The sequence below is a fragment of the Streptomyces eurocidicus genome (assembly GCF_002891295.1).
In the GTDB taxonomy this organism is placed as follows: domain Bacteria; phylum Actinomycetota; class Actinomycetes; order Streptomycetales; family Streptomycetaceae; genus Streptomyces; species Streptomyces eurocidicus.
In genome coordinates, this window is the sequence record NZ_LGUI01000002.1 from 286,720 (window position 1) to 344,390 (window position 57,671).

The 57,671-nt window shown below is 72.0% G+C and carries 49 protein-coding genes and 2 riboswitches (1 of these 51 running past the window's edge); of the genes, 29 read left to right on the forward strand and 20 right to left on the reverse strand.

Translation table 11 applies throughout. The features are described 5' to 3' along the window. Window positions 1-109 precede the first annotated feature (109 nt). The 8 genes from AF335_RS06230 (at window position 110) to AF335_RS06270 (ending at window position 8,534) form a co-directional block, all read left to right on the forward strand. Window positions 110-559, forward strand: coding sequence for a P-loop NTPase family protein (locus tag AF335_RS06230; RefSeq protein WP_244926971.1), 450 nt, complete (start codon window positions 110-112; stop codon window positions 557-559). Then, window positions 556-840, forward strand: a complete 285-nt coding sequence (locus AF335_RS06235; RefSeq protein WP_102917274.1) for a hypothetical protein — start codon at window positions 556-558, stop codon at window positions 838-840. Before AF335_RS06230 ends, AF335_RS06235 begins: the two co-directional genes overlap by 4 nt. A 77-nt stretch (window positions 841-917) precedes the next feature. After that, window positions 918-1,235 (forward strand): hypothetical protein, encoded by a 318-nt coding sequence (locus AF335_RS06240; RefSeq protein ID WP_102917275.1) that lies wholly within the window; start codon window positions 918-920, stop codon window positions 1,233-1,235. Window positions 1,236-1,411: 176 nt separating this feature from the next. Continuing rightward, complete coding sequence (locus AF335_RS06245) at window positions 1,412-1,627, forward strand: hypothetical protein (protein WP_102917276.1); 216 nt, start codon at window positions 1,412-1,414, stop codon at window positions 1,625-1,627. 551 nt (window positions 1,628-2,178) lie between these two features. Further along, window positions 2,179-2,415, forward strand: a complete 237-nt coding sequence (locus tag AF335_RS35415) for a response regulator transcription factor (RefSeq protein ID WP_170127608.1) — start codon at window positions 2,179-2,181, stop codon at window positions 2,413-2,415. 204 nt (window positions 2,416-2,619) lie between these two features. Continuing rightward, on the forward strand, window positions 2,620-2,754 hold the full coding sequence (locus AF335_RS36145; RefSeq protein WP_260421952.1) for a hypothetical protein: 135 nt from the start codon (window positions 2,620-2,622) through the stop codon (window positions 2,752-2,754). 834 nt (window positions 2,755-3,588) lie between these two features. Then, window positions 3,589-7,848: an RICIN domain-containing protein gene (locus AF335_RS06265; protein ID WP_228772999.1), complete on the forward strand. Its 4,260-nt coding sequence runs from the start codon at window positions 3,589-3,591 to the stop codon at window positions 7,846-7,848. Continuing rightward, window positions 7,845-8,534, forward strand: a complete 690-nt coding sequence (locus tag AF335_RS06270) for a hypothetical protein (protein ID WP_102917281.1) — start codon at window positions 7,845-7,847, stop codon at window positions 8,532-8,534. Before AF335_RS06265 ends, AF335_RS06270 begins: the two co-directional genes overlap by 4 nt. Before the next feature lie 291 nt (window positions 8,535-8,825). On the opposite strand, the gene AF335_RS06275 is transcribed toward AF335_RS06270, so the two are convergent. Continuing rightward, window positions 8,826-9,284 (reverse strand): hypothetical protein, encoded by a 459-nt coding sequence (locus AF335_RS06275; protein WP_102917282.1) that lies wholly within the window; start codon window positions 9,282-9,284, stop codon window positions 8,826-8,828. A gap of 11 nt (window positions 9,285-9,295) precedes the next feature. Further along, on the reverse strand, window positions 9,296-10,921 hold the full coding sequence (locus AF335_RS06280; protein ID WP_244926937.1) for a restriction endonuclease fold toxin-2 domain-containing protein: 1,626 nt from the start codon (window positions 10,919-10,921) through the stop codon (window positions 9,296-9,298). A gap of 356 nt (window positions 10,922-11,277) precedes the next feature. Here AF335_RS06280 and AF335_RS06285 point away from each other — a divergent pair, with 356 nt between their 5' ends. From AF335_RS06285 to AF335_RS06310, 5 genes are all read left to right on the forward strand, one after another. Beyond that, window positions 11,278-11,637, forward strand: coding sequence for a hypothetical protein (locus AF335_RS06285; RefSeq protein ID WP_102917283.1), 360 nt, complete (start codon window positions 11,278-11,280; stop codon window positions 11,635-11,637). An 819-nt stretch (window positions 11,638-12,456) separates the two neighbouring features. Continuing rightward, window positions 12,457-14,595 (forward strand): FG-GAP-like repeat-containing protein, encoded by a 2,139-nt coding sequence (locus AF335_RS06295; RefSeq protein ID WP_170127609.1) that lies wholly within the window; start codon window positions 12,457-12,459, stop codon window positions 14,593-14,595. 3 nt (window positions 14,596-14,598) lie between these two features. Next, a complete protein-coding gene (locus AF335_RS06300; RefSeq protein WP_102917286.1) occupies window positions 14,599-15,174 on the forward strand; it encodes an RICIN domain-containing protein in 576 nt (191 codons plus the stop codon). Window positions 15,175-15,566: 392 nt separating this feature from the next. Next, window positions 15,567-15,716 (forward strand): hypothetical protein, encoded by a 150-nt coding sequence (locus AF335_RS34465; protein WP_170127610.1) that lies wholly within the window; start codon window positions 15,567-15,569, stop codon window positions 15,714-15,716. A 96-nt stretch (window positions 15,717-15,812) separates the two neighbouring features. Next, on the forward strand, window positions 15,813-16,391 hold the full coding sequence (locus AF335_RS06310; RefSeq protein WP_376697803.1) for a LysR substrate-binding domain-containing protein: 579 nt from the start codon (window positions 15,813-15,815) through the stop codon (window positions 16,389-16,391). Window positions 16,392-16,519: 128 nt separating this feature from the next. On the opposite strand, the gene AF335_RS06315 is transcribed toward AF335_RS06310, so the two are convergent. Next, window positions 16,520-17,605 (reverse strand): cobalt-precorrin-5B (C(1))-methyltransferase, encoded by a 1,086-nt coding sequence (locus tag AF335_RS06315; protein WP_170127649.1) that lies wholly within the window; start codon window positions 17,603-17,605, stop codon window positions 16,520-16,522. A gap of 218 nt (window positions 17,606-17,823) precedes the next feature. Here AF335_RS06315 and AF335_RS06320 point away from each other — a divergent pair, with 218 nt between their 5' ends. From AF335_RS06320 to AF335_RS06330, 3 genes are all read left to right on the forward strand, one after another. Further along, window positions 17,824-18,576, forward strand: coding sequence for a cobalt-precorrin-6A reductase (locus tag AF335_RS06320; protein ID WP_102917289.1), 753 nt, complete (start codon window positions 17,824-17,826; stop codon window positions 18,574-18,576). 77 nt (window positions 18,577-18,653) lie between these two features. Continuing rightward, window positions 18,654-19,013, forward strand: a complete 360-nt coding sequence (locus AF335_RS06325) for a hypothetical protein (RefSeq protein WP_102917290.1) — start codon at window positions 18,654-18,656, stop codon at window positions 19,011-19,013. Then, window positions 19,006-19,275, forward strand: coding sequence for a hypothetical protein (locus AF335_RS06330; RefSeq protein ID WP_102917291.1), 270 nt, complete (start codon window positions 19,006-19,008; stop codon window positions 19,273-19,275). The genes AF335_RS06325 and AF335_RS06330 overlap by 8 nt, the downstream gene beginning before the upstream one ends. A 40-nt stretch (window positions 19,276-19,315) precedes the next feature. Here AF335_RS06330 and AF335_RS06335 read toward each other — a convergent pair whose 3' ends face one another. From AF335_RS06335 to AF335_RS06345, 3 genes are all read right to left on the reverse strand, one after another. Beyond that, entirely contained in the window at window positions 19,316-20,833 is a 1,518-nt protein-coding gene (locus tag AF335_RS06335; RefSeq protein ID WP_102917292.1) for a precorrin-2 C(20)-methyltransferase, read from the reverse strand. Continuing rightward, entirely contained in the window at window positions 20,830-21,456 is a 627-nt protein-coding gene (locus tag AF335_RS06340; protein ID WP_102917293.1) for a precorrin-8X methylmutase, read from the reverse strand. The genes AF335_RS06335 and AF335_RS06340 overlap by 4 nt, the downstream gene beginning before the upstream one ends. A gap of 70 nt (window positions 21,457-21,526) precedes the next feature. Further along, a complete protein-coding gene (locus tag AF335_RS06345) occupies window positions 21,527-22,942 on the reverse strand; it encodes a cobalamin biosynthesis protein CobG (protein ID WP_228772972.1) in 1,416 nt (471 codons plus the stop codon). Window positions 22,943-23,031: 89 nt separating this feature from the next. Beyond that, a riboswitch (cobalamin riboswitch) is annotated at window positions 23,032-23,196 on the forward strand. Between the two features lie 90 nt (window positions 23,197-23,286). Here AF335_RS06345 and cobN point away from each other — a divergent pair. Next, window positions 23,287-26,907, forward strand: a complete 3,621-nt coding sequence (cobN, locus tag AF335_RS06350) for a cobaltochelatase subunit CobN (protein ID WP_102917295.1) — start codon at window positions 23,287-23,289, stop codon at window positions 26,905-26,907. Between the two features lie 28 nt (window positions 26,908-26,935). On the opposite strand, the gene AF335_RS06355 is transcribed toward cobN, so the two are convergent. Beyond that, window positions 26,936-27,685, reverse strand: a complete 750-nt coding sequence (locus tag AF335_RS06355) for an SDR family NAD(P)-dependent oxidoreductase (RefSeq protein WP_102917296.1) — start codon at window positions 27,683-27,685, stop codon at window positions 26,936-26,938. A gap of 113 nt (window positions 27,686-27,798) precedes the next feature. On the opposite strand from AF335_RS06355, the gene AF335_RS06360 reads away from it, so the two are divergent. Together AF335_RS06360 and AF335_RS06365 are read left to right on the forward strand one after the other, a co-directional pair. Next, window positions 27,799-29,061, forward strand: coding sequence for a VWA domain-containing protein (locus AF335_RS06360; RefSeq protein ID WP_102917297.1), 1,263 nt, complete (start codon window positions 27,799-27,801; stop codon window positions 29,059-29,061). Next, window positions 29,061-29,825, forward strand: coding sequence for a hypothetical protein (locus AF335_RS06365; RefSeq protein ID WP_102917298.1), 765 nt, complete (start codon window positions 29,061-29,063; stop codon window positions 29,823-29,825). Before AF335_RS06360 ends, AF335_RS06365 begins: the two co-directional genes overlap by 1 nt. 40 nt (window positions 29,826-29,865) lie before the next feature. Here AF335_RS06365 and AF335_RS06370 read toward each other — a convergent pair whose 3' ends face one another. Continuing rightward, window positions 29,866-30,786, reverse strand: coding sequence for a trypsin-like serine peptidase (locus tag AF335_RS06370; protein WP_102917299.1), 921 nt, complete (start codon window positions 30,784-30,786; stop codon window positions 29,866-29,868). Between the two features lie 367 nt (window positions 30,787-31,153). Next, window positions 31,154-34,315, reverse strand: a complete 3,162-nt coding sequence (locus AF335_RS06380) for an AfsR/SARP family transcriptional regulator (RefSeq protein ID WP_170127611.1) — start codon at window positions 34,313-34,315, stop codon at window positions 31,154-31,156. A gap of 212 nt (window positions 34,316-34,527) precedes the next feature. Between AF335_RS06380 and AF335_RS06390 the strand changes: the two genes are divergently transcribed. Next, a complete protein-coding gene (locus AF335_RS06390; RefSeq protein ID WP_244926939.1) occupies window positions 34,528-37,329 on the forward strand; it encodes a tetratricopeptide repeat protein in 2,802 nt (933 codons plus the stop codon). A 137-nt stretch (window positions 37,330-37,466) separates the two neighbouring features. On the opposite strand, the gene AF335_RS06395 is transcribed toward AF335_RS06390, so the two are convergent. Beyond that, window positions 37,467-38,072 carry a hypothetical protein gene (locus AF335_RS06395; protein WP_102917303.1) on the reverse strand — a complete coding sequence of 202 codons (606 nt, stop codon included), beginning with the start codon at window positions 38,070-38,072 and terminating at the stop codon, window positions 37,467-37,469. Beyond that, a complete protein-coding gene (locus AF335_RS06400) occupies window positions 38,069-39,316 on the reverse strand; it encodes a hypothetical protein (protein ID WP_102917868.1) in 1,248 nt (415 codons plus the stop codon). The genes AF335_RS06395 and AF335_RS06400 overlap by 4 nt, the downstream gene beginning before the upstream one ends. A 303-nt stretch (window positions 39,317-39,619) precedes the next feature. Between AF335_RS06400 and AF335_RS06405 the strand changes: the two genes are divergently transcribed. The 4 genes from AF335_RS06405 to AF335_RS06420 all read left to right on the forward strand — a co-directional run bounded on the left by AF335_RS06405 (window position 39,620) and on the right by AF335_RS06420 (window position 43,312). Beyond that, window positions 39,620-40,105 carry a helix-turn-helix domain-containing protein gene (locus AF335_RS06405; RefSeq protein WP_102917304.1) on the forward strand — a complete coding sequence of 162 codons (486 nt, stop codon included), beginning with the start codon at window positions 39,620-39,622 and terminating at the stop codon, window positions 40,103-40,105. Continuing rightward, complete coding sequence (locus tag AF335_RS06410; RefSeq protein WP_102917305.1) at window positions 40,102-40,737, forward strand: hypothetical protein; 636 nt, start codon at window positions 40,102-40,104, stop codon at window positions 40,735-40,737. The genes AF335_RS06405 and AF335_RS06410 overlap by 4 nt, the downstream gene beginning before the upstream one ends. Beyond that, on the forward strand, window positions 40,730-41,941 hold the full coding sequence (locus AF335_RS06415; RefSeq protein WP_102917306.1) for an MAB_1171c family putative transporter: 1,212 nt from the start codon (window positions 40,730-40,732) through the stop codon (window positions 41,939-41,941). Before AF335_RS06410 ends, AF335_RS06415 begins: the two co-directional genes overlap by 8 nt. Before the next feature lie 156 nt (window positions 41,942-42,097). Beyond that, the gene (locus tag AF335_RS06420) at window positions 42,098-43,312 is read left to right on the forward strand and encodes a cytochrome P450 family protein (RefSeq protein WP_102917307.1); all 1,215 of its coding nucleotides are present in this window, start codon (window positions 42,098-42,100) and stop codon (window positions 43,310-43,312) included. Window positions 43,313-43,465: 153 nt separating this feature from the next. Here AF335_RS06420 and AF335_RS06425 read toward each other — a convergent pair whose 3' ends face one another. After that, window positions 43,466-44,026 (reverse strand): YIP1 family protein, encoded by a 561-nt coding sequence (locus AF335_RS06425; RefSeq protein ID WP_244926940.1) that lies wholly within the window; start codon window positions 44,024-44,026, stop codon window positions 43,466-43,468. 119 nt (window positions 44,027-44,145) lie between these two features. Continuing rightward, the gene (locus tag AF335_RS06430; protein WP_102917870.1) at window positions 44,146-45,696 is read right to left on the reverse strand and encodes an APC family permease; all 1,551 of its coding nucleotides are present in this window, start codon (window positions 45,694-45,696) and stop codon (window positions 44,146-44,148) included. A gap of 213 nt (window positions 45,697-45,909) precedes the next feature. On the opposite strand from AF335_RS06430, the gene AF335_RS06435 reads away from it, so the two are divergent. The 3 genes from AF335_RS06435 (at window position 45,910) to AF335_RS06445 (ending at window position 49,628) form a co-directional block, all read left to right on the forward strand. Further along, a complete protein-coding gene (locus tag AF335_RS06435) occupies window positions 45,910-47,139 on the forward strand; it encodes an FAD-dependent monooxygenase (protein ID WP_221505176.1) in 1,230 nt (409 codons plus the stop codon). A gap of 102 nt (window positions 47,140-47,241) precedes the next feature. Next, window positions 47,242-47,458: riboswitch (cobalamin riboswitch) on the forward strand. Window positions 47,459-47,490: 32 nt separating this feature from the next. Beyond that, the gene (gene nicT / locus AF335_RS06440; RefSeq protein ID WP_102917308.1) at window positions 47,491-48,621 is read left to right on the forward strand and encodes a Nickel transporter NicT; all 1,131 of its coding nucleotides are present in this window, start codon (window positions 47,491-47,493) and stop codon (window positions 48,619-48,621) included. A gap of 143 nt (window positions 48,622-48,764) precedes the next feature. Then, a complete protein-coding gene (locus AF335_RS06445; protein ID WP_102917309.1) occupies window positions 48,765-49,628 on the forward strand; it encodes a chymotrypsin family serine protease in 864 nt (287 codons plus the stop codon). Between the two features lie 240 nt (window positions 49,629-49,868). Here the strand turns inward: AF335_RS06445 and AF335_RS06450 are convergent, their stop codons facing one another. The 4 genes from AF335_RS06450 to AF335_RS06460 form a co-directional block, all read right to left on the reverse strand. After that, window positions 49,869-50,783, reverse strand: a complete 915-nt coding sequence (locus AF335_RS06450) for a nitroreductase/quinone reductase family protein (RefSeq protein ID WP_102917310.1) — start codon at window positions 50,781-50,783, stop codon at window positions 49,869-49,871. Window positions 50,784-51,071: 288 nt separating this feature from the next. Continuing rightward, on the reverse strand, window positions 51,072-51,206 hold the full coding sequence (locus AF335_RS36150) for a hypothetical protein (RefSeq protein WP_260421953.1): 135 nt from the start codon (window positions 51,204-51,206) through the stop codon (window positions 51,072-51,074). 245 nt (window positions 51,207-51,451) lie between these two features. Then, window positions 51,452-52,561, reverse strand: a complete 1,110-nt coding sequence (locus AF335_RS06455; RefSeq protein WP_102917311.1) for a sensor histidine kinase — start codon at window positions 52,559-52,561, stop codon at window positions 51,452-51,454. Next, window positions 52,554-53,333, reverse strand: a complete 780-nt coding sequence (locus AF335_RS06460; protein ID WP_102917312.1) for a response regulator transcription factor — start codon at window positions 53,331-53,333, stop codon at window positions 52,554-52,556. The genes AF335_RS06455 and AF335_RS06460 overlap by 8 nt, the downstream gene beginning before the upstream one ends. Window positions 53,334-53,502: 169 nt before the next feature. Between AF335_RS06460 and AF335_RS06465 the strand changes: the two genes are divergently transcribed. After that, a complete protein-coding gene (locus AF335_RS06465; RefSeq protein ID WP_102917313.1) occupies window positions 53,503-54,471 on the forward strand; it encodes a RimK family alpha-L-glutamate ligase in 969 nt (322 codons plus the stop codon). Here the strand turns inward: AF335_RS06465 and AF335_RS06470 are convergent. Further along, window positions 54,464-55,000 (reverse strand): MarR family winged helix-turn-helix transcriptional regulator, encoded by a 537-nt coding sequence (locus tag AF335_RS06470; protein WP_102917314.1) that lies wholly within the window; start codon window positions 54,998-55,000, stop codon window positions 54,464-54,466. The genes AF335_RS06465 and AF335_RS06470 overlap by 8 nt on opposite strands. 129 nt (window positions 55,001-55,129) lie before the next feature. Here AF335_RS06470 and AF335_RS06475 point away from each other — a divergent pair, with 129 nt between their 5' ends. After that, window positions 55,130-56,362 carry an MFS transporter gene (locus AF335_RS06475; protein WP_102917315.1) on the forward strand — a complete coding sequence of 411 codons (1,233 nt, stop codon included), beginning with the start codon at window positions 55,130-55,132 and terminating at the stop codon, window positions 56,360-56,362. Window positions 56,363-56,510: 148 nt separating this feature from the next. Here AF335_RS06475 and AF335_RS06480 read toward each other — a convergent pair whose 3' ends face one another. Together AF335_RS06480 and AF335_RS06485 are read right to left on the reverse strand one after the other, a co-directional pair. Beyond that, window positions 56,511-57,149 carry a hypothetical protein gene (locus AF335_RS06480; protein WP_102917316.1) on the reverse strand — a complete coding sequence of 213 codons (639 nt, stop codon included), beginning with the start codon at window positions 57,147-57,149 and terminating at the stop codon, window positions 56,511-56,513. Window positions 57,150-57,354: 205 nt separating this feature from the next. Continuing rightward, window positions 57,355-57,671: the 3' portion of a class F sortase gene (locus AF335_RS06485; RefSeq protein ID WP_228772971.1), read on the reverse strand. The gene runs 394 nt beyond the window's last position; only the last 317 of its 711 coding nucleotides appear in the window; its start codon lies off the right edge, out of view; it ends in the stop codon at window positions 57,355-57,357.

A 57,671-nucleotide genomic window follows, 5' to 3' on the forward strand; every position in this document is an offset into this window, starting at 1 on the left:
CCCCTGCCGCTACCGGCAGGCCACCGCCACCCACCCCGGCGTCACCGCCTGGGCCCAGCGGGCCGCCGCCGACAGCCGCGACGCCGGGTTCCTCGTCCTCACCGGCACCATCGGAACCGGCAAGACCCACCAGGCGTACGGCGCCCTCCGCACCATCGCCGAAGCCGGGCCGCCACGCTTCGAGTTCATCGCCACCACCGCCCCCGACATGTACGGCCGGCTCCGCCCCGGCGGCTCCGACAAGGGCACCGAGTACGAGCTGCGCCGCCTCGCCACGGTCCCGCTGCTGCTCCTCGACAACCTTGGCACCGAAAAGCTCTCCGAGTGGACGGAGGAGGCCACGTACCGGCTGATCAACGAGTGCTACAACCAGTGCCTCCCGCTGATCGTCACCACCAACCTGCCCGTCCGGGCCCCCCTCGACGACCACGGTCGGCCCACAGGCCCGGACCTCGTCGGGCGCCTCGGCGAACGACTTGCCTCCCGCCTCGCCGAAGCCGCCACCGCCCTCATCCTCAACGGCCCCGACCGCCGCCGACACCTGAGGAGCGCCTCGTGAACCCCGACGACCCCCGCATGGACAACGTCGAATGCGACCTCGCCCAAACCAGCTACGCGCACGGCCAGAACGGCCTCCAGATCGCCGAGCAGATCATCACCACCCGCATCTGGGCCCTCCTGCACGTCCGCGCCGGCCGTGCCCAGGACCCCGACGCCTTCCCGGCCTACGGCCCCGATGCCTCCGAAGCATGTGCCGCCCGTCGCATCGTCGCCTGCCTCATCGACGCCGGGTGGCGACCACCCGACACCGAATGCCTGAACCTCCCCACCGGCGACTGACACCTCCCCGTCCCCAGCCACGACGCCCGCATCACCGCCTGGAACAACCAAACACCCACCCCGCAGGAGCCACCCGCGTGATCCACATCCTCCTCATCACCACCGGCCTCGCTCTCACCGTCTCAGCGCTCGCAGCCGAAACCCTCCTCCGACCCTGGCGCCACACCGACGCCCTCTGCGGCATCGGCAACGCCCTCGTCAGCATCGCCAACATCCCCGACGACCCGTTCCTCGCCACCCTCTGCGGCGCCGTCGCCGCACTCTGCGCCCACCGCTGGTGGAACAACGGCGGCGGCAACGGCACCCGCCGCCGGCTCCCAACCTCCGCACCCGCTTCACCGGCACCCGCCGCACCGCACCCGCGCAGCCATGACAAAATGCACCTGGCGCCCTAACGGCCCCGGCAGCTTCCAAGCCCCACCCGACGTACACGCCGTCCATGACCGGAACGGCCACCTCTGGAAGCGCAGACGCGCCCGTTGACCGTCACCGGCAGCCACTTCATCCGCTGGCGCGTTCTCGTCGCCGAGCACGGCCCCCTCGCCGAAGCACCCACCGAAGGACCTCAACCGTGACCGGCCGCATCCACCGCGACCACCTCACCGACCACGACCTCAACCAGCTCTACAACCGCCTCGAAACCGCCGAGGCCGCCCTCGCCCGCATCGAGACCGCCTGCGCCGAACTGCACCGCCGGTCCGCCCGCCGGTTTGACGACACGTCCAACGGCATCGCAGACGTCCGCCGCCGCATCCTCTCCGAGCTCAACACCTCGGCCGCGCTATGACGACCGCAGACCTGCCCGGCCTCGCCATCCTCACCGCCCGGCTCTGGTCCGCCGCCCTCATCGGCCTCTGGGCCCTCACCCGCCGCACCACACGAGCCCTTCGTCGCCGCCCGTAATCCGCCCAACCGTTGGCAACACCAACGACCCCAACCAGGAGCACACCGTGACCCCGCACGGCGCCGACACCGTCATAACCGCCCTCGCACCGGCATCCTCGCCGCCGCCACCCTCCGCGCCGTCCAGGCCGACGAGTACGGAGAGACGCTGTCCTTCGGCGCCCTCGCCCTGCTGCTGGCCTACGTCACCCGCCACGAGCTCCAGGCCGACGCCGACCACCGCGCCGTCCAGGGGCGGCGGTGCACGCACACGCGCCCGGCGTCCGATTTCGTTGCCGTCAGCGTCCCCGAGCCAGCCGACCGGCCCCCGGCCGCGGCGACGGCCGTCGGCGAGGGCGAGGTGAAGCAGCCGGTCTTCGTGTGGTGCTGCGAGACCTGGTGGCTCACCAACGGCGGCGCCCACGAGGACGACTGCCGCGCCGGCCGGAGCCAGCCGTGACCATCTGCCGCGACCGGACCGGCGAGGGCCGCCGGATCCTCCTCCTGATCGCCCGCGGCCGGACGAACCGAGAGATCGCCGAGACGCTCGGGGTGAGCGAGTGGGCCGTGAAGTGGCGTCTGCGCGAGCTCTGCCGGGTCCTCGGGGCCCGGGACCGGGCCCACGCCGTGGCCCAGGGGATCCGCTCCGGGCTGATCAGTGTCCGTGACATGCACCTCCAGGATGACCGCTGATGGCCCGTCTGTGCGCCCTATGCGGGCGCGTGCTGAACGATCCGGTGTCGCAGGTTGGGGTTGGCCCGGCGTGCCTCAGGCGCTCCAGCGGCCGCACAGAGCGTCAGGGGCCGCCGGGGCTCCGGATCGTCACACCCGCCCCGGAAATCCCCGGCCAGAGCGACCTCCCCCTCCCGCCCCTCCAGCCGACGGAGAAGACGTGTGATGACCAACACCCGGGACGTTGTCGCCACCGTTGCGGCGGCGGTCGGCCAGCTCGCCCTGGTGCTGCACGTCGTCTTGTCCTGGCTCACCAGCCGAAGCGCGACCACAGCGGTCCGTACCGGGGACCGGCCGTGAAAGGCCCCACCCGTGAGCAGCTCCTCGCCGTCGTCGAACAGGCCGAGACTCAAGGCCGGCTGACCGCGGCGGAAGCGGCGCTGCTCCGGGTGGGGATCGCGATCCTCGACGCCTCCCGTACCCAGGTCAGCGGGCTCCGGACCGCCCTCCACACGGCCCGCCGCGAGCGGGACGCGGCCCGCGCCGAGCTGGATCGACACCGGGTCACCGGGGCGGAGTCGGCCCGAGGAAGCCCCGAAGGCTCAAGTCCTCCTACCCCTGGGGTGAAAGTGGGGTCGGGGCGTGAAAGCGGCTGTTCCAGAACGCTTGCGTTCGCTGCGGGGTGGTGCAGACGCATTCTTCAAAACCTCGAAACTTTTCCTTGCCTCATGCACGGGTCATTCGACTAGGATGATCTCCGTGTTGGGCGGACATCGGCCTGTTTCGCCATCACATCCGCCACTCAATTCCTCACCGAGACAACAGTGTTGCCTGCGGAGGGGGGTTGAGTCGTCACGCCTTCGTGCCGGCCTTTTGGGACATCGAAACGGCCTGCGCTAAGCGTCGCTGACCCCTGTCCAGAACCACACCCCCCTTCGAACATGCCTCGGGACTCACCGCTGGCGAAGAAGGGCTGCTCTCTTGAGCCACAGACCTGGGTGGTTAAACCCTGGATCACGAAGATCCGCAATCCTCACCCCCGTCATCACGGCCGTCACCGCTCTTGCCGTCCTCAGCGGCCTGGTCATCCAGCCGGACCTGCTGGATCTCGGACGAGGTGCCAGGCCGACAAGCGACGGGTACGACTGGTTTGAGGACACTGCCGCCGAGCAGGCGCGGCAGGATCAGTGCCTAATGTCCGATGTGCTGCGACTGGGTGGGCCTTCTATGGCCCGGATTGCTCAAGACGGTCTCAATCAGCCTTCGGACAAGCTCCATGGTCTGGCCAACCGCGAGTACTGGGAGAGCACTCCGCTCACCGAGGCGTACAAGAAGGACCGGGATGCGGCCAGCAAGCAGTGGGATGCCATCTATGACCTCCGGGATGGATGGAAGAAGCCCCTTGACGGGTTGACGATTCCGGCTGGTTTCTCCGAGTCCGGTTTCCACTGGCCGCCCGGCTCCAACGACGGTAAGGAAGACTTCTACGCCCAGACCGGCCTGACCAAGTGGATCGCCGACCGGTTCTGGAAGCAGAACGGCGACTTCTACGCTGATCCCACTCCACAGGCCGATGAGAAGACGCTCAAGGCCGTTGACGACCTGGGCACCCCGCGCTACGGGAAGGATCCCGACGCCGGGGGGATGTCGAGGGACGAGTGGAACCGCGCGCTTGCCGAGCGGGCCGGGTTCACGTACATGCACGGGGGCCCGGGGGAGAACGCGGGCGCTGACAACGCCCGAATATTTCTTGCCTCCGGAGGGTTTCCCCGCACAGCACCGCAACCGGGCACGACGGAATACCGTATCGCGGTCGAGGACATGAAGTCCCGATTCTCCTCGTGCGCGTGGCGCGATCCGATCGACCCGGACAAGGTCCTGGGAGACATATCCTCGGCTGCCGCCGCGGAGTGGCAGCAGGAGACCGTCTCACAGGCCGCGCCACGCAATCAGATCCTGAACGCAAACTCGGACGCTGCCGAGGCCCTGACCACCGGAGCCAAGGCCCTGGGGGAGATGTTGGGCCATTCGTGGGTAGCCGATCACCTCGCCCGCTGGCAGAGCTACTGGTCCCCCGGCGGTGCTGGCTGGATCGGTGACGCACCGGCCGTGATAGAGGTCCACGCCGCGCAGGGCAGGTGCCTCGACGTCGAGGGCGGGAAAACGGACAACAGCACCCCCGTCCAGCTATGGACGTGCAACGGGTCGACAGCGCAGAAGTGGCAGGTCTACGGCGATGATCGGGGCCTCCATCTGCAGAACGTCAACTCGCAGAAGTGTTTAGATGTGTCGGGTGGGAAGGCCGACAACGGCACGAGGATCCAGATCTGGAGTTGCAACAGTTCTCCGGCGCAGACGTGGGAGTTCAACCTACGGGCCACCACGAGCTTGAAGAGCGTCGGCACGGGCAAGTGCCTGGACCTGCACACGTTCGGCAGCGGCAATGACGCCTGGTTGTGGGGATGCAACGGCACGGGCGCGCAGCAGTTCGACGTCAAGCCGACCGGCCACACCGGCGTTGTTCCGCCGCAGGCCCAGTTCAACCAGGCCAAGACCGGCATCGCGGACGCCCAGGCGGGTGCGAAGAAACAGCTCGGCACCCTCAAAGCCCAGCTGGCCATCGCGAAAAAGGCCGCCACCGCCTCGGACGCCGCCCAGCAGGCCGCCTACACCATCGCCGACGCGAGCGGCGCACCCCGGGGCCGTGGTCTGCTGGTCGGCCAGCAGAAGGCACAGGTCACCAAAGGCGTGACTGCCGCGCTGGAGGCGATGGTGAAGGCCGGCGAGACCGCCGAGGCCGCCACCCGCGCATCCGGCGGCGACAGCCAGACCATCGCGGAGCGCGCACTCGCGCAAGCTGCGCAGGCGAAGGCGGAATTCCGGAAGGAAGCCGCGCACACCGCCGAGTTGCAGGCCAAGGCGGCAGCCGGCGCGGCTAAGGCGCACCGGGACAAGGCGAAGGAGGACAAGGAAACCGCCGAGGCGAAGCTCGCCGAGGCGGTAAAGGCGGAGGCTGACGCGAAGAAGGCCGCAGCCGATGCACATGCGAAGCGGCTCGCCGCGGAAGCGGAAGAGAAAACGGCGAAGGCGGAAAAGGAGACTGCCGCTGCCAAGCAGGCCGAGGCAGCCGAGCACAAAAGGAACGCCGAAGCCTACGCGTCGACGGCCAAGGAGGCCGACAAGGAGGCCAACAAGGCCGCCGCCACTGCGGAAGAGAAGCGAGGGGCGGCAGAGAAGGCCCGCGACAGCGCCAGGGCCAAAAGGGATGATGCGTGGGACGCCGAGCAGCAAGCGAACGCGGCACGTGCGAAGGCCGACGCGAAGGATGCGTACGCCGACGCGCACGAATCCGGCGACAACGCCAAGGAGGCGCGCGCCGCAGCTGATCAGGCCGACAAGGCTGCTGGTGAGGCGGAGTCAGCAGCGCGGTCAGCTGAAGGCGAGGCAGACGCCGCGACCCAGGCAGCGTCGGGCGCGGACGCCGCGGCAACCCGTGCCGAGGCCGCAGCCAAGCGTGCCCGTTCTGACGCGGATGGCGCTCAGGCTGCGAAGCTGAAGGCTGACGCTGCGGTGAAGACTGCGACCAGCGCTGCGGCGGACGCTATCCAGGCATCGCACCATGCTGCCTCGGAGGCTAAATCGGCGGTTGAACAGGCCGACGCCGCAGAGCAGGAGGCGAAGAACGCCAAGTCCCAGGCAGACGAGGCGAGCAAGGAGGCCGGCAAGGCCCTCGCGGCGTCAGCAAAGGCCGCAGGCTACGCCTATGTCACCGCCCAGGCCGCCGTGGACGCAGGCAACGCCGCCTCGCAGGTCGCCAAACCGGCGAATGACGCGATCCAGCTCGGCTCCCCCTACGTCACCTCGGACTCGGCGGCAGGTTTGGTGGTGCTGACGGGGCAGGCGTCGAAGACGATCGCTGAGCAGCAACGGGCCGTCGCCGATGCCCACGCCAAGAACGCTCAGGAGGAGGCCGCGCTCGCCAAGAGCCTGGCCGAAGCCGCACAGGGAGACGCGAAGGACGCATACCAGCATGCGGCCAACGCCGCCTCGCATGCGGCGGATGCCCGCACGTACGCGAAGGAAGCCCTCGGCTACGCAGCCGAAGCGGCCAAGGCTGCCTCACAGGCAGCAGCGTCTTTGGCCCGCACGGTGGAGTACGACGGCCAGGCCGCTGAGGACGCCGCCGCCGCCGACAAGGCGGCCGGGGGTGCCGAAGGCTACGCCAAACAGGCCCGTGACGCCGCTGACCAGGCCGCCCTGGATGCTCAGGCAGCCCGCGACGCCGCTGCCGATGCCAGGGCGGCGGCGAAGGACGCGCGCCAGGCTGCCGAACGTGCCGACGCTGACGCCACTGCGGCGGAGACAGCGGCGAAGGATGCGCAGAAGGCGGCCGATGACGCCCAGAAGGCGGCCGAGGAAGCCGCGCGGAAAGAGGCGAACAAGCAGGTCTCGGCAGGGGCCGGAACCGGGATCGAGCACACCTTCTACGTCGTCGACAAGGTCATCCCTGTCGGGGACCCCGAGGCGACCACATGTGTGCTGGGCATGGGCAACTCAGGCTGCGACGTGACGTTCACCCTTCACTTCGACGCCAAGGTCAGCTTCTACCTGTGTATCAACCCCGATGTCCCCGCCACCGAGGCAGGCTGCCCGAAGCGGGACACAGTCTTCCTCGACACACAGACCTATAAGGATCTCACCAAGTCGATCAACAAGCACTTCTCGAACTGGGACATCGTCAAGGAGGTCGACAAGGCGTTCCTCGCGGGTATTTGGAAGGTACTTACGCAGGACTTCGTCAACTGCTACCACCAGCTCACGCCTGGCAACGACGGTGGCAACGTCTCCGGATGCGCATGGGCCGCTGTCGCGTTCGTGCCCGGAGAGAAGGTCGTCCAGGCGGTCAAGCTCGCCGGGAAGGTGGAAGAGACGATCAAGACCGGCGTCGGCGCTGAAATGCTCCTCCAAGATCTCAAGAAGATCTTCGGAGAGAAGCCATCGGCGAAGGATTTGGCCAACCCCGACAGCCTGGCGGGCATGGCACTTCGGCTGGCCGAGCGCATGACTGATCGGACCAAGGCTGCGAACAGCGTCGATCTAGACCTGGTGAGGAAGCTCGAAGCGAGTGGGGCCAACTTCAATCGGTCGCAGGTGGTCATGGCGGTCAGGTACCCGAGGCCAGGGGTTCCCGTGGCATGGCTGGAGGTCGGTGACGTGCGAGCCGGTCTCGTCCACATCATCTTCCGGCATGCGGGCGAATTCATGCAGAAGGGCGTAGCTGCGGAGGACATTCCGAAACTCCTCAAGAATGCTCTGGCCGACAACAAGGTCATCGGCCATCAGGGCGCCAACGGAGGACGGACGATCTACGAAACCGTGTTCAATGGGAAAACCCACCAAGTCGCCATCACAGTGGGCGACAACGGATTCATCGTAGGAGCGAACCCTGTATGAGCCACCAGGACGAACCCCGTCATCTCCTCGTGCGCGCACGAGGAGACCGGTCGCCCCTGTACACGTCGGATGCTGGGTTCTACGGGGACCCTGACGGCTTCACCACCGGTGTTCCGATCGATGATCCCGACCTGAGTTTTCCCGGGGGCTTGGCACACGGCCTGGCCACCTGGTCCGCCGCCCGCCCGCCGGGAGGATTCACCTCCCGGCCTGAGCTGCGCAAGCACGTCGAGAAGGGTCTGGAACTCGCCCAGGCGCTGGCGAAGCACCTGGGACCCGTGTGGGTCGTGCGCTACTGGGACGAAAAGCACGGCACGATGAAGTTCGTGTGCTGGGGATGCCAACGCCTGCACTGGACCCTCGACGCACACGGCAGCCCCCCGCATCCCGTCCACATCATCGTCGAGGGCGAGTACAAGTGGGGCCCGCTCCGTGCGGAGGGATTCGGCGATTTCGCGCCGGACGATCCGGCTGCCGCACTCGGGCTCTCCGACGACCTGATCGACGACTTGTACAAGTGGTCGGCGGACTTCGACGCCAGCATGAACCTGTACTTGGAGGAACGTGACCCGGAAAGAGACGATGTCCGCCGCCGGGAACTGGACCATCGTGGCGAGAAACTGACCGAACGGATCGCCCGCGAACTAACCCCGGGTAGGACCGTGACGTACGGAGGGCTCGCGTAGCAGTTCCTGTCGAACAAGCCTTCTTTCGCGGGCCCTCTCCACCTCCTATTGGAGGGGGAGAGGGCCCGCATCTTCATCGGTGTGGCTCACCGATTCGGATCCGCGATGCCGCCGCCGGCAATGCAGACCTTGGCGCTGGTACCGGCCCGTCCGCTGCTCCTGGCCCGCCGAGCACGCGGCCGACAGCAAGTGGCGCTGCGACGAGACGTCCGGGGCAGCCCGGCCCGTCAGAGAGCGGTGGCGCGCCACGGGGTGGTGACCGGCCAGACGAGCACATGAAGCGGCCACTCTTCAGAGCTGATCAGCCACGTCAAGATGGTGCTGAAGCACCCCTGTAACGTCAGCCAGCGAACCCGACTCGGGAAGGTGCCATACCGACTCGTCGCCACTGTTCATCGCCAGCTCACTTGAGAACTCGACCAGCTCGGGCGAGGGAGCGAAGCAGTCCCGCAACCAGGCCGCGAACACGGCAGCCTCAGCCGCTGAGGCCCCAGTGACCATTACGGATCCCATTCCTTCGAAGGGCGTAGTCGCCAGCCCTTCGAGCCAGACCCCTTCAGCGATCTGGATCTCGAAGGAGAGAGTGGCCGCCGGGCGCGGACCAAGGTCACCCTCGTTCTTGGTGGATGCGTCTGGGAACGACTGCTCAAGGGATCGCGCCAGGCGATCCAGGTTGAGGTTCCACGCCAAGGCGTCTTCCAAGGGAGGATGGAAGATGAAGGTCGTCCTGATCGGGTTCTCGTCGTGCATTTTTCCTCGCCTCACGGTACGTATCGGGTATGACCGCTCACTCCGGTCATGAGCATCATGCTGCGCCAATAGGCGGTGGAGTCACGGTCATTGGTGACTACCTCCAAGCCTCTGAGCTCCTTATGTGAGTAGTCCATGGCAGCCTTGTAGCGCGACAGCTCTTTCTCATCGCTGACGTACATACCGTCACGGCGCGGGTCGAATTTCGCGTTACCGTTCGCGTCGAGCTTCGGCGGAGTTCCCAGTGTCTTATCAACCGCATCCAGGTGGCGGAAGGTAGTGGGGTTCTCACAGTTGGGCTTGCGGACGTGTTTCGCCTCGACCGCATAGCCGTCGGCCGGCCGCAAGCCATCGGCCATGAGCCCCTTCCCACTCCTTCCCACTGCTTCGGCAGGCAGGGGAAGTTCGCGCTCCGGATACCCCGCCGTGCGGAGTTGGTACGCGTTATCCGGTCGGCTTGGCCCACCACCACCGGCGAAGCCACCGGCCGGCAGCGAGTTCGCCCACGCCCGAAACCGCGCCTGCTCCGCCGGACTGAGCGGCGTGCTCAGCGTCGGGTCCGGCGGGATCGGATCCTGCGCCGGGATGCCCGAGCTGGGCCCGCTCCCGGCCGGCACCACATACGAGGCGAGAGTAAGGGGCACTGGGGTCAGCAACGGCAGACCTGGGAGGAGCGGCGGATGCCAGCCCGGCGCTCCAGAAGCACCGGGCAGCTTCACGCGGGCCTGGGAGGAGTCGAGTGCGTGGGCAACGTCCCCCAGCCGGTGAATGTGCGGGTCGCCGGCTATGGCGGTGTGCAGCCCACCATCGTCACCGTTTCCACCCAGGATCGGAGATTCCCACGGCAGCTCGATACGGAACAGATCCGCCTTGTTCGTGATGATCTGCAAACGCGCGGTCTCGATATGGTCCGCGTACTTTTCACACGCTTTCGACAGCTGATGGCAGGCGGCCACAAGGTTCGCGACGAGCGGTTCATCCTCCTGGGCCTGATCCGGCGGATCACCGAAGCCCACCGTCCGTTTGAAGTACTGGTCGAAGGCCGTGGCTGCCTGGCCCGCATGCGACTTGTTGGCGGTCGTGGCGTACACCTGGGCATCGCCGAGGAATCGTTCCATCAGATTCCCGGCATGGCGCCAGACACCAGCGACGGATCGGACCTTCTTGGGGTCGCCGCGGTACCGGCTCCCACCGCCGGGCCTGTACTGCTCGTGCCAGGCGGTGTCGCCGACTACGTCCGGAAGTTCTTTACCAAGGCTCAGAAACGATCGCGTGCAGTCTTTGGCGGGGTTCCCCATACCCTCGGCCAGGTCGGGCTGCTGGCCGGAAAACCCGAAGCCCGTCGCGATCTGCTTGTCGGCGAGCAGGAGCTCCTGAGCAGTGCGCATGAGAGCCTGCCCGGTGCTGCCGAATATGTAGGCGCTGAAGCCGATCTGATCGAGAGTCGTGGAGGCTGCCGGTTCGTACACCTTGGCGAACGCGCGGCCGGCTTTGTCATCGCCGGCCATGCCCTTCTGTTCCGTGAGTTCACTGCCGAGGGCGATCGCGGTGTCACGAGCGCCCGTCATGACCACTTCGACCATCCCCATGGACGCCTTGATCATCCCCGAGGCGGTCAGTCTCATCTTGTCGCTCACACGCCGTCCCCTCCCAGTCCCTGACGCCGACACCTTTTGTACCGCACAGCCGTATGGCCGATCCGCAAGGGTTCGCCCGCGACTTCGCACGGGTAGAGCCTCATCGGCGGCAGGCGGGGATGGCACCAGGGGGACGCCTGCCACGCCGATGGTGCTCCAGCTGTCTCTTCCACAGTCAGCCAAAGGCGCGCCTCCATACGAGCGCACGAAGCACCGGTTCCCCCTGGGCGGCAACGGCGTCCGCGACGGCCGGAGCACCGCTCACGGCCGCCACTCCTCGCTGCGGCGCGCCTCGACGCGGAGCTCTCTGCCGCTCACCAGATCGCCGACGATCACGGCAAGGAACGAGGAGACAAGTGACCGACATCGACGACTTCAGCGACAACCACCGCCCCGAGGACCAGGACCCGGACGAGCACGACTACTGGCAGGAGTACAAGGACGACCGCGCCCAGGGCTACATCGACGAGCACGGCAACCCGATCACCCCGGAGCCGCCGGAGGACTACTACGACCATGTCCCTGCGGGCAACGAGCCAGCAGGCCGGCAGTGGTCCAGCGAGCCTCCGTTCCCGGACGACCGGCCCGCACCCACCACTGACGTGGACTATTGCCCCCCTTTTAGACACCCGGAGGGCCGCCTACCCTGGGCGGGCCCTCGCCTCCACTGGGACGCGAACGGGCGCGGCTTCGGTGCAGGAGGGACCTTCAGGTAACCGCCCCTCTACACGGCCAGACTCCGCTGGTTCCGACCTCGACCCCGGAGCCCTCAAGGGCCACGTCGCCACCGTAGCGGCCCGGTGGCCTGCGCGCTGCGGATCAGCCCTCAGCCGGAAGCCGGCGGCCGATCCGCGCCGCCAAGTCGGCAGCCACCTCGGCCCGTGGCCCTCCCTGCTCAGCAAGCTTCCGCAGCAAGACGACGACGGCACGCCCCTCACCTCGTGTCGCCAGCTCCAGCCGCCCCCCGGGCTCCTCGATCAGCGCCCACAGGCCGATGTCGTCCACGCCGCGTCAACGCTCTGTAATACCTCAGGAGTCACGGCCAGCTGCCAGTAGTTCTCCAAACGCCGCCCACCACCGCAGCGCCGCGCGCCACCGTGACGCGATGCGCACCTCACGCCTTGCGACCACCGCCTTACCCGTCCTTCTCGCGGCCAGCCGCGCCGGGTGCTCCGCGGCCACGCCCGGTGAGCTGGCGTCCTCGGTGTCCCCGTCTCAGCTCAGCAAGGCCGTCATAACCGAGCAGCGGGTCACCGCCGTCGTCGCACACGCCCCCGTTGCCGAAGGGCCATCCTCTCCGAACCTGTGCCGAGCGAGTGCTCCTCGCCGTCCGAGTGGGAGAACCTCGACAGCACACGCTCGCGGGATCCGGGAGGGCAATGAGCGTGGCAGGCCCGGCCTCCTGCACTGACAACAAGTCAAACCTGCTCTCTTGCGGCGCGAAGAGCCTATGTGATCTTGGGCATGTGCATGTCGGACATGTATGACTAACCTCCGAGGTTCAGACCATGTGCCTACAACAGGAGGACAAGCACTTGCGCAAGAGACCCAGGCTGCTCGCCGGGGCCGCCGCAGCACTCTGCGTGCTGTTGATGCCATCGCCAGCCCAAGCCGCAGAGGCGCCCAAGACCTACAAGACGGTCTTCTCCACAGTCGATGGCGCAGGGCCGGACGCCAAGCCGGTCGATCCTAAGGAACTTGCCCGATCGCCGCGAGGCAAGGCGGGTAGACCCCCAGAGGAAACGCCTCAAGAAGTCGAGCAGAGACGTCGGGATGCACTGAAGAAGCCGCAAGACTCGAGTCCGAAGAGACTTGCGGCGGCCGCCGGGCCACCCAATCCAGGCAGGCGCGATCCAGCATGGTGCGAAAATCGCCTTAAACCCGGGCAACTCACCATGCATGAGACCTTTGACCACTGGTCGTTCTGCGATGTCCAGCGCTACCTGCTCGAACAGAAGGAATGCAATGGGAATACCGGAAAATGTAAAGTAATCGGAACCGTCAATTTTCGAGGCATAATGGCGGGAGAGGGACATCAAGGGTTGCTTGAGTCGGACCGGAAGCTATCCTTCACGATCAAGCTCGATCAGCCAGTATTCACAGGGGAAAGCGAGAGGCTCAAGACGCAGATACTCACCCTGTCGATGCGTTGCTGGGTGATGACAGGCCAGGGTGGAAACTATTGTAAGCAAGGCGCCCGTAGCGGTCGGTCAGATTTGATCAGCCGCTGGCTGGTGGACCCGTATACATGGTTTGACTTCGACGTTCCAATCGGATCTGCCACGGATGCAGATAAGTTGGGGCACGTTGACTTCAGGCTGATCGGCAACCCTGGAGTGGGCTCTCCGGCCGAAGGGGACTGGACGTCCCGCGCGGGAGGCGCGCGATGTGATTCCAACAAGTACCTCACTGGATATCTTTCGCACGGATGCGTATTCGATCAAACGATCTCGGTGTTCAACTTTTTGTCCAGAAAAGAGACTGAACACTCGGCCAAACATATTCGGGAGGCGCAGCTTTATCCCGACTTGACGATACCACCCGTCAATAACAAGAGTATTCCTGGGGCTATCGAGTCCGGTAAGCCTCTGACGCGAATGCGTGGCGGGAAGGAGAATGATTACAACAGAGACAAGAGTACTGCGCAATGCCGCAAATGGATAGCCAAGAAATACCACACGATGCCGAATGGTCCATTCGATTGCGATGAGTACCCATTCGCCTCCACATACGAAGGCTCTTGGATGGGTAATCCAGATCGATCGGCCATGGCTCATTTTTCGGTGAAAGCAATCCCGAGCGATGATAATCAACAGGGAGGTCGCGACCTCAACGACTGGTATGTAGAACAGCGGATCATTGACGAGGACAGGTTCTACGTCAAAGTCGTGAAGCAGGATGGAGGGCAACTGGTAGTGCCAGCACCTCCACTGCCCCCCAAGATGCCTCAGGGGCTTGTGACCGGCGATATGGACGACGACGGTAAGCCAGACCTGCTTGCCGTGCACGGAAGCGGTACAGGGAAGCTCCGCTTCTATCCCGGCAAGGGCGATGGAAATCTTGGAGAGAGTAAGGAGATCGGCTCTGAAGGCTGGGCTAAGGCGGTCTTCACGCACGGCCAGGACTTCAATGGCGACGAAGAAGAAGATGTTGTCGCTCGCGTAGGCAGCGAACTCCTACTCTATCCCGGTAAGGGCGATGGAACTATCGGATCCTCCATCCCTTTCAGGGGATACGGAACTGGATGGGACACGGCCGTCAGGAGCATCGTCACCCTCAGCGACGCCACGGGGGATGGCTATCCAGACGTCATCGCCTTGTCTAAGGATGAGCTCTGGCTATACCCAGGGGATCCGTCAGACAAGCCGTCACTCTTGGCGCCGATCAAAATCGGCAGTCGCGGTTGGAATAACTACGACATCATCGCTGTTGGGGACCGGACCGACGAAGGGAAAACGGACCTCGTATCGAGGAACCGGCAGAGCGGAATGATGTTCCTCTACAAGGGGCCGCTGAATCGCGAACTCAAAACCCCGCCGGCGCTTGCAGAGGAAACAGCCATCAGGATGGTTAACGGCAACAGCGAAAAATGCCTGGAGATTGACGGATCCAGCACGCGCAACGGCGCACTCGCTCAACAATGGGACTGCAAGGAGCAGGCCGGAGCGAAATAGCAAATAAAGCCAGATGATGGCAGCAGCTTCAATAGTGTCCGCGTCATAAATGCCAATAGCGGAAAATGCCTTGAAGTGGCCGACTCGCGCAAAGATAATGGTGCCCCCATTCAGCAGTGGGACTGCGTGAATAGTCAAACGCAGAAGTGGGAGGTAATTTGGAATAGCAACCTGGCCGAACCCTTCACCCTCCGAAACCGCAACAGCGGCAAAGTGATTGAAGTCGACAACTCAAGTAAGAGCAATGGCGCTCGGGTGCAGCAGTGGGACAATGTTGGCCAACGCGGTGCTAAGTGGTGGTTCAAAGAAGAGTCTCCCGACCCTGGGCGGCTCGTCCTGACCCCCCACCAGTCGAATGCCACAAGGGTCTTCAATGCCGAAAACAGTCCGCTGATAGCCGCAGGTCACGACAGTGATCACGACGGCCGACTAGACGTTTGGGCTACACGATATGATGGCTCACTCGCAGTCTTCCGAGATGACCCAAAGCTAAACGAAAGCGGAAATCCTGAAATTCAGATTAATGCGATCAGGGAAGTTGCACGGTCAGGCTGGAGTGACGTTATTGCAATAGGGTGAGTTGCGGGTGCAGCGCGAAAGTCACGATCCCGTCATTCCTGGGAGTTTAAATGCCAACTTCTCCAATTCGCATCGTTGAAACCCGCCTGTGTCTCCACTACAGCACGATTCAGCTCGGGGTGGTGACGTTTGATCAAGAACCTGAAGGCGACGGCGTAGTAAGTCTGCAAGGGTCAACCCTGGCCATAACGAGCCACGACGCGAGCAACTATCCGCTGATTCGACTGGAATGCCTCCCGACATCGCCGCCGTCAATACCTCCGGGGGCCTGGAACTACCAACGCACACTTGATGGTATGGAAGTCCAATACCCGCCCCTCGCGGTATCGAGCCTTCTGGGCTCAACAACGGCGGAGATGGACGTTTCTGCGGGGCGGTATAGTCTGCGGATTTTGCGGAGCCTCAACCCTGCCTACGAGGAACCGTCAGACGAACCGGACGAGTTCATCGAGGACGACTACGAGGAGGACGCCGACCCCGGCGAGCCCGAAGAGCACTGGTTGATCCAGCTCTGGCCTCAGGCCCAGGCGTCCACCGCATAGGTGTAGACAAGCTGCCGGCGCTCCGTCGCGCGCCACGTAGTCTCAGCCCGCACGCAACCGAGCCCCCGCACCAATTCGCCTGGTGCGGGGGCTCAACTGGTTCACAGGGCCTCCAGTGACGGACACCAGCCACGCCCGGCCGCCCGCGCCGCCCGGGCTCCGTGCTGGCGCGCTCGGCGAGGCCGCGTCGATTGCCAGGCTAGTCGTCGTAAGAGGGCTCGTGCCCGCCGTCGTCGCAGCGACGTCGCGCTCACCCGGGCGCCGTTCGACGAGACCGCCCTGACGGTGCGTGCGCTGCGGGCCGATCCGGTCGGCGTGGTCCTGCGCGCCGACGATCCGCTGGCCCGCCGCGACGGGCTGCGGCTGGCCGAGCTGCGCGACCGCCGCTGGTTCCAGTTCCCGCGGGGAACCGACCCCCTCTGGCAGTCGTACTGGAACGGCGGCGGCCCGCGCGAGGGACCGGTGGTGCGCGCCGTCCAGGAATTGCTGCAGGCCGTGCTGTGGAACGGCACGGTCGGCCTGGCCCCGCTCGGACACGACCTGCCCGCGGAGTTGGCCGTGGTACCGCTGACCGACATGGCGCCGAGCCGGGTGGTGGCGGTGTGCAACGAAGCGGACACCAACCCGTTGATCCGCTCGTTCATGGAGACCGCGACAGCCGCGTACCGGCACTGAGCACCGGCGACGGCACTGCCGCGGCTCGTGAACGATTCGAACGCCGCAACCCTCGTGACCGCTCCCGGAACAGTGGACCTCTGCTGTCGCTTCCCGTGGCGGAAGCCGCTCGACCGGGCCCGCGCTCCTCACAAGTCGCGCGGGCCCCTGGGCTCCGCGCGGCCCACGATCGTGCCCGCGCGGTCGATGCAGATGACGTCGACCGTGACGGGCGCGCCCCGCAGCACGGCCAGCGCCTCGTCGCGGGCCGTCGCCGCCACCAGGTCGCCCAGCGGCACGCCCGCGGCCGCGCACCGCTGGAGCGCGTCCAGACCGGTGTTGGCCCCGGCGACGGCCGCCACCAGCTCCTCGCCGGCCCCGCCGCGCCGGGCCAGTTCCGCCAGGAACCCCTTGTCCACCTGCGAACGCGCCGAGTGCAGGTCGAGATGGCCCGCCGCCAGCTTGGAAAGCTTCGCGAAGCCGCCCGCCACCGTCAGCCGGTCCACGGGGTGCCGGCGCACGTACTTCAGCACCGCCCCCGCGAAGTCGCCCATGTCCAGCAGCGCGTCCTCCGGCAGCCCGTGCACCGCCACGGCCACCTTCTCCGACGTCGAACCCGTACAGCCCGCCACATGCGTACGGCCCGCCGCGCGGGCCACGTCCACACCGCGCCGGATGCTGTCGATCCACGCCGAGCACGAGTACGGCACGACGATGCCCGTCGTGCCCAGGATCGAGATGCCGCCGAGGATCCCGAGCCGGGGGTTCCAGGTGGACCGGGCGATCTCCTCGCCGTGGTCCACGGACACCTCGATCTCGACGTCGGCCGTGCCGCCGAGCCGGGCCGCGGTCTCCGCCACGTGGTCGCGCATCATCTGCCGGGGCACCGGGTTGATCGCGGGCTCCCCGACCGGCAGCGGCAGCCCCGGCCGGGTGACCGTCCCCACGCCCGGCCCCGCCCGGAACACCACGCCCGAGCCGGCCGGCAGGGCCCGGACCGTCGAGCGGATCAGCGCCCCGTGCGTGACGTCCGGGTCGTCGCCGGCGTCCTTCACGATCGCCGCCATCACCCGGCCGTCCCCGTGCACCCGCTCCGCGGCGAGCGCGAACGCCGGTGTCTGGCCCCTGGGCAGAGTGATCGTCACCGGGTCGGGGAACTCCCCGGTCAGCAGTGCCGTGTACGCGGCCGTGGTCGCGGCCGTCGCACAGGATCCGGTCGTCCAGCCGTGCCGCATACCGGTGTGCGCGAGCTGTGCCGCCCGCCCGCCGGCGGCCTGACCGGCCCGGGGGTCAGCCACGGGGGGCTCCGCTCGTCGGTACGTGGTGTCCGTGGGCGGGGCGGGCCCCGGCTCGTGCCGCACCGGCCCGGCCGGTACCGTTCCCTGGCGCCGCACCGGGCGCCACCCGCGTCCGGTCGGCCGGACGCGCATCCTCCACCAGCGAAAGGCACCGCGTGAGCGCCCAGCGCCACATCCTGATCCTCGGCGGCACGACCGAGGCGCGGCAGCTCGCCGCCGAGCTCGCCGAGGACCCCGCGCTACGGGTGACGACCTCGCTCGCCGGACGCGTCGCCCGGCCCCGGCTGCCCGCCGGGCAGGTGCGGATCGGGGGGTTCGGCGGGCCCGAGGGCATGGCCCGCTGGCTGCGCGAGCAGCAGGTGGACGCGCTCATCGACGCCACCCATCCTTTCGCCGGCACGATCAGTTTCCACGCGGCGCAGGCCGCCGCGTCCGTCCATGTTCCCCTGCTCGCCCTCCGCCGTGCCGGGTGGGTACCCGGCCCCGGCGACCGATGGCACCAGGTCAGCACCCTGACGGCGGCGGCGGACGCCCTGCCGGCCCTCGGCGGACGCGTCTTCCTGACCACCGGCCGCATGGGCCTCGCCACCTTCGCGCACCTGACCGACCAGTGGTTCCTCGTCCGCTCCGTGGACGCCCCGGAACCCCCCATGCCGCCCCGCACGGAGATCCTCCTGGACCGGGGCCCCTTCACCGTGGAGGGCGAGGCGGAACTCCTGCGCCGCCACCGGATCGACGTCCTGGTGACGAAGGACAGCGGGGCGGCGGCGACGTCGGCGAAGCTCGTCGCGGCGCGCGAGGCGGGCGTACCGGTGGTGGTCGTCCAAAGGCCCCCGGTGCCGGACGGGGTGCCCGAGGCGGCCGACCCCGCGGCGGCGGCGGAGTGGGCACGGGCGCTTCCCGGCTGAGGCGCCCGGCCGGTTCCGCTCCGTCGCCCGTGTGCGAGCCGGTACGGTTCGCAGTGCGCCGGATGTACGGAGGACCGATGACCGCACGGCACGCCGAAGAACCCGCCGAGCTCATTCCCCGGCCGGAGATGACGTTCCCCGCGCTCCGGGCCGCGCTCGCCCGCGTCGCCTCCTCCCGCCTCGCGGAGTTCCAGGCGGACCGTGACTCGGCGTTCACCGCGGCCACCCAGCACGCCTCGTTCCGGCCGATCCGGATGTTCCAGCTCAAGTGGGCGACCGAGATCGAGATCGAACGCCGCCCCGGCCTGGCCGCCCGCTACCGCGCGGCCCTGGACGGCGCGAACACTCTCGACCGTGACGACCCGAAATGGCGCGAGGCCATGGACGAGTGCATGGCCGTACACGACGAGGCCCGCGCCGCGGTGACCGGTGACTGACACCTGGGCGTGGGAGTACGACCCCGACTCGGCGTTCGTCATCGGCGGCATCGACAATCTGGCTTTCATCGCGAAGGTCGAACAACGTGCCGACGAACTGGTCCGTGCCGCCGCGGCGCTCTACCTCGACGGGGCGAAGTACATGGGTACCTCGCCCCGTATGCAGGAGGAGACCGTCGACGCGTCAGGCATGTTCGTGTACCAGGTCGTCCCACGCCACCAACGGGTCTACGTCCGCCAAGTCACATTCCTCGGTCCGTGATCCGCTCCGGCGGCCCGAGTCGGGCCGCCGGACCGGGTGGTCACACCTCCGGATACCTCCGCGGCGTCCACACGATCTCCTCGCCGTCCCCGGTGCCCCGCCGGACCGCGCGGGTCTGGGTCGAGCCCACGAGCAGGATCGTGCGCATGTCGACGTCCGCCGGGTCGAGGTCGCCCAGGCGGACGACGCGGACGCTCTCCTCCGGGCCGCCCACGTCGCGGCCGAGGACCACGGGGGTCTCCGGGGCGCGGTGTTCGAGGAGGAGGTCGCGGGCCTTGCCGACCTGCCAGACGCGGCTGCGGGAGCCGGGGTTGTACAGGGCCAGGACCAGGTCCGCGGCCGCCGCCGCGCGCAGCCGCTCCGCGATGACCTCCCAGGGCTTGAGCCGGTCGGACAGGGACACCACCGCGTAGTCGTGGCCCAGCGGGGCGCCCGCCCGGGAGGCGGCGGCGTGAGCGGCCGTCATGCCGGGGACCACCCGGACCGGGATCTCGCGGTACGGGTCCTCCGAGGCGACCTCCAGGACCGCCGTCGCCATCGCGAAGACGCCCGGGTCGCCCGACGAGACGACGGCGACCCGGCGCCCCTCGCGGGCGAGGTCGAGCGCGAACTCGGCGCGCTCGGACTCCACCTTGTTGTCGGACGCGTGGCGCCGCTGCCCGGGGCGCGCCGGCACCCGGTCCACATACGTGCTGTAGCCGACGACGTCCTCGGCCGCCGCCAGCTCGCCCCGTGCCTCCGGCGTCAGCCACAGCGGCCCGGCCGGGCCGAGCCCGACCACCACGACCCGGCCCCGGCCCGCGGCGGGTGCCGTGGGGGCCGCTCCCACGCGGCTCGGCAGCACCGCCACCGAGAAGTACGGCACCGACTCCGGGTCCACGTCGGCCAGCCGGCCCGTACGCTCCCCGGCCATCGTGGCGCGCTCGACGTACCGCGCCTCGTCCAGCCGGCCCGCGCGCTCCAGCGCGCCCCGCACCGCGGGGAACGTCCGGCCGAGCTTCATCACCACGGCCGAGTCGGTCGAGGCGATACGGGCCGCGAGCTCCTCCTCGGGCAGCGTGCCCGGGAGGATCGTCAGCACCTCCTCGCCCTCCACCAGCGGCTCGCCCAGCCGGGCCGCCGCCGCGCTGAACGACGTGACGCCGGGGACCACCTCGGTCGGGTAGCGGTGGGCCAGCCGCTTGTGCATGTGCATGTACGAGCTGTAGAAGAGCGGGTCGCCCTCGGCGAGCACCGCCACCGTACGGCCCGCGTCGAGGTGCGCGGCCAGCCGCGCCGCCGCCTCCTCGTAGAACTCCTCCATGGCGGCCCGGTAGCCGCCGGGGTGGTCCGTGGTCTCCGTGGTGACGGGGTAGACCAGCTGCTCCTCGACGTGGTCCGGGCGCAGATGGCGTTCGGCGATGGAGCGCGCGATGCTGCGGCCGTGCCGGGCGCTGTGGTAGGCGACGACGTCGGCCGAGGCGATGACCTCGACGGCGCGTACGGTCATCAGCGACGGGTCGCCGGGGCCGAGCCCCACCCCGTACAGCCGGCCCGTCGTCAAAGGCTGCTCGCTCATTCTTCCTCGCTCGCCATCGCGTTGATCGCGGCCGCGGCCATGGCGCTGCCGCCACGCCGGCCGCGCACCACCAGGTACTCCAGCCCCAGCGGGCTGTCCGCCAGGGCGTCCTTGGACTCGGCGGCGCCGATGAAGCCGACCGGTATGCCGATCACGGCGGCCGGGCGGGGCGCTCCGTCGGCCACCATCTCCAGCAGGCGGAACAGCGCGGTCGGCGCGTTGCCCACCGCCACCACGGCGCCGTCCAGCTTGTCGCGCCACAGCTCCAGCGCGGCCGCGCTGCGCGTCGTGCCCATGCGCCGCGCGAGTTCGGGGACCGCCGGGTCGGTGAGGGTGCACAGCACCTCGTTGCCGGCGGGCAGCCGCTTGCGGGTGACGCCACTGGCCACCATGTTCGCGTCGCACAGGATCGGCGCGCCCGCGCGCAGCGCCTCGCCGGCCCGCGCCACGACCTGCGGGCTGTACGAGACGTCCCGCACGAGGTCGGTCATCCCACAGGCGTGGATCATGCGGACCACGACCCGGCTGACGTCCGGCGGCAGTCCGCCGAGGTCCGCCTCCGCCCGGATGGTGGCGAAGGACTGGCGGTAGATGGACGCGCCGTCCTTGTCGTACTCGAACACTCTGCCTCGCTCGCTGGTTTCGCTCTGTGCGCCGTTCCGCCCGCTGTGGTGCGGAACGAAGTCGCCGGATCTACTGCTGAATCGTCGTGTGCGCCCGGACCCCGGACCGCGCCGCCGCCACCGCGTCCGCCAGCCCCGCCGCGGGCACCCGCCGCGCGGGCCCGCTCCGGGTGCCGTCCCGCTCCGTGACCTCGTACCCGTCGCCGGTCGCCAGGACGTCGATCCACCTGCCGCCCGGGTGGCCGCAGCGCCGCTCGCACCCGGACCAGTACACGGGGAGCCCGGCGGACCGCCGCAGGCCGAGGGCGTCGGCCGCGTCGGCCCGTACGTCCGCGCGCGACTTGGCGCAGCCGGGACGGCCCGCGCAGGCGCCCGCGCCGTGCCAGGCGGAGGCGGTGGAGGTGACGAACCCGGCGTCCGCGAGTTCGGCGAGCAGCGCCGGTCCCTCGGCCGACGGGACACCGGGGACGACGAGGCCGCGCCAGGGCGTCACCCGGACCTCCCGGGCCCCCCGCTCCGCGGCCACGCGGGTGACGAGCCGCCACTGAGCACTGGTCAGCCGTCCCAGTGGCGCCGTCACCGACAGGGCGTGGCGTCCGTCCGGGCCCGTCACCGGGCCGGGGCCGGTGGGGTCCCCGGCGGGGAGCCCGGTGCGGGGGAGCGGGGCGTGGGCGATGCCCGCCCCGGCGAGCCGGACCGCCAGCCGGTCGGCGGTCGGCCGCCGGCCGGGCGGCAGTTCCCGCACCCGCCAGGCCGTGCCGCCGCCGGACTCGTCCGCCGCCAGGAACTCGGCCGCGGCCAGCACGGCCGCGCGCGGCGCGTCCCCGGCGCCCACCTCCAGACCGGGGCCGGACGTGCCGAAGTACAGGCCGGCCCGCCCGCCGCCGCTTGCGATCAATGTCACATCCGGCCGGAGGGCCACGATGTCACCGCGTCCGTCGTCCAGTCCGAAGAGGAACCTGCCGGACAGGCCGGTCAGATCGGCGGGGCCGTCCTCGGCACAGAGCAGTCCGTCCAGCTCACGCACCCACGCCTGGACGTCAGGGGCGGGGACATGGGCCACGGGAAGGCCCTCGCGCAGGCCGGATCCGGAATCCGGACGCCAGCCGTCCAGCCCGCACAGCGGGGACGCCACCACATTGCGGATCCGGTCGTGCCGGTCCGAGGGCAGCAGGCCGTGCGACCGCAGCTCCTCCGCGAGGGCGCCACCGCAGCCGGCGGGCAGGCCGCGCAGCTGCACATTGCCGCGCGAGGTGAGGTCGAGGTGCCCGTCGCCCAGCTCGTCCGCGCACCGGGCCAGCACCGCTGCCTGACGGTCGGTCAGCAGACCGCCGGGCAGCCGGATCCGGGCCAGCGCGCCGTCGTCCGCGGCGTGCAGGCGCAGTGCGCCGGGGCAGGCGTCGCCGCGCTCGCGGACGGGCCCGGCGCCGGGCGCGCCGGCACCGGAATCGTCCCGGTCCGAGGAGAGTGCGGGGGTGGAGGGCATGGCGGCGAGCATACCGACGCCCGCGCCCGGCGCACGGCCCCGTACCGCACACCCCACACACTCCCGTACCGCGCCCTGCCAGCGCTTACTATGCTCAGCAGTGGAACGGTGCCCGCTTTCGCGAGCACTGTTTCCCAACGCCAGCGACGGCGACAGGGGAGGAAGCCGGTGAGACTCCGGCACGGTCCCGCCACTGTGAGCCCGGCAGCGATGCCGGGCGAGTCAGGAACTCCCGCCGTCCTCCAACCGCCCGGGGCGCGGACCCCGAGGAAGGCTTGCCGCCGCATGCGCACATTCCGGTCCCGCACGCCCCGGGCGACCCTCGAAGCCCAGGGGAGCGCCGCGTGATCCTTCTTCTGTCGACGTCCGACACCGACCTGCTCAGTGCCCGCGCGGCCGCCGCACTCGGAGGCCCGGTCCCGTACCGGCTCGCCAACCCGGCCCGGCTCGCCCTCGACGAGCTCCCGGCCCTCCTGGAGGGCACCGACCTCGTCGTCGTCCGCCTCCTCGGCGGCCTCCGCGCCTGGCAGGAGGGGCTCGACCTGCTGCTCGCCGGGGACCGCCCCGTCGTCGTCCTCACCGGCGAACAGGCCCCCGACGCCCAGCTGATGGAGGCGTCCACCGTCCCCGTCGGCATCGCCGCCGAGGCGCACGCCTACCTCGCCCACGGCGGCCCCGCCAACCTCGAACAGCTCTCCCGGTTCCTCTCCGACACCGTGCTGCTCACCGGCCACGGCTTCGAGGCCCCCGCCGCCGCCCCCACCTGGGGGCCCCTGGAGCGCACGCCGCGTACGGAGGACGCCGGGAACGCCGACGGCCCGTGCGTCGCCGTCCTCTACTACCGCGCCCACCACATGAGCGGCAACACCGCCTTCGTGGACGCCCTCTGCACCGCCGTCGAGGACGCCGGCGGCCGCCCGATGCCGCTGTACGTCGCCTCGCTGCGCGCCCCCGAGCCCGAGCTCGTCGAGGCGCTCGGCGCCGCCGACGCCGTCGTCACCACCGTCCTCGCCGCCGGCGGCACCAAGCCCGCCACGGCCTCCGCCGGCGGCGACGACGAGTCCTGGGACGCGGGCGCCCTCGCCGCCCTCGACGTGCCGATCCTCCAGGCCCTGTGCCTGACCGGCCCCCGCAGCGCCTGGCAGGAGAACGACGAGGGCCTCTCGCCGCTCGACGCCGCCACCCAGGTCGCCGTGCCGGAGTTCGACGGCCGCATCATCACCGTCCCCTTCTCCTTCAAGGAGGTCGACGAGGACGGCCTGCCGATGTACGTGGCCGACCCCGAGCGCGCCGCCCGCGTCGCCGGCATCGCCGTACGCCACGCACGGCTGCGCCACATCCCGGCCGCCGAGAAGCGGATCGCGCTCGTCCTCTCCGCCTACCCCACCAAGCACTCCCGCATCGGCAACGCCGTCGGCCTCGACACCCCCGCCAGCGCCGTGGCCCTGCTGCGCCGGCTGCGCGAGGAGGGCTACGACTTCGGCGACGAGGCCGTGCCCGGCCTCGCGTCCGGCGACGGCGACGAGCTGATCTACGCCCTGATCGAGGCCGGCGGCCACGACCAGGAATGGCTCACCGAGGAGCAGCTCGCCCGCAACCCCGTCCGCATCCCGGCCGCCGACTACCGCCGCTGGTACGCACAGCTGCCCGCCGAGCTCCGCGAGTCCGTCGAGGAGCACTGGGGCCCGGCCCCGGGCGAGATGTTCCTGGACCGCAGCCGCAACCCCGAGGGCGACATCGTCCTCGCCGCCCTGCGCCGCGGCAATCTGCTGATCCTCATCCAGCCGCCGCGCGGCTTCGGCGAGAACCCCATCGCCATCTACCACGACCCCGACCTGCCGCCCTCGCACCACTACCTCGCCGCGTACCGCTGGATCGCGGCCGCCCGCGAGGAAGGCGGCTTCGGCGCCGACGCGATGGTCCACCTCGGCAAGCACGGCAACCTGGAGTGGCTGCCCGGCAAGAACGCCGGCCTGTCCGCCGCCTGCGGCCCCGACGCCGCCCTCGGCGACCTGCCGCTGGTCTACCCCTTCCTCGTCAACGACCCCGGCGAGGGCACCCAGGCCAAGCGCCGCGCCCACGCCACCCTCGTCGACCACCTGGTGCCGCCGATGGCCCGCGCCGAGTCCTACGGCGACATCACGCGCCTGGAGCAGCTCCTCGACGAGTACGCCGCCATCTCCGCGATGGACCCGGCCAAGCTGCCCGCCATCCGCGCCCAGATCTGGACGCTGATCCAGGCCGCCAAGCTCGACCACGACCTCGGTCTGGAGGACCGCCCGGACGACGACGGCTTCGACGACTTCCTGCTGCACGTCGACGGCTGGCTGTGCGAGGTCAAGGACGCCCAGATCCGCGACGGCCTGCACGTCCTGGGCGGCGCCCCGACCGGCCCCGAGCGCGTCAACCTCGTCCTGTCGATCCTCCGCGCCCGCCAGATCTGGGGCGGCACCGCGGCCCTGCCGGGCCTGCGCGAGGCGCTGGGCCTGGACGAGTCGGCCGCCACCCGCACCACCGCCGACGCGGCCGAGGAGAAGGCCCGAGCCCTCGTCCAGGCCATGGAGGACGCCGGCTGGGACCCGGCCGCCGTCTCCTCCGTGGCGGACGGGCACGGCGACCAGGTCGCCGCCGTCCTCGACTTCGCCGCCCGCGAGGTCGTCCCGCGCCTCGCCCGCACCACCGACGAACTCGACCACGCCGTCAAGGCCCTCGCAGGAGGCTTCGTCCCGGCAGGCCCCTCCGGCTCCCCGCTGCGCGGCCTGGTCAACGTCCTCCCGACGGGCCGCAACTTCTACTCCGTCGACCCCAAGGCCGTGCCCAGCCGGCTCGCCTGGGAGACCGGCCAGGCGCTCGCCGACTCCCTCCTGGAGCGCTACCGCACCGACCACGGCGACTGGCCGAAGTCGGTCGGCCTGTCCCTGTGGGGGACGAGCGCCATGCGCACCGCCGGCGACGACATCGCCGAGGCCCTGCACCTGATGGGCATCCGCCCCGTGTGGGACGAGGCGTCCCGGCGGGTGACGGGACTCGAACCCGTCACCCTGGAGGAGCTGGGCCGGCCGCGCGTCGACGTCACGCTGCGCATCAGCGGCTTCTTCCGGGACGCCTTCCCGCACGTGATCGGCCTCCTGGACGACGCGGTGCGGCTGGCGGCCTCGCTGGACGAGGGCCCGGAGGACAACTACGTCCGCGCCCACGCCCAGGCCGACCTCGCCGCCCACGGCGACGAGCGGCGCGCCACCACCCGTATCTTCGGCTCCCGCCCCGGCACGTACGGCGCGGGCCTGCTCCAGCTCATCGACAGCCGCGACTGGCGCACCGACGCCGACCTGGCGGAGGTCTACACCGTCTGGGGCGGCTACGCCTACGGCCGCGGTCTCGAAGGCCGCCCGGCCCGCGAGGAGATGGAGACCGCGTACAAGCGCATCGCGGTCGCGGCCAAGAACACGGACACCCGCGAGCACGACATCGCCGACTCCGACGACTACTTCCAGTACCACGGCGGCATGGTCGCGACCGTGCGCGCCCTCAAGGGCACCGCCCCCGAGGCGTACATCGGCGACTCCACCCGCCCGGAGACGGTCCGCACCCGCACCCTGGTCGAGGAGACCTCCCGCGTCTTCCGCGCCCGGGTGGTCAACCCCCGCTGGATCGAGGCGATGCGCCGCCACGGCTACAAGGGCGCCTTCGAACTCGCCGCCACGGTGGACTACCTGTTCGGCTACGACGCCACCACCGGCGTCGTCCCCGACTGGATGTACGACAAGCTCGCCCAGACCTATGTCCTGGACCCCGAGAACCGCGCCTTCCTCCAGGAGGCCAACCCCTGGGCCCTTCACGGCATCGCCGAGCGCCTCCTGGAGGCCGAGAGCCGCGGCATGTGGGCCAAGCCCGACGCCGAGACCCTCGACGGCCTGCGCCAGGCGTTCCTGGAGACGGAGGGCGAGCTGGAGGGCGAGGAGTAGGCCCGCGCGGCCCCGGCAGGACCGGCGGCTACGCCAGGTAGCCGCCGTCGATGTCGAGGACGGCCCCGGTGACGAACGACGCGCCGGGGCCTGCGAGGAAGGCGATGCCGGCGGCTATCTCCTCCGGCCGCCCGAACCGCCCCAGGGCGTTGCCCGCCCGCTGCGCGTCGGCGAACGGGCCCTCCGGCGGGTTCATGTCCGTCGCCACGGAACCCGACTGGACGACATTGACGGTGATGCCGCGCGGTGCCAGGTCACGGGCCGCGCCCTTGCTGTAGGCGACCAGCGCGGCCTTGGACGCCGCGTAGTCCGCCATGCCCGCGAAGCCCGGCCGGACGGCGAGGTTGGAGCCGACGGTGACGATCCGTCCGTCGTCGGCGAGCACCCTGGCGGCGGCCCTGATCGCGGCCTGTACCCCGCGGACGTTGACGGCGAACAGCCGGTCGACGGCCTCCGGGTCGACGCCGGGGTCGTCGACCCGGCCGGAGAACGCCGTCCCCGCGTTGTTCACCAGCACGTCCAGCCGCCCGAACTCGGCCGCCACGGCCCCGACGAGGGCGGCCACCTGCCCCTCGTCGCCCTGGTCGGCCCGGTGCGCCGACGCCCGTACGCCCATGGCCGTCAGATCCGCGACGACCTCCCGCGCCTTGCCGGGCGAGGCGACGTAGGAGATCGCCACGTCCGCGCCCTGCCCGGCGAGCGCCCGCGCCGTCGCGGCGCCGATCCCGCGCGAACCGCCCGTCACCAGTGCCACCTTGCCGGTCAGCAGCTTCGTCATCGTGTCTCCCAAGTTTTGTACCGGTCGGTCTCGGCACGACTGTATCGTACTGATCAGTCCAAAACTTCCACGCGCCGTTTGGTCGCGCCCCCGGTGATCACTAGGATCTCCGGATGATCATCACAAAACGGCTCGCGGCGGGCGCGTGCGCCCTGCTCGCCGCGCTGGCCGCAGGAATCGCCCCGGCGAGCGCCGCCGACGGCCCCTCGAAGAACTCGCCCAAGGTCGAGCTGGTGCTGGACGTCAGCGGCTCGATGCGGGCCACCGACCTGGACGGCCGGTCGCGCATGTCGGTCGCCAAGGAGGCGTTCGGCGAGGTGATCGACGCGGTCCCGAGCGGGGTGCGGCTGGGCATCCGCACCCTCGGCGCCGACTACGCCGGTGACGACCGGACGCTCGGCTGCAAGGACAGCAAGCAGCTCTACCGCGTCGGCCCGGTCGACCGCACCGAGGCCAAGACGGCCGTCGCGACCCTCCAGCCCACCGGCTGGACGCCGATCGGCTACGCCCTGCGCGGCGCCGACCAGGACCTGGGCACCGACGGCGGCACCCGCCGCATCGTGCTCATCACCGACGGCGAGGACTCCTGCGGCCAGCCCGACCCGTGCGACGTGGCGCGCGAACTCGCCGCCAAGGGCACGCACCTGACCATCGACACGCTGGGTCTCGCCCACGACGACAAGACCCGTGAGCAGCTGAGCTGCATCGCCGAGGCCACCGGCGGCACGTACACCTCCGTGCAGCACAAGGACGAGCTCTCCGGCCGTATCAAGCAGCTGGTCCGCCGGGCCGAGGTGCCCGTCGAGACCCCCAAGCCCGTCAACGGCGCGACCGAGTGCGCCAAGGCGCCCGAGCTCGGCGCCGGCCTCTGGACCGACCGGGCCACGTTCTCCGAGCACCGCTGGTACAAGGTTCAGGTCAAGCCCGGCCAGGAGCTGCGCACTTCGGTGAGCGTCGGCGCCGACCGCGCCGTCGACCGGGACTACGGCGTACTGATCCGGGCCGTCGGCCCGGGCGGCCGGGAGCTGGTGCGCGGCAGCGACGCCGGCAGCGGGCGGACGGACGTGATGTCGTCCGGTCTCCGCTACCCCGTCGGCAAGAGCGGCGACGACGACAAGGACGAGGAGGCCCGGACGGTCTGCCTGGAGGTCTCGCACTCCTTCTCGGCGCCCGCCTCGGTCAAGCGCGACCCGGGCCTGCCCGTCGAGCTGGCCGTCGACCTCGTGAAGTCCCCCGACAGCCCCTCCGACATCGCGGCCTTCGGCCTGGGCCGGGGCTGGGTGCTGCTGGCCGTCCTCGTGCTGACCGGGCTGATCGCCGGGCTGGTGTGGGGCTGGGTGTCCCGTTGGCGCGTGTCGGTGTGGAGGGCGAACTGATGAGGATCACGACCATGGCACGGCCGGCGGCGGCCGTACTGCTCGCCGCCGCCACCCTGTTCACCACGGCGGGCGCGGCCACCGCGGCCTCCCCGAGCCCGGCCGTCTCCGGCGGCGAGGACGGGGCGCCCACCGAGGCGGGCACCACCTTCCGTACCGCCACCCCCGTCAAGCAGGGGCAGAAGGCCACCGCCGGCGCCTCCACGGGTGACTACCTGTACTGGCAGTTCCCGGCCGGCGCCGCCCAGCGGGCGACCGTCGACGCCACCGTCCAGCTTCCCGAGTCGGCCACCCGGCACGGCGGCGCCACCTGGCAGCTCGACGTCTTCGACGGCCTGCGCCGCCGCCAGGCGTGCGCCTCCGGCGAGCCGACAAAGCGCGCCTCGCAGCAGGACACCACCGTCAAGGTGACCTGCACGCTGCGGACCGTACGCCCCTGGGCCGACCGGTGGGCCAACGACCCGCTGCCCGGCGCCTACTACGTCCGCCTCACCGTCTCCGACATGCCCGACCAGGACCTCGGACTGCCTGTGAAGGCGGAACTCAAGGCGGATACCGAGGACGCGGGCGGCGCCCACGCCGAGGGCGGCGAGGTGGCGCCCCTGCACGCCGCCGCCGTCGCCGAGCCGGAGTCCGGCTGGAACGGCGGCTGGTGGTCGGCCCGCTGGGCGTGGACCGTCGGCGGGGCCGTGCTCGGCTCGCTCGCGGCCATCGGCGGCTACAAGCTGACCCGCCACCCGCACCGGGCGGCGCGGCAGCAGTGACGGCCGGCGGTGAGCGCCCGGGGCCCCGTGCCGCGGGCGCTCACCGCCGCGCGGGCGGGTCCCCGGCCACCGCGTGCCGGTAGAGCGTGCGCAGGGCCTCAGTGAAGTACGAACTGTAGGAGATGTCCGGGGTGTCGCCGCCGGTGTGGTAGCCGCCGATCACCCCGATCACCGCGTAACCGTCGCGCCCGCGCACCAGGAACGGCCCGCCCGACGTGCCGCCCACATAGCCCGCGCAGGCGATCTCCAGGAAGTCGCCCGGGGCCTTGGGGTCGGTGCTGGTGTACCGGTGCGTGGTGGAGCGGCACGTCAGCGGCTTCGGGTAGGTGGCGTCGCTGTTGCCCGGATAGCCGATCAGCCGTACGTCGCCGTGGCGGTACCCCGGCCGGATCCGGAGGTCGAAGCCGCCGACCGCGTCCTCCACGTCCGTGCCGTCGGCCCGCTCGCCGACCCGCACCACCGTGAAGTCCCAGCGCGCGCCGCCGTCGGTGCCCAGGTCGTAGTACCGCTGGTCGATGTGGACGGCCGTCACCGGGAAGACCCCGTGCGGCTTGAGCCCGTCGTGGTACTGCGGCACGAACGACAACTGCTTCCTGGGATCCGGTGAGCGCAGGCAGTGGGCCGCGCTGACCGCGAGGTCGTGGTGCGGGCTCCGGACGACCGTACCGCCGCAGAACCGGCCGGTGTTCTGGCCGTCGGTCCAGAAGAACGTGCCCACCTGGGGCAGCCCGTCGAAGGGCCGGCTGGGCGGCACGGGCGCACCGGGGGCGGGCCGGTCCGGGAGCCGCTTCGTGTCCACGGCCGGCCGCGCGGCGGCCATGCGCGCGGGGGTCCAGTAGGCGGCGGCCGAGACGGCGGCCGGGGACCCGGCCGGGGCAGCGACCGCCGGGGCGGTCAGGGTCGTGGCCAGCAGCCCGGCGAGCACGGTGACCAGGCCGCGGAGGGCGAGGGGTCTGCGCATGGGACGATTTCCTCTCCGAACGTGGGCGGGGAGCGTGTCATCGTCCTACGGGGCGAACGGTGCCGGGGAGACGCCGACGCGCCAGAAACGTAAGGGATTTCATCTTTCGACCGGTGGGCCGTGTGCCGCGCGGACCTCGCCCGACGGGCGGTCGGCAGGGGCCGGGAGGGCCCGCCGGGGCCTGGGGGACATGTCCCGGCGGGCGGGGGATCAGGAAGCGATGCACACCGTGAAGATGTGCATGATGGCACTGAACAACGACTTGCCTCTCAACGTGCTGACGGATACGTACAGTTGAACTGGCGTCATATATTCATACAACGCCCCGGCAGAATATACGTATCCGGTTACGGGTCAAGATTCTCGATCAAGAGAACCTCAGTTCGGTCGATTCTTGATCGATATCGTTTGATCTTGTCCTGCTCAGGCGGTTCCTGATCGACACCGCCGTCCTCTTCAACTCCCGCGCCTCCACCGGCGCCCCCGTCGCCGCCCGCAGCTCCGCCAGCCGGTCCAGCGTCTTCGCCTCCTCCAGCGGCGACTCCACCCGCCGGTTGACGGCGAGCGCCGCCGTCAGGTGCTCGTCCGCCTCGCGGAAGCGCCCGGTGCGGATCTCGGCCGCGGCGAGGTCGCGCAGGGCGTGCCCCTCCTCCTGGGCCGCGCCGATCCGCCGTGCCAGGGCGAGCGCCGCCCACTGGTGGGCCATGTCCTCCTCGTTCCGGCCCGCCCGGCCCAGCGCCAGGCCGAGCACGTTGAGGGCGATGGACTCGTGGCGCCGGTCCGCGATGTCGCGGAAGGTGGCCAGGGCCTGCCGGCACAGGGCCAGCGACTGCTCCACCTCGCCCGGTTCCAGCAGTGCGTGCGCCAGGTTCATCTCGACCGCCGCCCGGTTGGCGCGGCTGCCCACGGCCCGGGCGAGGGCCAGTGCCTGGGTGTACGCGCGGATCGCCCGGTCCCCCAGGCCCAACAGGGTGTAGATCTCCCCGGTGTTGTTCAGGGCCTGGCACTGACCCCGGCGGTCGTCGATCTCACGGAAGCGGGCGAGGGCGTCGAGGAAGCACTCCAGCGCCTCCGGGTGCCGTCCCAGCTCCAGCAGGACGAACCCCATGTTGTTGAGGCAGCGCGCCTGCTGTAATCGGTCGCCGGTGCGCATGTGGATCGACAGCGCCTCCTGGACGAAGGCCAGCGCCTCGTGGTTGCGCCCCGTGTACAGATGCGGCAGCGCGAGGCAGCGCAGCGCCTCGGGTTCGGCCTCGCGGTCGCCGGTGACCCGGGCCAGGGCGAGCGCCCTGCGCGCCTCGGCGATGGCCTCGTCGTAGCGCGCCGCGGTGTTGCGGACGGCGCTGAGGTCGAGCAGGGAGCGGGCCTCGGCCCGGCGGTCCGCCGCTTCGCGCCAGTGCGCCACGGCCCGCTCGTGCAGTGGTTCGGCCACCGTCCAGAGGCCCTCGGACTCCAGGAACCCGCCGAGGACGTGGGCGAGCGGCGCGGCTTGGCCCGGCGGGGCGCACCGCCGCGCGTGGTCGAGGAGCGCGAGCAGGTTGGCGGCCTCGGTGGCGAACCACTCCCGCGGACCCGCCGGGTCCAGCCACGAGGGCGCCTCGGCGGGCGGCCGCGCGAGGGTGACGGGGGTACGGACGCGGTGCGGGAACAGCGCGCGGTCGGCGCGGTCCGCGCAGAACAGGTAGTAGTCCGTCATGCGCCGCACGGCCCGTTCGTCGTCCCCGGGGTCCTCGCCCCGCTCGTCCGCCGCGAGCGTACGGGCGTACTCGCGCAGTAGGTCGTGGATGCGGTAGCGGTACGGGGTGGGCTCCTCCAGCAGGTGGAAATTCAGCAGGTCTTCCAGTACGAGCTCGGTCTCGTCGAACGGGAGCCCGGTGAGCGCGGCGGCCGCGTAGACGCCGAACTCCGAGCCGATGTGCAGGCTGAGCCGGTGGAACGCGCTCTGCTGCACCGGGGTCAGGGACCGGTGGGAGAAGGCGAACGCCCGGGCCAGGTCCCGGGAGCCGTCACGGATCTCGGCGAGCCGGCCCGGTCGCGAGAGCCGGTCCACGAGGTCGCGCGCCGTCCAGGAGCCGTGGCACAGGAAGCGGCTGGCCGCCATCTCGATGGCCAGCGGGAGGTAGCCGCACAGCCGGACGATCTCGGCCGTCCGCTCCTCGTCCGCCGGGCGCCGGGCCCCGACGCGGTCCTGGAAGAGGGCGATCGCCTCGGCCCGGCGCAGGACGTCCAGGGAGATCGGACGGACGCCGGGCAGGCCGGTGAGCCGCCGTCTGCTGGTGATGACGAGCTGTGAGGGGGTGGCGCCGGGGAGCAGCGGGAGCACCTGCTCGGGCCCGGCGGCGTCGTCCAGCACGACGATCGCGCAGCGGTCGGCCAGGACCGTGCGCCACAGCGCCGTCAGCTCGTCCAGGTGCCTCGGGAGCCCGTCCGCCGGCACGCCGAGCAGCCGCAGGAGCCGGCCCAGCGCGGCCTCCGGGGTGAGCGGCTCCTGGAAGGACGCGTGCGCGCCGAGGTTGAGGTAGAGGCGCCCGTCCGGGAAGCGGTCCCGCAACTCGTGCGCGGCGTGGACGGCGAGGGCCGTCTTGCCGACGCCGGCCATGCCGTCGATCGCCTCCAGGGCCACGACGGCGCGCGGGGTGCCCGACGCCGGGGTCAGGGCGGTGGCGAGCCGGTGCAGCTCGTCCGTCCGGCCCACCCAGGGGATGTCGTGCGGCAGGTTGTCGGGCACGGCCGGCCGCTCCCCGGCCCGTTCGGCCGCGCCCGCGCGGGGCAGCAGCTGGATCGCCGGCGAGCCGTTGAGGATGCCGTGCTGGACGCGCTGGAGCTCCTCGCCGGGGTCGGTGCCGTGCTCGGTGACCAGCCGGTGGGTGAGCTGCCGGAGCAGCTGGGTCGCCTCGGCGGTGCGGCCGCAGCCGTGCAGGGCCAGCGCGAGGTGCCCGGCCAGCGACTCGTGGGTGGGGTGCCGGCCGGCGAGCGCCGACAGCTCGGGCACGGCGTCGGCGAAGCGGCCCAGCCGCAGGTCGAGTCCGGCCCGGGTGAGGGCGGCCGCCAGGCCCGCGGCCTCGGCGGTGGCGCGCACGTGCTCGGCCCAGGAGCCGGACAGCCCGGTCAGCGGCTCGCCGCGCCACAGGCCGCCCGCCTCGTCCAGCAGCCGGAGCGCCTGCTCGGCGTCGCCGCTCTCCGCCAGCGCGCGGGCCCGTGCGGTCAGGCTCAGATAGCGGCGCAGGTCGACGGACTCGGGGTCGGCCTCCAGGACGTACGCGTGGGCGTGGTTGGTGAGCACCGGCGCGCCCGGACCGCCGACCTTGCGGAGCGCGGTGCGGATGCGGGAGGCGTAGGTGTAGAGGTTCTCCCGCGCGCGCCGGGGCGGGTCGTCGTCCCAGACCCGGTGGATCAGGGTGTCCAGGCCCACCGGGCGGCCCACGTCGTGGGCCAGCGCCGCGAGCGTACAGCGGGCCTTGCCGGAATCCAGTCCGCTGCGCCGCCCGTCGGCCCGCATCTCGATGGTGCCCAAGAGCCGGAACTCCACCTGCGCCCCTTCCGTCGGGACGTCCGATCGGAGGGATGAGCATGACACAGCGTCAAACATTGGTGCCAGGTGGTGAAGGAGCGCCTTGAATTCGGTTGTTGCGCCGTCAGATGCGATCGGAACCGGTCCCGGAGGGGTAGGGCTCAGGCCAAGGATTGCCGAATGGCCATGTCATGTGCTTGCGAAGGCGTGGCCGTGCAGGGGGGAGGGACATGGCGGCGGAACCCATGACGGAGCGGGAGCTCACCGAAGCGTTCGTGCGCGCCCTGCCGCCGGACGGGCCGTACGGCCCGGCGGCGGGCCGGGCCCTGGAGGAACTGACCGGAACCGCCCGGGAGTCGGACCCGGCGCTCGCCGCCGCCTGGGCCGGCGCGGCGGACGCGGACCCGGCCCGCCTGGCGGACCTCGCCCGCGCGCTGCACCGCCGGCTCGGGGCCGGGCGGGCGGAGGGGGAACTGCGCGAGGGGTTACGGGGCTGGCTACGGGAGTACGCGCCGGCCCGGGAGGGGGGCGCGCACCGGAGGGACGGGCCCGGCGCCCCCGCCGCCCGTACGGTCGATGAGGGCGCGGACCGTACGGGCGGCGGGGCCTCTGAGTGTGCGGTCGGTGGGGAGGCGGACCGTGCTGCCGGTGGGGCCTCTGGGCGCGCGGTCGGCGAGGGCACGGACCGTGCTGCGGGTGAAGCATCTGAGGGTGCGGTCGGCGGGGACGTGGACCGTGCTGCCGGTGGAGCCCCTGAGCATGTCGGTGGGGAGGCAGACCGTGCTGCCGGTGAAGCCCCTGAACGTGTCGGCGGGGACGCGGACCGTGCTGCCGGTGAAACCCCCGAGCGTGCGGCCGACCGCGCCGGAGGGCCCGTCGTCGGGCACTCGTCCGCGCATGTCAACAGCCTCTCCGGGCACACCCGGGTGGCCGGCTCCAGTGTTCAGGCCCGGGACATCCACGGCGGCGTCCACCTTCACCAGCCCGCCCCGCCCGGGCGGCCCCCGGTGCCGCGCCAACTCCTGCCCGTACCGGCGCACTTCACCGGCCGGGCGGGCGACCTGCGCGCCCTCGACGCCCTGCGCGCCGCCCGGCGGGCCTCCGCCCCCCAGGTCGCCGTGGTCAGCGGCCCCGCCGGCGTCGGGAAGACCGCCCTGGCCAGCCGCTGGCTGAGCGCGCTGACCCCGGAGTTCCCCGACGGCCAGCTCTACGCCGACCTGCGCGGCCATACCCCCGGCGGCCCGGCCGGTCCCACCGAGGCCCTGGCCGGATTCCTGCGCGCCCTCGGAGCGGCCTCGATCCCCGGTTCCCTGGCCGAACAGGCCGCCCTGTGGCGCTCGTTGACCGCCGGGCTCCGGCTCGTCGTGATGCTCGACAACGCCCTCTCCGCCGCCCAGGTGCGCACCCTGCTGCCCGCCGCGCCCGGCAGCCTCGTCGTGGTCACCAGCAGACACCGGCTCACCGGGCTCGGCGTCGACGGGGCGGGCTTCCACCAGGTCGGCATGCTCGACCCGGCCGCCGCGCTGGAGCTCTTCGCCCGGGGCGTCGGCGGCGACCGCGTCGCGGCGGACCGCCCGGCCGCGCGCGAGGTCGTCGACCTGTGCGCCCGGCTGCCGCTCGCCGTCTGCCTGGCCGCCGCGCAGCTCGCCGCCCGCCCCCGCCGCCCGGTCGCCGCCCTCGCCTCGGCGCTCACCCGTGGGCGCGGCCCGCTGGAGACCCTCGGAGTGGAAGGGGACACCGCCGTGCGCACCGCCCTGGACGAGTCGTTCGCCGCCCTCCCAGCCCGGGCCGCCGACGCCTACCGGCGCATGGGACTGCTCCCCGTCACCCGCTACGACGGGCCGATGGCCGGTGCCGTGTGCGGCGTACCGCCCGAGGAGGCCGAGGACCTCCTGGAACTGCTCCTGGAGGTGAACCTCCTGGAGGAGGCCGCGCCGGGGAGCGCCCCCGGCGACCGCTACCGCTTCCACGACCTCGTACGCCTGCACGCGGGCGGCCGGGCCGAGGCCGACCTGCCGGAACCCGAACGGCGCGCCACGCTCCGCCGCTTCGCCGACTGGTGCCTCGCCACCGCCACCTCGGCCGAGGCCCTCCTCACCCCGAGCCACCGCACCCTGGACCGCGACTACGCCCACCCGCCCGTACCGCCGGTGGCGTTCGACGCCCAGGGCCCGGCGCTGGCGTGGCTGGACGAGCACCGCTTCGACCTCATGGCCGCCGTCCGCCTCGCCGCCCGCGAGGGCTGGGACGCGAGCGCCTGGCAGCTCGTCGACGCCATGTGGCCGCTCTTCCTCCGGCTGCGGCCCTATGACCTGTGGACGGAGGCCCACGCGCTCGGCCTGGCCGCGGCCCGCCGCGCCGGGCACCGCGCGGGCGAGGGCCGGATGCTGACCTCCGGCGGCAACGGCCTGTGTCACACCGGCCGTTTCGACGAGGCCGCCCGCTGGTTCGAGGACGCCCTGCGCCACGCCGGTGAGGACGGCGACGAGCGCCAGCGGGCCCAGGCCCTGCACGGGCTCGGCCGGGCCCACTTCGGCGCGGGCCGCACCCAGGACGCCGAACGCCACTACGCCCACGCCCTCGCCCTCCGCGAGGCCATCGGCTACACCCGGGGCGCGGCCCTCTCCCGCGTGTGCCTGGGCGAGATCGCCCTGACCCACGACCGGCCCGGCCTCGCGGCGGAGCGGCTGGCCACGGCCCGCGCCGAACTCGTCGCCGAGGGCGACTCCTACGACGCGGCCCGCGCGCTCGCCCTCCTCGGCCACGCCACGGCCCGCGGCGGCCACGCCCGGACGGGGATGCGAAGACTCCTGCGCGCCCTGGTGGAGTTCGAGAACGCCGGCTCCGTCCACTGGCAGGCGCGGACGATGGAATACCTCGGGCAGGCGTGCCAGGAACACCGGGCCCTCGCGGAGGCGGCCCGCTGGTTCACCCGCTCCCTGGCCCTGTACGACCCGGTGAGCCCCACCGACGCGACCCGCCTCCGCGCCCGCCTCCGCGAGCTCCCTCCTCGGCCCCGCCCCGGCCTGTGACCGGGGGCCGCGCCCCCGGCCCCCGGGCCGTGCCCGCGTGGTGCCCCGGGCCGGTCCCCGGCCGTGGGGCGGCCCCGGGTCTCCCGCCGCCCGGAGGCCGCGCTCCCCGCCCTCCGGCTGTGTCCCGCGCGGTGTCCTCAGCCGCCGGGCGGAACCGCGTCTCCCGCCCGCCCGGGACCGGCCGCCCAGGGCAGCGGGCCCGGGCCCCCGGCGGCGAGCGCCCGCAGGCGCAGCCGCAGCGACGTCCCCGCCCCCGAGAGCCGTACCGCGCCCAGCTCCTCCAGCGCCCGCCCGGCCGTGAGCCAGCCGTGCAGGAACGACGCCAGGACGGCGCCCACCGGGCCCACGGCCCCCGCCGGGACGGGCGGGCGCGGGGACGCCGTCAGCAGCCGGCCGTCGCGGAGGCCGATCACCCAGCACCCGGTCGCGTCCGGCACCGAGGCGAGCAGACAGCCCGGGTGACGGGCCAGCAGCCAGCGCGCCCGGCGCGCCGCCGCGGCCGGGCCGGGCGCCGGGCGCCCGCAGCGGAGGACGTCGGCGGTCTCCGCCCAGCGGCCGTCCCGGCGGGCGTCCGGGTCTACGCTCCAGTGGACGTCCACCCCCGCCGGCCGATCCGGACGGCCCGTCCGGCCGGGCCCGGGGTCCGCGCTCCAGTGGTCCCCGGCCGTCAGCTCCACCGTCGCCGGGCGCAGGTCACCGGCGGTCAGGCGGACGAGCGCCAGGGCGCGCCCCGCGGCCGTCACGTGCCCGGCCCGGCCGCACCGGGCACCGGGACGCCGCCGTCGTCGAGCGGCGGCGGCACGGCGGCCGGCTCGGTGACCGGCGCGTAGGCGGGCTGCCCCAGGCCCAGCAGCCGGTACATCAGCGCGCGCATCCGCCGGTTGAAGCGGCCCGGCTCGGAGGACAGCAGGGCGGCCACCCGCGCGTACTCCCGCCGCCGGTACTCGGCCGCCGCGTACCGCAGCTGCCCCTCCAGCGGGTGCAGCGGCGACAGCGCGGGCGCGGCCAGCGCCAGCGCCGCGGCCGGTGAGGCCGGGTGCACCTCGCGCTCGGGGAAGCGGGCGAGCAGTACCGGCGCCCGGGTGACCGTGGCGTAGGACGTCAGCGAGCCGTGGTCGCCGAGCACCGCGTCCGCGGACACCAGCAGCGCCCGCCAGTCCGCCTCGGGCGGTACCAGCGCCAGCCCGCGGGCCCGGCAGCTCGCCAGCCAGGTACGGACCTGCCAGTCCCCGTGCCCGGCCCACACGTTGGGGTGCACGAGCACCGCCACCCGGTACCGGTCGGGCGGCAACTCGCTGAGCAGCCGCGGCAGCAGCGCGTCGAAGCGGCCGAAGGACGAGGACGGGCCCCAGGTGGAGGTGACGACCACCAGCTGCTGCCGGTCGGTCAGGCCCAGCCCTCGGCGGTAGGCCGCGCGGTGCGGCAGGCTCGCGGCGATCCGGTCGTAGCAGGGGTCGCCGACGACGGTCGCCACCGGCACCGCCTCCGGGCACCAGCGTGTCAGCTCGGCGAGGTCCCGGTCGTGGGCGAGCGCGACGGCGGCCGGCACCACCCGGCCGCCGCGGGTGAGGTACTCCCGGCTCAGCATGCCCGCCGGGCGCTCGGCCGCCGGTGCCGAGGTCCGTTCGCCCTCGCGCAGCAGCTTGATGTGCCCGGCGCCGTGCGAGAGCCGGATCAGCGGCCCGCGCACCTTCTCGATCCCCCGGGAGCCCGCCGCGAGCGCCAGGTCGAACTCCTCGCGGACCGCCGCCCGCCACGGCAGCACCGCCACCCCCAGCTCCCGCAGGAAGCGGCCGGCGCCCTCGCCGAGCGCGTGCGGGGCGACCGTGAAGGCCACCTGGATCCGCAGATCACCTTCCATCAGTGAGAAGACGTCGCGCAGCCGCTGGCCGTAGGTCACCGTGTGCACGACGACCAGGACGCGTTTGCAGTCCGGCAGCGTCAGCCACCGGCGGTCCGGCTCCGGGCAGCTCCGGATCGTGGACATGGGCACCATCCCCCTCCTCGTCGACCGGCCTCCCCGGCCGGTCGTGGCTCGGACCCAGGGGATTCCCATGCCGTCTGACGGAATGCTTGCAGCGACCTCGACGCATCCTTGCCACGCTCCGCGGGGGCCGGCTCACGGGCCGTCATCAACCCGTGGTTAAGTTCGTGGCCCAGCCGTGACGTGGCACGGACTAGTGCGAGGGCTTCCTCCCGTGACAGGATGCTCTCCGCGGCCGGAGCTTCTTAACTGGCCGTGAGGTGACGTGGGGAAGATCGCGGAAACAAGCTCGTGAGGACGGAGCGGATGGCAACCGGGGGCGACAGGTCGGCAGGCGACGCGGGCAGCCCGCTCGCGGCGCGGCTCAACTACCTGTTCGCGAACATGCATCCGCCCGGCGCCCCGTACACCAACGCGCACGTGGCGGAGGAGATCTGCCGCGGCACCGAGGAGTACGGCGGGGTCAAGCTCACCGAGCAGTATCTGTCGATGCTCCGCAACGGCCGCCGTGCCAACCCCAGCCCGGACGTGCTGCGCGCGCTGGCGAAGTTCTTCGCCGTGCCCGTCGGCTATCTGATGGGCGACCTCTCGGCCTCGCAGGCCGAGCGGGTGGAGGAGGAGGTCCGTTTCCTCGTCGCCATGCGGGACCAGCGGGTCCGGGCCATCGCCCTGCGCTCCGTGGGGCTGCCGCCCGAGGTCCAGGACAGCCTCAACACGATCATCGCCCAGTTCCGGCAGCAGATGAACCTTCCGGCCGACCCGCCCGACGCGGGTGGCGAGGAGCGCTCGTGACCGTCACGGCGGATGACCGGCTCTTCACGTACTGGCGGCGTACCGAGGACGAGGACGGTGCAGGGATGCGAGTGGGGCGCATACGGCGCCGGTGCAAGCAGCTCATCCAGGAGCTCGCGCTGCCCGCGTCCACGGACCTCCAGGGCCTCTGCGACGTCGTCGCGGGCCGGGTGGGCCGCCCCATCCGCCTGGTGCCGATGAGCCTGAACGGCGTGGTCTCCGGCATGACGGCCACCACCGACGACTCCTTCTGGGTCATCTACGAACAGAAGACCTCGCCCTGGCACCAGGTCCACATCGTCCTCCACGAGATCGGCCACCTCCTGCTCGGCCACGACCAGGACCCGGCCGTCACCGAGGACGCCCTCAAGGTCTGGACGCCGTCGGTCGACGTGGCCACCGCCATGCGCCGGATGGGCCTGACCATGGGCCTCGCCCGCCACCACTGCTACGACAACCTCACGGAGCGCGAGACCGAGATCCTCGGCACCCTCCTGATGGAGAAGGTCGTGCCCCCGCCGCCGGGCCAGGAGGCCCCGCTGGAGGGCGAGGCCGCCGCGCTCGCCGCCTCCCTCGGCCCCGCGCTCCAGCACGTGCGCCGGCAGCTGAGGGAGGGAGGCGCCGATGTTTGACGCCCTCTACCTCACCTTCTCCGCCGTCACCTGGTGCATCGTCGGCTACAAGGCCCGCGCCTGGTTCCGCGACCGGGGCAATGTCGACCTGGGCCTCACGGCCCTGATGACCGCCGGCGTCCCCATCGTCTTCCTCTTCTCCGCGCCCAGCGTCTACCGCGCCTTCGACCGCCTGACCGGCGTGGCCAACCTCGCCATGGTCTTCCTCTACTCGGCCGTGGTGCTGTTCGCCTCCGGCGCCACCGTGCTGCTCCTGCGCTGGACCAGCCGGGGCGACGCGGCCGCCGAGGCCCGGGCCGCCGCCCGGTCGCGGTTCGCGGTCGGCGTGGTGGCCGTCGCCTGGGCCACGGCCGTCGTCTGCTTCGCCGTCGGCCGTCCGGACGACGTGGAGCACCCCCGGGACTTCAGCACCGCCTACGCCGACGCGCCCGGAGTGGTCGCCTTCCTGGTGCTGTATCTGGCCATCTTCGGCACGAGCCTCGCGGGGCTCGGCGCCCTGTGCCCGCGCTACGCCGCCCGGCTGGGCCGCTCCTGGCTCGCCAAGGGCCTGCGCACGCTGGCCGCGGGCTGCTGGCTCGGCCTGCTGTACTGCCTGTGCAAGCTGGTCGGCTTCGTCCTGTCCTGGACCGGGAACGAGCTCTACTGGCTCTCCAACGGCGTGGCGCCGATGAGCGCCTCGGTGGCCGCGCTGCTGGTGCTGCTCGGCTTCTCGCTGCCCGCGGCCGGCCCCCGGGTCGCCGCCTGGCGGCGGCTGCGCCGGCTGGACCCGCTCTGGCGGTCCGTCACCGCGCACGCCCCCGAGGTCACCATCGACGAGAACCGCTGGTCGGCCCGCTGGCCCTTCGCCGACCTGGAGTGGCGGGCCAACCGCCGGATGGCGGAGATCCGCGACATCCAGCGCGGCATCCGCCGCCATGTCGAGCCCCTGACCCTGGACCTCGCCCGGGAGAAGGCCGCCGCCGCCGGCCTGGACGAGCGGCGCACCGCCGCGGTCGTCGAGGCCGCGGCCCTGCGCCGGGGCCTGGCCAACCAGACCACCGGGCACGTACCGGCGCCCCACGCGGACAGCGTGGTGGTGACGGTCAGCGCGGACCCGGCCGAGGAGCACGAACACCTGGCCCGCGTCGCGGACGTCTACCACGATCCACTGGTCGACGCGGTCCTCACCGACCTACGGGAGATCACCGCGGCGAGCCGTCCCTGACGGCGCGCGGCCCACAGACGAGGCGGCCATGGACGGGGGTCAAGGCCGCCTGCGCCACAGGCCGGCGCCGGGTCCGTAACCATTCGGACCCGGCGCCGCCCGTGCGTGTCACCCGCCGGTCCCCGGCACCCGCGCCCCTGTCTAGAGTCGGGTTCCATGCAGAACTCCGCCCTGCCCGGCGCCTCCGCGCCCATCGACCTCGCCGCGCTGGTCAGCGACCCGTACGGCACCTACGCCCGGCTCCGTGAGGCCGGCCCCGTCCACCGCTTCACGGGCCCGGACGGCCGGCCCGCCTGGCTGGTCACCCGCTACGAGGACGTCCGCGCGGGACTCGCGGACCCCCGGCTGTCCCTGGACAAGGCCCATGCCGCACGCGAGAACTACAGCGGGTTCTCGCTGCCGGCCGCCCTCGACTCCAACCTGCTGAACATGGACCCGCCCGACCACACGAGGGTGCGGCGCCTGGTCGTCAAGGCGTTCACGCCCGGCCGGACGGAAAAGCTCCGGGAGCCGGTGCGGCGGACGGCCGAGGCGCTCCTCGACGCCGTGGAGGCCGGCGGCCGCGCCGATCTGATCGCCGATTACGCGGGGCCCCTGCCCATCACGGTCATCTGCGACCTGCTGGGGGTGGCGCAGGAGGACAGGAGGGACTTCCGGGCCTGGACCGACGCGATGATCGCGCCCGATCCCGAGCGCACGCACCTGATGAAAGAGGCCATCGGGGAACTGCTGGCCTTCTTCACCGGGCTGATCGCGAGCAAGCGCGCCGCGCCCGCCGACGACCTGCTCTCGGACCTGATCGCGGTCCGGGACGGCGAGGGCGACGACCGGCTCTCGGAGGACGAGCTGACCTCGCTCGCCTTCCTGATCCTCTTCGCGGGCTATGAGAACACCGTGCACCTCATCGGCAACACCGTCCTCGCGCTCCTGGACCGTCCGGAGCTGATGCGTCAGTTGCGCATGAATCCGGACGGAATGAGGGCCGCGTTCGACGAGTTCACCCGCTGGGACGGGCCCGCACCGCTGGCGATCCGCCGCTTTCCGGTGGAAGACGTCGAGATCGGGGGCGTGACCGTGCCCGCGGGGGAGACCGTGCTCCTCTCCGTGGCCTCCGCCAATCGTGATCCTCGTCACTTCGACGATCCGGAACGGCTGGATCCGAACCGCGCGGAAAAGGGGCATCTCGGACTGGGGCATGGCATCCACTACTGCCTGGGCGCGCCGCTGGCCAGGATGGAGACGGAGATCGCGCTGGCAGCGCTGCTGGAGCGGTTCCCGGGGCTGGCGCTCGACGTGCCGCGCGAGGAGCTGAAGTGGCGGCCCTCGGTGCGGGCGCGTGGCTTGATTTCGCTGCCTGTTCGTTGGAAATAAGCAAAGCCGAACAGATTTTTGATGCATAACCCATCGTTGATGAGGTAGAACTGTCTTCGAGCCCGCCCGGTGTGCATCCCCCGTCGCACCGGGCGGGCCTTCGACTTCGGCGGCCCGGCCGCCGGGCAGCGGACCCGGACGGCCCGTCGGCGATCAGGCCCCGGGCGGGAACTTCAGCAGCGCGACCGCCGCCAGCATCTGCACGCTCACCGCGGCCACCGCCTTGTGCGTCGGCAGATGGTGCTGCCCCCGGATCAGCAGCGCCGCGAAGGCGTAGCCGAAGGCCGAGGTGATCCAGGCGGCGGCCCGCACCGGATAGGAATCGCCCGGCAGGCACGCGTCGAGCGCCAGCCGCGGCAGGTCCGTCGCCCAGAAGATCACCACGAACAGGGTCACCGTCGGACCGAACTTCCCGTTGCCACCGAGCCGGCGCGCGATGGCCTGGGTGGCCACCCCCAGCAGCAGGCTCGCCAGGAGCAGCACACCGTCGGCGAGGGCCATCGCCTCCAGGGCCTGCCCGGGGCCGACCCGCCACCCCTCCCAGAAGGAGTCGTTGCCCAGCGTCCCCAGCGCCCCGCAGAGCAGGCACAGGAAGGCGGCGGCCCCCCAGACGCTCCGGTCCCGCGCCTCGTCGAGCACTTCGACGGGGCGGAACCAGAGCCCGAATATGAGGCGGTGCCACAGCAGCTTGCGCGGCGCCCTCCGGGGCCGCACGGGCTGCGAGGGTGGGGACGAAGGGGACGGGCTCACAGGCATGGATGCAAGTTCTATCACCCGTCCGGACCAGTCACCGGTGGCCGGTCCGGAAAACGGGCACCGCGGGTGATCCAGGGTCAGACCGGTGCGGGCGCCGCGCCGTCGGGGTCACCGCCGGGCCCGGGGCGCGGACCCGCCCCCGGGCCGTCGCCGCTCGCGGTGCCGGGGTCCCCGTCCGGGTCCACCCCCGGGCCGGCGGCCGCCAGATACTCCTCCGAGATCTCCCGGGGCCCGAACGGCCACACCTTCTCGTACCGCGCCCACAGCAGGAACGCCGCACAGCCCGCCGCGACCCAGGCCAGCGACCATTCGATGGGGTGCCGCCCGGGCGAGTTCTCGTCCGCGTAGCCGTAGATGACCAGCCAGCCCACCAGCGCCACGAGGCTGGGCAGCGGATAGAGCCACATCCGGTACGGCCGCCGCAGCGCCGGCTGACGGCGCCGCAGCACCGTCACGGCCAGCACCTGTGCCAGGGCCTGCACGATCACCATGACGGTGGTCAGCAGCTGGATCAGCGTCGCCAGATCGGTATGACGGCCGATCAGGAAGCCGACGGCGGTGACGACGCCCATCGACGCCAGGCCCAGCACCGGGAAGCGGTGCCTCGGGTGGAGCCTGCCGAAGGCGCCGAAGAAGACCTTGTCCCGCGCCGCGTCGTAGGGCACCCGGGACCCGCCGAGCAGGCCGGTCAGCACGGACGCCACCGCCGTGACGAGGATCAGCACCGTGACGGTCTTCGCCGCGCCGACGCCCCAGGCTTTCTCCAGCACCGCGGAGGCCACCGAGGACGAGGCCGCCGAGTCCGGGTCGAGCATCTGCTTCCAGTCGACGACGCCCAGGGTGCCGATCTGGAGCAGCAGGTAGATCGCCATGATGCCGAGGATGGAGAAGACGATGGCGCGCGGCAGGGTGCGCCCCGGGTTCTTGATCTCGGCGCCCATGTAGGCCGCGGTGTTGTAGCCGAGGTAGTCGTAGATGCCGATAGTCAGGCCCGCCGCGAAGCCGATCCAGAAGTGATTGGTGGTCAGCTCGAAGGCGTGCGCCGGGTAGGTGAAGGCCCGGTCGGGGCTGAAGTGGGTGAAGGCCGCCACGATGACCAGCACCACGGACGCGATCATCACGCACCACAGCACCACCGTGATCCTCGCGATGTTCTCCACCCGCCGCCACAGCACCGCCAGGATCACCGCGATCACGGCCAGCCCGATCAGGTCGCCCTGGGTCCGGCCCATGTCCGGCCAGAGGTAGCCGAGGTACTGCACGAAGCCGATGATCCCCGTGGACATGCCCAGCGGGATGAAGAGCATCGCCGTCCAGACGAACAGGAACGGCATCAGCCTGCCGGTCCGGTACTGGAACGCCTGCCGCAGATAGACGTAGCTGCCGCCGGCCCCCGGCAGCGAGGCGCCCAGCTCGGCCCAGATCAGCCCGTCGGCGAGGGCCAGCACCGCGCCCGCGACGAACCCGATCACGGCCTGCGGTCCGCCGAAGGCCGCCACCATCAGCGGGATGGTGACGAACGGCCCGATGCCGCACATCTGGCTCATGTTGAGCGCGGTGGCCTGGAAGAGCCCGATGCGGCGTACGAACCCGACGCGCGGCTCCGGCGGTTGTCCCGTGTCTGCCATGGCGGTCAGCCCTTTCTCGCGCCTGACGGTGCCCCACTGCACTGGTAGCACCGGGGTGCCGGAGGCGTCCATGACCTGGACGCCGGTGGACCGTCCGGGCGTTCTGCCGCCGCCCGGACGGCGCAGTGTAGGTTCCGGTCGCGGGGCGGCGCGGGTGATCGCGCGAAATCATGGGCCGGACGCCGGAGACGGCGGCGGGGACGGAGGGCGGACATGCGGGTGCGCGGGGCACGGGTGGCCGTCGTCGGCGGGTCGATCGCGGGGTGCGCCACCGCGCTCGCCGCGGCGCGGGCCGGCGCCGGAGAGGTCGTGGTGTACGAGCGGGCCGCCGACGGCCTCCAGGACCGGGGCGTCGGCCTCGCCGTCCACGACGACCGCTACACCGAACTGGCGGCGGCCGGGCAGCTGGGGCCGGACGTCCCCTGGCGGCGGCTCACCCGGCGCCCCTGGATCGTCCGGGACGGCGCGGCGCCCGCCGGACGGGTGGTGGGCGTGCTGCCGTTCCCCTTCCGCTCGTACAACTGGGGCTCGCTCTGGCGGGAGTCGCGCGCGGGGCTGCCCGCCTCCGTCGGCTACGTCCGGGGCTCGGCCGTCGAACGGGTGCTGCCCGAACCCGGCGGCGCCGTGCTGCGGTTCGCCGACGGGCGCACCGAGCGCTTCGACCTGGTCGTCGGCGCCGACGGCTACCGCTCGGCCGTCCGGGCCGCGACCCGCGCGGCCACCGTGCCCGCGTACGCCGGGTACCTGGCCTGGCGCGGCACCCTGCCGGTGGAGCTGCTGCCCGGCCCCCGCGACGCCTGGCCCGAGCACGACGCCGCGACCGTCACCTTCCCCGGCGGCCATATGATCGTCTACCGCATTCCGGGCCCGGGAGGCCATGGCACCTCCGCGAACTGGGTCTTCTACACCGCGCCGCCCGCCGCGCTGGGCCCGGCCCTCCGGGACCCCACGAGCCTGCCCGCCGGCACGGTCACCGACGAGCTGGTCTCCCATCACGCGGCCGTCGTCGAGGAGCACTTCCCGCCGTACTGGCAGGAGGTCGTCCGGCGTACGCCCCGGTCCGGGACATACGTCCAGCCGATCTACGACCTGGCCGTGCCGCACTACGGCGAGGGCCGGCTCGTCCTCGCCGGGGACGCGGCCGCCGTCGCCCGCCCGCACTCCGGCAGCGGAGCGGTCAAGGCCCTCCAGGACGCGGCGGTGCTGGAACGCGTGCTGCGCGAGGCGCCGGACCTGGACGCCGCCGTGCGCGCCTACGACGCCGAACGCTCGCCCACCGGCCGGGCTGTGGTCGACGTCGGCCGCCGGCTCGGCCACGCGCAGGTGCGGGCGACGCCCGACTGGGCGGCCATGGACCAGGAGGCCGTCGAGGAGTGGTGGCGGACGTCGGCCGACGGCGGCCGGGGCTTCGGAGGGCACGCCCTGACGGGGCCGGGGGAGTGAGGGCGGAAGCCGCCTCCCCAAGGTGCCCTCCGGGGCGTTGCGGACCCTTACTGCACATCTATGGCAACTGCCACATCCTTGCCACAAGCGCCGGTCGGAGCGCTATGGTGGCCCGGCCGTGGTGTTCGGGAAGACCGGTGACAGGCCCTCGTGGCCCGAGTCCGGAGCGGCCCTCGCCACTGTGATCGGGGAGTTCCCGTTCCGTTCCGCGCACCGCCACGGCGCGCGGAGCCACTGGCCGCAGCCCGCGGCCGGGAAGGCAGGGGCGGGCGCGCACGAACCCGTAAGCCAGGAGACCGGCCACGGCATCTCACGCGATGATCCACGAGGTGCTTGGAGCGTTCACCCCCGATGACCCTGCCCGTCGACACCCCCACAGCCATCCCCGGCGAAGCGCCGCCCTCCTTCCGCTGGCGCCGCCAGGACACCGTACGCACCGCGGGCCTGCTGGCGGTCATCGCCGCCCTGCACGTCGTCGCGTTCGGCGTGCTCTACCTGCTCGTCGTCCCCGACCACTACACCGTGGGCTCCAAGGTCTACGGCGTCGGGCTCGGCATCACCGCCTACACCCTCGGCATGCGGCACGCCTTCGACGCCGACCACATCGCCGCCATCGACAACACCACCCGCAAGCTGATGGCCGACGGCAAGCGCCCGGTCTCGGTCGGCTTCTGGTTCGCGCTCGGCCACTCCAGCGTGGTGGTCGCCATGGCGGCCCTGGTCGCGGGCGGCACCCAGGTCGCCGGGACCCTCCTCGACGAGGAGTCCACCACCCACCAGACGCTCGGCGTGGTCGGCACCACCGTCTCCGGCGGCTTCCTCTACCTCATCGCCGCCCTCAACCTCGTCGCCCTCGCGGGCATCCTGCGCATCTTCCGCGCCATGCGCGAGGGCCGCTACGACGAGGCCGAGCTGGAGCGGCACCTGGACTCGCGCGGCTTTATGAACCGCGTCCTCGGCCGCTTCACCCGCTCCATCACCCGCCCCGGCCAGATGTACCCGCTGGGCTTCCTGTTCGGCCTCGGCTTCGACACGGCCACCGAGGTCACCCTCATGGTGATGGCGGGCAGCGGCGCCGCCGCCGGCCTGCCCTGGTACGCGATCCTGTGCCTGCCGCTGCTGTTCGCCGCCGGTATGAGCCTCTTCGACACCCTCGACGGCACGTTCATGAACTTCGCCTACCAGTGGGCGTTCTCCAACCCCGTCCGCAAGGTCTACTACAACCTCACCATCACCGGGCTGTCGATCGCCGTCGCCTTCCTCATCGGGACCATCGAGCTGGTGAGCGTCCTGCACGAGAAGCTCTACCTCGACGACGCGCTGACCGGCTGGATCGCCGGCCTGAACCTCGACAACGTGGGCTTCGTGATCGTCGGCCTGTTCGTGGTGGTCTGGGCCGCGGCGCTGGCGTACTGGCGCTTCGGCAAGGTCGAACAGCGCTGGGCGGCACGCACGTCGGCGGCGGTCGTACCCAAGGGCTGACGGCGGGCGGGCGACGGCGGTCCGCGTGTGACTAACAGGCCAATCTTCCCCATCAGGGGCCCCTGGGGCCACACCCGCTGTCATCATGACCGCCGATCCTCACCGTGGGCTCCCCGCAGCCCTCGAACAGACGGGAATCCGGCATGCTCGGAAGATTGCGCACTCTCGCCGCGGCCCTGGCCGTCACCGTGACCCTGGGCGTGGGCACCGCCCAGGCCCAGGGTCACGACCGGGCGGCCAAGCCCACGAAGCGCGTCTACAACTCCATGCAGTTCGCCCACCCCTCGGCCCCCGACGCCTTCTGCACCATCGGCGCGGTCGGGACGGACGCCCACGGGCGCAAGATAGCCATCTCGGCGGGCCACTGCGGCGGGAGCGGAAGCTACGCGGACCGCGAGATCCCGGAGAACGACCTGCCCGTCTACGACCGCCAGGACTTCGACTACGGCCCGATCGGCTACATCCGCTACTTCAAGAGCCCCGAAGGCTCGATGACCGGCCATGCCACCAAGGACTACATGGTCATCGAGCTGGTCCCGTGGGTGACGCTCTCCTCGCAGGGGCCGTACCTGAAGCAGACCGGCATGGTGGAGGTCCCCGGCGGCGCCCCCAGCCCCAACGCCGTGTCGCCCGCCCGCGACGACGAGCGTCTGCTCGGCGCCTCGCTCTTCGACAACAACGAACTGGTGGTCTCCGGTCAGCTCGGCGTCTGGTACGGGCGCGTCACCAACAACTCGCGGGGTGTCTACCAGTGCCACGCCCCGCACCAGGCGGGCGACTCGGGGGGCCCGGCCATCTGGCACGTACCGGGCAGCGCGTACCCGTCGGAGGCCAACGGGTTCAAGGCGGAGGGCCCCTGGGCCGGCATCACCAAGGCGCGCATCCTGGGCATCCCGCCCTACGTCTACACCAGCTCGGCGAACATCCTCGCGGACCTTCGGGCCCGGGACGAGGCGGATCCCGCGGACATCTTCGGCGGCGGCTTCAAGGTGACGACCAACCCGTAAGGGGGGCGGCCCGACCGGGCCTCGGCGCGACGGGCTTTTCCCCACCCCGCCCCTTCCCGCTGTATCCGATGTGCGGCTCCGCCGCGTGGCGGGGGCTCCGCCCCCGGGCCCCCTTCCGCGCTCCGCGCGGTGTCCTCAATCGCCGGACGGGCTGAATTTCCGCCCGGCCCGAGCAGAATCAGCCCGTCCGGCGCTTGAGGACATTCGGGAAGGGGCGGGGTGGGGAAACCCCGCCCACCCTTACGCCGCCCCACCCCGCCCCGCAGGGAACGGCACCGAAGCCAGCACCGGAAGCACCCACCCCTCCTCGTGGTCCAGATGAGCCGTCAGCTCCGCCACCATCCGCCCCAGCTCCGCCCGGAACCGCACGGGATCCGCCGCCCCCGCGTCCCGCAGCAGCGCCAGGATCCCGTCCTTGATCCGCGCGACCGTCCGGTGTTCCTCCCGGAGCCGGTCGAGGGCGTCCCGCAGCCGCGGGTGGTGCTCCGCGAGCGCGGGGAAGACGTGTGCGTCCTCACTGGTGTGATGGAACGTCAGGGCCCCGCAGAACGCCAGGCAGTGCTGTCTGATCTGCATGCCCAGGCCCGGCGCCGGCGGGGCGTCCGGGCCCCGGTGGGCCGCCACCGCCGCGAGATGGGCGTCGGTCTCGGCGAGCACGTGCTTCAGCTGCGCGCGCAGCCAGGTGTGGACCTCCAGCAGCTTGTCGGCGAGCGTGACGATCTCGCGGGCGCCTCCCGCGTCCGGGTGCCCGGAGCGCTCCAGGGCCACGACGGGCAGGCGGCGGGAGGTCCGCTCCTGGTAGTCGGCGTAGCCGGGCGCGGCCCGTGTGACATGGGCGAACAGCCGGTCGCGCCGGGCGCCCTCGGCGGGGACGGCGACCGCCTCGAACTCCTCGGTGCCCAGCTCCACCCGCACCACGGGATGGGCGAGCAGGTTGTGGTACCAGTCGGGGTGGGCGGGCGCGCCGAGGTTGGACCCGACGACCAGCAGGAGCCCGCCGTGGCGGACGTAGCCGAGCGGGGTGGTGTGCGGGGCGCCCGACCTCGCGCCGGTGGTGGTCAGCAGCAGGAGGTCGCCGCCCTCGAAGGGGCCGCCGACCTTTCCGGCGCCGGCCCGGAACTCCTCGATGACGGACTGGTTGAACGATATGGGCATGACGGTGTGGGCTCTCCGGAGCGGTACGTGATCCGCGGGTGACCGCGGTGACGGTGAAAAGGGGCGCGAGAGGGCGCGGTGGCGTGCGAAGAAGGCACGCGACGGCGCCGTACGGTCAGGCGCTGCCTGTGAAGTGAGAACTCATGGGGGTCACCCTCTGAGGAAAGGTGTCTCGCCCGGTCGCCGGCCCGCCCACTGCTCTTCGGCCGGCGCCACGCGGACACGCGCCCCATTACAGCCATGCGCCGGCCGTCGTGTCAATGCGGATTCGGCGGCCTTACGACGCCGTCAGCCGGCGCGGCCCGGAATCTCGGCGTCCCCGCCCGGGTTCGCGGGAAAGGGCTGGTCATGGCCGGTGGTGGGCGACGCGCACACGCCGAACCACGCGGCGACCCCGAGGACGACTGCGACGAAGCGGCGCATGCGAAGTTCCTTCCGGTGCGGGAGAGTCGGCGCGAGCGGGCGGCTCGGCGGCCGGGTCGCCCGAGGGCTGCCCAGCCCCCGGAGCGCGCATGCGCCGCTCACCCGAACGTGGCCGGGGTACGGGGCGCTGGCCCTACGTTCAGGTGAACTCCACCGGGAACAGCGGTCCTTGGCGGTGGCCCGGGTGCACGGACGGCCTTACCGGTCCGGCCCGGAGGGCCCGGTGCCGGGCGGCTCCGCCTCCGTCACGGCGCCGCCGCGGGCAGGACGACCTCGAACCGGCAGCCTCCCGGTACGTTCCGGACGGCCGCCCGGCCCGCGTGGGCCTCGACGATGCCGCGGACGATCGCCAGGCCGAGCCCCGCCCCCGGGGGCGTCCGCGCCTGTGAACCGCGCCAGCCGGTGTCGAAGACCCGCGGCAGGTCCTCCTCCGGGATGCCGCCGCAGCCGTCCGTGACGGACAGGACGACCGTGTCCGCGGCGCGCCGCGCGGCCACGGCGACCGTGCCGTCGGCCGGGGTGCGGCGGATGGCGTTGACGAGGAGGTTGCCCAGGACGCGCGTCATCTCCTTGCCGTCCACCTCGACCGGCACCGGGTCCACCCCGTCGCCGACCAGCCGCACGCCGTGCTCGCGCGCCAGCGGCCCCGCGCCGGCGAGGGCGTCGCCCACCAGGTCGTACACCGACATCCGGCTGGGGTGGAGCGGCAGCGCGCCCGCGTGGATGCGGGAGAGCTCGAAGAGGTCCCCGACCATGGAGTCGAGCCGGCCGACCTCCGTGCGGATCTGCCGGAAGTAGCGCGGGGGGTCCTCGGCCAGGCCGTCCTCCAGCGCCTCCGACATCGCGCGGAGCCCGGCCAGCGGGGTCCGCAGGTCGTGCGAGATCCAGGCGACGAGCTCGCGCCGGGACGTCTCCAGCGCCTGCTCCCGCTCCCGTGACCGCGCGAGCCGCTCGCTCGTCGCCGCGAGCTCGCGGCCGAGCGCGGCCAGCTCCGCCGTCGCGTCGCCGGCGGGTGCCGCGAAGTCGCCGTCGTCGCCGAAGGAGCGCGCGGCGAGGGTCAGCGCGTTGCTCCGGGCCACCACCCACCGGCCGAGCAGCAGGGCGGTGGCCAGGGAGACCACGGCGGCCATCGCGCAGACCGTGGTCACGACCGTCAGGTCGTGCGAGGAGAGGAACATCGCCCGGGCCACGGCCAGCGTGCCCGCCAGCATCGCGGTCACCGGGACGGCCGCGACCACGGTCAGCGACACGGCCACCGAGCGGTGCCGCAGGGCGCGCAGCGCGAGGGCGCCCAGCAGCCCGGCCGCGGCGGCGCCCAGGAAGGCGAACAGGGCGATCAGCAGGACGTCACGCATCACGGGCCCCGTCCCCGGGAGGGGCGGCTCCGGCGGTGGTGCCGTGGGCCGGGTCCCCGTCGGTCCCGAAGCGGTACCCCACGCCCCAGACGGTCCGGATCAGCCGGGGCCGGGCGGGGTCGTCCTCGACCTTGGCGCGCAGCCGCCGCACGTGCACGGTCACCGTCGACAGATCGCCGAAGTCCCACCCCCACACCTCGCGCATCAGCTCCTCGCGGGCGCACGCCCGGCCCGGATGCCGCATCAGGAACGCCAGGAGGTCGAACTCCCGCAGGGTGAGGGAGAGCTCGGCGCCGTCCTTGGCGGCGCGGCGGCCCACGGGGTCGAGGGCGATGCCGCCCGCGCGCAGCGGCGGCGCCGTGCCGGGGCCGGCGGCCGCGGCCGTCGTCCGCGCCTGCGCGCGGCGCAGCACGGACGTGACGCGCAGCACCAGCTCGCGGGGGCTGAAGGGCTTGGTCACATAGTCGTCCGCGCCGACCTCCAGACCCAGGATGCGGTCCTCCTCGTCGCCGCGCGCCGTCAGCATGATGACCGGTACGGGCCCGTGCTCGCGGAGCCTGCGGCAGACCTCCAGGCCGTCCATGCCCGGCAGCATCAGGTCGAGGACGACGAGGTCGGGCGGGGACGCGGCCGCCCGCTCCAGGGCGGCGGGCCCGTCCGCGACGCGGTCGACGGCGAAGCCGGCCCGGTCGAGGTATCCGGCGACGACCTCGGCGACGGTCGGGTCGTCGTCGACGACGAGAACCCGGGCGGGGTGGTGCGTGGCATGCATGCCGTAAGCCTCGCACCACGACGGGACGAACGCCCGGCCGGACCGGCTCGCCCCGGTCGGCCGCGCCCGGAAAACCACCTCGTACCCGCCGTCCCTCGATAGGCTCACGGTCGTTCCCGGTCGGAGGGGGTCGGCCCCGAGCCGTGCCGGAGCAGGGGAGGAGAGGGCATTGTCCGCAGCCGAGGCGGTGACGGGCGGGGCAGACGTGCCGGGCGCCGGGTGCTGGCTCCTCGTCGGTTCCGGGCTGGCCGGGATGCGGATCGTCCACGAGCTGACGGAAGCCTGCGAACGGCTCCTGCCCGGGCGCTACACGGTCGTCCACACGGACGAGCTGATCCTCGGGGTGCGCGCCGGCCGGCTGACGCTGCACGACATCGGCGGACGGCCGCTGACCGCGCCGGCCGTCGCCTACGCCCGGATGAGCAGCGCCCGGTTGAGCAGCGACCGTGAGATCACGCTGCTGCGCCACCTGGAGGCGATGGGCACGGTCCTGCTCAACCCGGCCGACGCGGTGCTGGCCTGTGTCAACAAGTTCTGGCACCTGCAGCAGCTCGCGGTCGCGGGGCTGCCGGTCCCCGACAGCCGCAGCTACGCCGACGCCCCGCTGGCGAAGGCGATCGACGCCGGTGTGCCGGAGCCGTGCGTGGTGAAGGCGGTGCGCGGCCAGCAGGGCGGGCAGGTCTTCCTGGCGCCCGACGCCGCGATGCTGCGCGCCGTCCAGGGCAGCCTGAAGGACGACTCGCCGTATGTGTTCCAGCGGTACGTGGCGCACTCCCACGGGCGGGACCTGCGCGTGGTGGTGGTCGACGGGCGGGTCGTCGCCGCGCAGATCCGCTCGGCCGCCGACGGCGACCTCCGGTCGAACCTGGCGCTGGGCGGCACGGCCGAGCTGTGCCGGGGCCGCTACCCGGCGGGGGAGGAGCTCGCCGTACGGGCCGCCGAGGTGCTGGGGCTCGGCGTCGCCGGGGTGGACCTGCTCTTCGAGCCGGACGGCGGCTTCACGATCTGTGAGGTGAACGTCCACGTCGGCTGGCGCGCCTATATGACGGAGGTCGCCCCGGCGGTCGTGACCGCCTGCCGGGCCCGGTTGGACGCGGCGGGCGGCGCCGCCGGCTCCGTCGCGGGCGGCGCTATTTGATGGTGGTGTCCCCGAGCGACACGAGGAGCCGGCGCATCAGGTCGGCGAGTCCCTCGGACTCCGCGCGGTCGAAGGGCGCCAGCATGCGGGCCTCGTGGGCGAGGTGGTCGGCCATCAGCGCGTGGGTGAGCTCGCGGCCCCGCTCGGTGAGCCGGATCTTCACCGAGCGCCGGTCCGCGGTGTCCCGCACCCGCTCGACCAGGCCCTTGGCCTCCATGCGGTCGATGCGGTTGGTGATGGCGCCCGACGTCACCATGGCGGCCTTGCGGAACGCGCCGGCGGTCAGTTCGTAGGGCGGCCCCGACCGTTGCAGCGTGAGGAGGACGTCGAACTCGCCCAGTTCCAGGCCGCGTTCGGTCGCGAACGCCCGGAACTGCTTCTCCAGTGCCGCTCCCAGCCGCTGGAGACGGCCGAAGACCTGCACGGGCCACAGGTCGTCCGCCAGGTCCGGGCGCTCCACGAGCCACTGGCCGACGATCTCGTCGACCGCGTCCCGCTCGGTGTTCTCGCCCGCTGCGTCGCCGCTCATCGCTCTCCTCCGGCCGGTCCGACGTCGTCCCCCCGATGATATCTCAACGTTGAGAGAGTTGACGTTGAACGAGTGGGAGTGCTTTTATCTCAACGTTGAAATTATCAACCTTGAGCGAAAGGGGTTCCCATGTCCGACCAGCTGGTCGCCGCGCCCGCCTCCGTCTCCGCACCACCCCGCACCGGCAAGGCGGCGGCCGGGCAGGTCCCGGTCCTCTGGCTGGCCCTGCTCTCCACCCCCCTCGCCATGGGCGCCAACGCCCCCGTGCTGATCCTTCCCGACATGGCCCGCTCCCTCGGGGTCCCCACGTCCACCGCCACCTGGCTGGTCACCGTCTTCGCCTGGGCGATGACCGTCGGCTCGCCGCTGTGGGCGGGACTGATCCGGCAGCGCGGGCTCCGTCCGGCCCTCCTGGCCGCCGTGGCGGCCGTCGTCACCGGGACCGCCGTCGTCACCACCGCCCCCTGGCTGCCCCTCGCCCTCGCCGGGCGGGCCGTCCAGGCCGTCGGCGGCGCCGGCCTGGTCGCCGTCGCCATGAACCTGGCCGGCTCCACCCGGCGCATGGGCGTCATCACCGCGGGATTCGGGATACTCGGCGCCTCCGGCCCCCTGCTCGGCTCGCTCCTCGCCGGCGCCGCCTCCTGGCGCCTGTCCCTCACCCTGTCCGCGGTCTCGCTCGTCGCGGCCCCCGCCGTCTGGCGTCACACCCGCCGGACCCCGCCCGCCGGCACCACCTTCGACGCCACCGGAGCCGGCCTCGTCGTCGCCCTGGCCTCCGCCCTCGTCCTCATCCCCACGGCCCCGGTCGCCGCCGCCCTCGCCGCCCTGGCCGTCGCCGTTCCGCTCGTACTCCACACCAGGCGCCGCCCCGACGGCTTCGTCCCCGCCGTCCTCCTGCGCTCGCCCGCCTTCATCGGTTCCGCGCTCCTCGCCTGCGCCTTCTCGACCTCCTACTTCTCCCTCCTCTTCAGCCTGCCGCGCCTGATCGCCCAGCGGACGCCCTGGAGCACCGGCGCCATCGGCACCGGGCAGCTCGTCGCGCTGCTCATCGGCTCCGCCCTGTCGTGGCTCCTGGCCGCGGCCGCGGGACGGCTGGGACACCGCGCCGTCCTCACGGTCCTGCTCACCCTCGGCGTCCTCGCCCCCCTCACCGCGGCCTTCGTCTCCTGGGGCCCCCTGCTCCTGCTCGCCGCCACGGTCGCCGTCTTCGTCTCCACCGGCAGCAACGCGGTCCTGTCCGTCCGCGCCGCCAAGGACGCCCCCGGCCACCAGCGCCCCTCGGCGATCGGCCTGTTCGTCCTCTGCTACCAGCTGGGCGGAGCGCTCGGGCCCGCGCTCGCGGCGACGCTGGTCCTGAAGTGAGACGTGGGGCGCGTACGGACGCGCCCCGGTCGGCCCGTGCGGCCGGTGACGAGTGACGAACCCCGCCCGGGGTTCGTCACTCGTCACCGGCCGCACGGCCGTGTCCCCCGTGGCCGACGGCCCGGGGGACAGGGATGACCGAGTGCGCTCACCTGCTCTCCTTTTCCTTCTCCTCCCGGCGGCTCCGGGACACGGCCAGGGCGATCGCGGCGGCGGCGACGACCCCGCAACCCGCCAGGATCATGTCGTCGTTGACGGTGCCGCCCGTGCTCTCCCCGGTGCGCGGAGCGCCCTTCGGGACCTTGGCCGTGGCCTGGGACGGCGCGGTGCCCTGCCGGGCCGAGGCGCCGGCCGCGTGGTGCGCCGGCGTGGTGCCGTTCGGGCGGGGCTGCGGCTTCGGGGCCGCCGGGTCGACCTTGAGGGTCGTACCGGCCGTTCCGTTGCTGCAGATCAGCTTCACCGGGTACGTGCCCGGGCGCGCCGTGATGTGCAGCCTGCCCTGGACGTGCTGGGGGTCGGTGCGGTTGAGCGTGATGGTGCCGGCCTGCGAGGCGACCGACTTCACGGTGGCTCCCGGGTAAGGGGCGCAGGAGCCGCTGATGTCCACCGTCTGCCCGGTACGGGCCTCACGGGGGCTGACACTGATCTTGGCGGCTCCGACGAGCGGCCCCGGTCCGGTCCCGCCGGACGGTGACCCGGAGCCCCCGGCGGCCGCCGCGAGCGGCGCGAAGGTCAGGGCGCCGCACAGGGCGAGTGCGGAGCTTGCGGTGATGAGTGTGGTGCGCATGGCGATCGACGTCCTTTCGTCGACTTCGGTGGAGTGCCGCGGCCCGTCGGCCCGACCTGCCCCGGAGGGCGGGGCGGCCGGACGGCCACCGCGGTGGAACGTCTCCACCGTCGCCCATCGATCCGACCGGTGGTGTCGGGCGGGCAGGGGACCGGCGGGGCCTTCGGACGTCCTCCGGCGGGCCGTCCCCCGACCGGTGGGCCCCCTAGGCGGCATGCCGGGCCGTCAGGTCCGCGTACACGACGATGTTGTCGCGGTACCCGTCCGCCGTGTCGCGCGGTCCCCCGCAGGTGACCAGCCGCAACTGCGGCGCCCCCGAGCCCCGGTAGACCCGGTCGGCGGGGAAGTCGGCCTTGGCGTACTGCTCCACGGCCCGGACCGTGAACACCGCGGTGCCGCCGTCGGCCCGCTGCACCTCGATCGTGGCGCCCGGCCGCAGCCGGCCGAGGGAGAAGAACACGCCGTCGCCGTACCGGCCGACGGTGGAGTGCCCGAGGATCACCGAGGCACCGGCCTCCCCGG

Coding starts and splice junctions, on each gene's coding strand:
- AF335_RS36145 (WP_260421952.1), top strand. CDS start 2,620: ATGACCAACACCCGGGACGTTGTCGCCACCGTTGCGGCGGCGGTCGGC.
- AF335_RS06265 (WP_228772999.1), top strand. CDS start 3,589: ATGTCCGATGTGCTGCGACTGGGTGGGCCTTCTATGGCCCGGATTGCT.
- AF335_RS06270 (WP_102917281.1), top strand. CDS start 7,845: ATGAGCCACCAGGACGAACCCCGTCATCTCCTCGTGCGCGCACGAGGA.
- AF335_RS06275 (WP_102917282.1), bottom strand. CDS start 9,284: ATGCACGACGAGAACCCGATCAGGACGACCTTCATCTTCCATCCTCCC.
- AF335_RS06315 (WP_170127649.1), bottom strand. CDS start 17,605: ATGCGGCACGGCTGGACGACCGGATCCTGTGCGACGGCCGCGACCACG.
- AF335_RS06325 (WP_102917290.1), top strand. CDS start 18,654: ATGACCGCACGGCACGCCGAAGAACCCGCCGAGCTCATTCCCCGGCCG.
- AF335_RS06335 (WP_102917292.1), bottom strand. CDS start 20,833: ATGAGCGAGCAGCCTTTGACGACGGGCCGGCTGTACGGGGTGGGGCTC.
- AF335_RS06345 (WP_228772972.1), bottom strand. CDS start 22,942: ATGCCCTCCACCCCCGCACTCTCCTCGGACCGGGACGATTCCGGTGCC.
- AF335_RS06355 (WP_102917296.1), bottom strand. CDS start 27,685: ATGACGAAGCTGCTGACCGGCAAGGTGGCACTGGTGACGGGCGGTTCG.
- AF335_RS06360 (WP_102917297.1), top strand. CDS start 27,799: ATGATCATCACAAAACGGCTCGCGGCGGGCGCGTGCGCCCTGCTCGCC.
- AF335_RS06365 (WP_102917298.1), top strand. CDS start 29,061: ATGAGGATCACGACCATGGCACGGCCGGCGGCGGCCGTACTGCTCGCC.
- AF335_RS06370 (WP_102917299.1), bottom strand. CDS start 30,786: ATGCGCAGACCCCTCGCCCTCCGCGGCCTGGTCACCGTGCTCGCCGGG.
- AF335_RS06390 (WP_244926939.1), top strand. CDS start 34,528: ATGGCGGCGGAACCCATGACGGAGCGGGAGCTCACCGAAGCGTTCGTG.
- AF335_RS06400 (WP_102917868.1), bottom strand. CDS start 39,316: ATGTCCACGATCCGGAGCTGCCCGGAGCCGGACCGCCGGTGGCTGACG.
- AF335_RS06405 (WP_102917304.1), top strand. CDS start 39,620: ATGGCAACCGGGGGCGACAGGTCGGCAGGCGACGCGGGCAGCCCGCTC.
- AF335_RS06415 (WP_102917306.1), top strand. CDS start 40,730: ATGTTTGACGCCCTCTACCTCACCTTCTCCGCCGTCACCTGGTGCATC.
- AF335_RS06420 (WP_102917307.1), top strand. CDS start 42,098: ATGCAGAACTCCGCCCTGCCCGGCGCCTCCGCGCCCATCGACCTCGCC.
- AF335_RS06430 (WP_102917870.1), bottom strand. CDS start 45,696: ATGGCAGACACGGGACAACCGCCGGAGCCGCGCGTCGGGTTCGTACGC.
- AF335_RS06435 (WP_221505176.1), top strand. CDS start 45,910: ATGCGGGTGCGCGGGGCACGGGTGGCCGTCGTCGGCGGGTCGATCGCG.
- nicT (WP_102917308.1), top strand. CDS start 47,491: ATGACCCTGCCCGTCGACACCCCCACAGCCATCCCCGGCGAAGCGCCG.
- AF335_RS06445 (WP_102917309.1), top strand. CDS start 48,765: ATGCTCGGAAGATTGCGCACTCTCGCCGCGGCCCTGGCCGTCACCGTG.
- AF335_RS06450 (WP_102917310.1), bottom strand. CDS start 50,783: ATGCCCATATCGTTCAACCAGTCCGTCATCGAGGAGTTCCGGGCCGGC.
- AF335_RS36150 (WP_260421953.1), bottom strand. CDS start 51,206: ATGCGCCGCTTCGTCGCAGTCGTCCTCGGGGTCGCCGCGTGGTTCGGC.
- AF335_RS06455 (WP_102917311.1), bottom strand. CDS start 52,561: ATGCGTGACGTCCTGCTGATCGCCCTGTTCGCCTTCCTGGGCGCCGCC.
- AF335_RS06460 (WP_102917312.1), bottom strand. CDS start 53,333: ATGCATGCCACGCACCACCCCGCCCGGGTTCTCGTCGTCGACGACGAC.
- AF335_RS06470 (WP_102917314.1), bottom strand. CDS start 55,000: ATGAGCGGCGACGCAGCGGGCGAGAACACCGAGCGGGACGCGGTCGAC.
- AF335_RS06475 (WP_102917315.1), top strand. CDS start 55,130: ATGTCCGACCAGCTGGTCGCCGCGCCCGCCTCCGTCTCCGCACCACCC.
- AF335_RS06480 (WP_102917316.1), bottom strand. CDS start 57,149: ATGCGCACCACACTCATCACCGCAAGCTCCGCACTCGCCCTGTGCGGC.